A 57,671-nucleotide genomic window follows, 5' to 3' on the forward strand; every position below is an offset into this window, starting at 1 on the left:
TTCAATATAAATTCCACCGTTGTTTGTTTCATATCCATATAATTGTCTATTTAATTGATATTCATCTGGATTATTATAAATTACTATTGTTAGTACATCATCAGCGTTACCCGGTTCTAGCGCTTTATCATTACCAATTACACGGTGATATTGTGCCTTTACTTCTTTGGCTGCCCAATATAATTTCTTAATTTTTTCTTCTGTTACTTTATCTCCCGTCTTGAAGACAATTGATCCGTCATCAAATGTATATGTTTTAGGTAGGTATTGTCGTTTCCCTTCTTCACGTATTTTCTGTAGATCTACTGCATTTCCACTATAATCTTTTCCACCATAGTTTGTTTTCATTTGTTCTACTGCTACAAAATAAGGTCCACTTAGACGAGGATACAAGCTCATCGCTTGTGTAATAACTTCCAATCCTTTGTTTGAATTACTATGAAATTTCCCTAAACGACCTGCATAATAAATACCATTATTAATTAACCAACCATTTTCATTTGTTATATTCCCCACGAGAGCAATTCTATTAACCTCATTTATAAAGTTATCAATCTTTCCATACCACATTGTTTCATTAGGTTGCTTATTCGTATCCTGCAAATAAGACTGTATATCATAATCAATTCCTTTTATAATTTCATATATGGCTTGTCCTTTCGCATAATTGCTTACATACGTTGAAAGGTTATCATTATATTGTTTTAAAACATTTACTGCATACTGTATTGTTTCAGTATCACTAGAGGCATTACCAATTAATTTTCCATATGCAGCTACTACTCTATCTTGCTCAGCTGTACCTAATGTGAAGTTTGAATTTTTCGCAATCGCTTTCAATGCTGGTAAACACTTGTCATGGAAGCTTCTCTCTTTTAAATAACTTAATTCATTATTATAATATCCTACATAAAAAGCAGAACGTAATACTTCAACAAATGTTTCAATGCCCTTTGAGTTTTCTTTCGTAAACGTCCTTCCTCGTTGTCCTAATTCATTAATGATAACGTTCATGCGTTCTTTATTCTGATAAAATGCTTTCGTATCTTGATTGAATTGAAATAAATCCGTAATTTGATTCCAAGAAATTTTTGATAATGTATCAATGAGTTCGCTATTAGGCATTTTATTCAGTTCTGCCAGAGTATAGCTTTGCTTTAATTGAATTTCATCACGTTTCATAACCAGAGTAGGACGTTGTGAAAAATCTCCTATTTTTAAACGTTCTTCAAAAGTCAAAGTTTCGTCCGTTTTTGTAGCATGTACAATTTCATCTTTTGAAGTTTCTGTCCCCATTGGTTTCATCTGTAAGATATTATAGGGTGCTGTTTCTTCTGCTGATACCTGTGTTTGAATACTTCCAAATGATAATGCCATCGTACTAATCCCAATCATCATTTGGGTAAATTTTAAATTCTTGTTCATTACATTTCCTCCATTTATATATTCCATCCAAAAATATAACATTTTATCTTAATAAATCATTATAATATGTATTATTTCATATTTTATTACATGAATTTCCTTATAAACTGATATTAAATAAAATATTATAGAAGTTCTTTCTTTTTCATCCTTACTCATGAATTGGGTATATCTTTTGTTTGAAATTTACGGGTTCATCGCAAGAAACCAAACTCTCTGGCAAGATTTCATAAGATATTTGGTGATAAAAAGCTTTGGATTTCTTAAGCAAATAGTTGTAATTCAATGGATACAGAAATAGACATACAAAAACGTGATCTTTTCTTATAATTTTACAAAAAGAATAACGTATTTTTTTATAAAAAATACTCGTCAAAGTGTAAAATAAAAAGGGCTATCTCAGCCCTTTTTGTTTTATAAATCCTCTATATTATATTCAGTATATCCCTCATAATAGTAACTACTATTAATACTTTTCATGAATATTTCATGACTATTTATTTCATCTACTAATACATTTTGGAGTAAATGCTTAATCTCAATATCTTTAATTGGGCTGCGTTCCATTACAGTAAATAATCTTCTTTATCAATTTTATTGCAGTCGACCACCTGATGAAGTTCATTTTTAAAGATTAAATCTCCCCATATTCTTGTCGCTCTATCGTTTCCTTCTCTAAAGGGGTCGGCTATATTCATTTCAACTTAAAGAGAGTCTGTGTTTTGACACAAGCTCTTTTTTATTACATTTCAAATATATTCAACAAGGTGAGTCTTTTTCAATTACAGCAATATAGAAAAAAGTCTGGTTCTGATGTAAAAACTTCAAAATAACCGCAATTAATCTATAAAACTCGGACATACCAATGAAGAAGCATTCAAACGAATCCGGACTGTTTAAATTTGATTATAAAACTATTTTTCTCTAGCAAAATAAAGCAAGGCTATGGTCGGAAAAGCGATTCCTATCCATAATGTTAGATTCCATCCTCCTAAGGCATATGCCCATCCTCCAATAAAGGATCCAACAGCACCTCCTAAAAAGAATATAGCCATAAATAGCCCATTTAATCGACTACGAATTTCTGGACTCAACGAGAAAATTAAACGTTGGCTAAGCACAAGGTTTGCAGATACTCCCATATCCAACAGAATTGCAGCAATTACTAAAACAGCTATTCCTATGGGCGAACTACTTTGAATAATAAGTGGAAGTAATAAAGAAATAATAACAATAGTGAGAGCTATCCCAGTGGCGGGTCGTGTCCAGCCAAGATCAGCTAGACGACCACCTATTGGAGCGGCTATTGCACCTGTAATTCCGACAAGTGCATATAATGCTATGGCAGTCTGAGAAAAATGAAAAGCAGGACTAGATAATAATAATGGAACAGTGGTCCAGAATAAACTAAAAGCCCCAAATACACAAGCATGATAAATGGCGCGACGGCGTAAAATTGGAGTAGTACGTAGCAGTTGCCACATTGAATTAAGTAAGGCTATATAATTTGTTTTCGCCTTTGGTTTCCTAGTAGGGAGTACTTTCGATAATACAAACGCTAAAACAATAATTACAGTAGCAGATAAAGCAAATATTGCATTCCATCCCCACATATCGGCTACTAGACTAGATATCGGTCGCGCAAGCATAATACCTAATAACAGACCACTCATGACATTGCCAACTACGCGACCGCGTGCATTCTCCGATGAAAGATATGATACAAGAGGTACGAGTACTTGCGCTGCGACCGAACCCAGTCCAATAAAGAATGAAGCAATTAACAACAAGGTTGCGCTTTTTACAAAAACCATAGAAATGAGTGCAAATGCACTTAAAAATAACAATATAAGTATCAATTTTTTATTCTCAACAATATCCCCCAAAGGCACAAGAAATAATAAGCCAACAACATATCCAATTTGAGTTAGCGTTACAATTAATCCAGCGCTACTATTAGAAAGCCCAATTTCATTACTAATTACCCCAATTAAAGGCTGTGCATAATAAAGATTAGCCACAATAATACCACATGCAGTTGCTAAAAGAATGACTAAGCCTGATGAAATATCCTTATCAATTGCTTTATTTTTAAAATTAGACATAACTATTTCCTCCCATACTTTTATTTCAAAATTACTAAATCACCTTGGCAAGTACTACTGCGATGCCATTTTTTATTGTAATAAATTAAGTTTGAGCTACTTTCCATTCTGCTTTTAAAAGGTCCAATTTCTTCTCTTTTTTATCCCCCTTTTCTAAATGTTTTAGCAATTTAATTTGTGATTTTTGGAACCTAAATATATCCATAACATTACAGGATGTTAGTTAGTTAGTTAGTTAGTTAGTTAGTTAGTTAGTTAGTTAATTAATAAACTAAACGTTCAGTTTATTAATTAACTAAAATATATACTAAACGTATAGTTTATGTTTTGAAAGGAATGATTAATGTGCAAGGTAAAAGAGGTCGACCACGTAATATTGAAACCCAAAAGGCCATACTTTCTGCGTCCTATGAGTTATTATTGGAAAGTGGCTTTAAAGCAGTCACAGTCGATAAAATTGCAGACCGTGCTAAAGTCAGCAAAGCTACGATTTATAAATGGTGGCCAAATAAGGCTGCTGTGGTAATGGATGGTTTTCTTTCTGCTGCTGCTGCTGCTAGATTGCCTGTACCTGACACAGGTTCAGCATTGAATGATATTTTAACTCACGCTACAAGTTTAGCCAGTTTTTTGATCAGTCGAGAAGGAACTATTATCAATGAGTTAGTTGGTGAAGGGCAATTTGATTCGAAACTAGCAGAGGAATATCGTGCTCGATATTTCCAACCACGTCGACTGCAAGCAAAGCAACTTCTGGAGAAGGGAATTAACAGAGGAGAATTAAAAGAAAACCTCGATGTTGAATTAAGCATCGATCTCATTTACGGGCCAATTTTTTATCGGTTGCTAGTAACCGGTGAGAAGTTGGATGATTCCTATGTACATGACTTGGTTATAAACGCATTCGAAGGGATACGTTTGAAGTAATTAACATATAAACAAAGATTTAGATTTCCACTGTTTCCTATACTGATGTAACTTGTATTAACTTAATAAATAAAGTATCTAATTTTTTAAAACTGTTGTATATGGGATCGTCCCCGTATGCATCAGTTTTAAAACAGGATTAATCAACAAGCTAATCACGCTTCCTTTTTGATTTTTTGCAGGTTGTAATGTTTATTAGTTATTCATTTTTCATTTAAAAATAGATTAAAACCACATAAGAACCCTGAATTTGTATTGTATACAGTTTACCTATTCTAATTAGTTTTCATAAAATATATTCTGTTTACACAGGAATGGATAGGTTTTAATCTCTTCTGAATCTAAGGTTTCATCAAATAAATGAATGGCTGTAATTTGTCTACAATCGTAGGTATGATAATAATATGTACCAGACTCCATACACATTGTGCTTGTATAGATGGTATTGTCTAATATCCCTTCTTCTGTGATTACTCCACCCTTAGGAACTTCGCAATTTGATAAGATATGAAAACCGGCTGATATTCCCTCTTCTTTTGAATCGTGATATATTTTAGATGTTGATATCATTGGATTTAAGCAATAATTACTTAAAAAATTAATAAATAAAAACCCTCCACAGCTGCAATTCTATCCTCATTTTTATTAACCAAATCATACTGTAAATCATTTGTGAGCACTGCATATTTCATAATAATCCTACCTCCAATTAACTAAGAATTTAATTTTTCTAAAATACAATATCCATTATCCCACCAGTAGTAAGAATATGTAAAATATTATTTTTTATCTGAATTTTCTAGATGATTTTCTGAAAATTAATACCTAATAGGACTCTATTTCCTATTAGGTATTAATTTAACGCTTTTTATTTTGAATAATCACTCATATGTAATTAAAGTTTTTCACTCTCTGTAAAAAATGATTTATGTTCTACTGGAGAAGAAAGCACTATTAAGGTTGTGGGCTTTCCATACTCTAAGCACAAATTAATATAGTCTTCGAGTGTATGTACAGATTCCGTCACTACCTTTGTTAGATAACTATACATACCGGCAATACGGTGACATTCAACCACATCCGAATGTTCCATTGCAAACTTTTTATATTTATTGCAATCCCTTGGTTCCATCAAAACAAACGCAGTAATATGTTTTTTTAATTCTTTCGGATTAACAATCGTGCGATAACTTATAATTACCTCCTGTTCTTCTAGTCTTCTAACTCGCTCTGTAACAGAAGGAGAACTCAAACCTACCAGTTTTCCTATTTCAACCATACTTAAACGTGCATTTTCCTGAAGATGAGAAAGAATCTTTAAATCTGTATCATCCATTGCTTGGCCTCCCCTTGATTAATTAAGAAAATATTTAATAATTCTTAAATTCTTTAAGAAAATTATAATTAATACATAAATTATAGCATGTTATCTTTTTTTTTAACTTTATATAATTAATATCAATTAACGAAAGAGAGGCTGAGAATCTTGACACAACAATCATTGAAACGTTCAATTACTTGGGTACAGGGGACCGCATTAACCATCGGAGCTGTGTTAGGTTGTGGAATCCTTATTTTACCTTCAATTACTGCAAATAGCGCTGGACCAGCTTCAATTTTATCTTGGGTTATCATGTCTATATTAGCTTTTCCTATTGTAGCGACTCTAGCGCGTCTTGCTAAAATGATTCCTAGTGCTGGAGGAATTACAGCTTATGTTCAAATGGCATTTAATGCAAATACAAGTGCCATCCTAGGCTGGATTATGTTAGGTTCTATTCCTATTGGAGTACCTATTATTGCTTTAACAGGTGCCCATTATATTGGATATGTTTTTCCAATAAGCAATCTTAGTGTTATAGGAATTGCAGCATTAATTTTAATTACCTCTTTGCTCCTACATATAAAAGGGATAGAACTATCGTCAAAAGTTAGTGTGTTTGTAATTTGTATTATTTCACTTTTAATAGTTGTCGCTGTTATCGTTTCTATACCATATGTAAAATTAAGTTCTTTTACACCATTTGTACCAAACGGGTGGTCTTCCGTTGGCGCTTCTTCTGTAATTATCTTTTTCTCCTTTGTAGGGTGGGAAATGATAACCCCATTAGCTGAAGAATTTAAAAGACCTGCTAAAGATATTTCCATTAGTTTATTTTTAGGAGCAATTTGTATCTCCATTATGTACATTGCTATATCTTTTGTAACAATAGGTACTCACTCATATGGTGATAAGAATCAGATAGCTTCCCTTAGTATTCTAATATCAAAAGGATTAGGACCAATAGGTACCTATATAACAACTATCTTAGCAATTTTCATTTCGTTTAGTGCTGTACATGCTAACATTGCAGGTTTTTCAAGGATGATTTACGCTCAAGCTAGAGAAGGACATTTCCCTTCCTTCTTTGCTAAGTTACATTCTCAATTTCAAACTCCAACTAGGGTATTACTAGTTTTAGGAGGAATTTTTAGTTGTATTTTAATTTTTTATGGTATGACACGACCAAATTTAGAAATGCTTCTTAAAGGTCCTAGTGTAATATTTATTACCTCATATATTTTTACAATGCTAGCTGCTCTTAAATTATTAAAAGTGCGTGATATTGGTTGGTGGATGGCCTTCCTATCTCTAATTATATGTATTATTGTATACTCATTTAGTGGTTGGGCTATTTTCTATCCAGTTATCTTATCAATTATTGGTTGGATTTATATAGTTATAAATAAGAAGTATAGTACTATAACCAATCATCAAATAAATATATCAAATGAAAATTAGTTTCTACTCCTATAAACTCATACCATAGATTATATACTGTTATTAGCACTATCCAGGTTGGAATAAGTACAGTTTCAGCTGACTTATAATTAGATCAATGTAATTTAATAAAATATGAATGATTAATAGAAGTTATTTTTCATCTTTCAATTAACAACCCTTTTTTATAACGTACCTCTGCAAAGAAACGTTATAAAAAAGGGTGATTGATTATGTGCAGACCCTCTTTCCCCTTACTTCACATATACATAAGTTTCATTTGCAATTACAAAGTAGGTTTTATCCTTACTGTTGTATATTTTATATTGTAGCGAACCTGCACCAAAACAGTATAAATATAGGTTCTCGTGCAGTTTTTTTCAAACTATAATAAACTCCGGAAAACCAACTAAGGAGCATAATAGATGAGATTTGTTAAAGAAAAGTAGTTTGAGAAAGATAATATGTCTGATATTCTAAAGGAACGTGGTATTTCAATTTATCCAACGACCATTATGCACTAAATTCGTGAATATGAAAATTTTATCCGTTATATTTGAAAAACAGCATAGCAAAAATACATTTAGAAATGGATGAACTATATATAAATGTCAACTAATCTATGTAGAAAAACGTTCACTTAATTGTGCATAAAATTACTCAACTTCGAGAGCTAAGTGGTTCTTGAGGGATGATAAGAATATCTGTAGATGCTTCAAGGTAACTACATAATGGTGTGAGTTATATACTTACAATTTCGGGTTAAACCATACACATAAAACAACTAACTCCTTTGCTCAATATTTTCTTTAGCTAGGTGTTCTAGAGCACAAGGAAATATATGTCGTTGCAATTTCCCACTTAACTTAATGTCTAGTTTAGTGTACCACCTCCAATTACTGCGTTACTTTTCGGGTTCAATTCATTATATTTTCTACTTTATCTTTATACTCAACATATTCTTTCCCTTCTATCACCGCAAATTCATCCTTTAAAACCATTTAACCCACATGTTTGCATTAACCACTCCACATATAGTGATATATTTTATGCTACCTAGCCTTATCTCCCCTTCATTACTTCCTCTTCAAGTTGATTTCTATATGTAAGCATAGCAATTATCTTTGTACGATTTTTTTCATCAGATTCAAATTGCTCAATTGTTACGTCACAACGAATCGTATCCCCACTAAAAACAGGACGCAAAAATTCAAAATTCATCTTACGAGCTAATACGTTATAATCACCGCCGATTTTTGTAGGAAGTGTTGATGTTAACAGTCCTTGTACAAATCTCCCTTGCTCATCTGGTGTAACATGGTGCGCCCCCTCATCTCTAGACACCTCTGTGAATAAAGCAATATCTTCTTTCGTAAAAGTTCGTTCAAAGGTGATTTTTTCGCCTACTTGCAATTTCATTAGTCCCCCTCCTCAAAAACACTTTTAAAATAAGAAAAACCGAAACTATAATCGTTTCGGTTTTTCAAAACTGTAGAAGTCTATATTTACTTTAAAGAATGCACAAACAACCCGCTGCGCAGCTTCGGTTCAAACCACGTTGATTTTGGCGGCATAACTTCTCCAGCGTCTGCGATTGCTAATAAATCTTCCATAGATGTCGGATATAATGCGAATGCTGCTTTGTATTCGCCGCTGTTCACAAGGCGTTCTAGTTCTTCTAGCCCGCGTATTCCGCCTACAAAATCGATACGTGAATCAGAACGCGGATCATGTATTTCAAGCACTTGGCTTAATAAATGGTCTTGCAGGATAGATACATCTAAACCTCTAACAAGATCATTCGCATCAAATGTTTCTTCTTTCACAGTAAGCTTATACCACTTCTTATTTACATACATACCAAATGATTTGGGCTCATTTGGTTTATACGGAGAAACAGTTGCTTCTTCTACATAAAAGTACTGCGTAATTTGATTTAAAAACTGTTCCTCTGATAAGCCATTTAAATCTTTCACAACTCGGTTATAGTCCCAAATCGATAATTCATCATGAGGGAATAGAACCGATAAGAAGAAATTAAATTCCTCTTCTCCTGTGTAATTTGGATATTGTTCTCTTCGCATAAGTCCTACTTTTGCAGCTGATGCAGAACGGTGATGCCCATCTGCAATATAAAGATTAGGAATATCTTCAAATGCGTTTACTAAAGTCGTAATTACATCTTCATCTGCAATCTTCCACGCAACATGCTTAACACCGTCTTCTGCTGTAAATGTATAAATTGGCGCATGCTCTTCTTTCCAGCTTCTAATTAAATGCTTTACTTCATCTTTTGTACGGTACGTTAAAAAGATAGGACCTGTATTGGCGTCACACACATCTACGTGGCGAATACGATCTAGCTCTTTTTCATGACGTGTTCTTTCATGTTTTTTAATTGTATCATCTTCATACTCATCAATAGATGTACAAACAACAAGACCTGACTGCGTTCTTCCTTGCATCGTCAGTTCATAAATATATAGCGCTGGCTCTTCCTCTTGTATGAACACTTCTTCTCGTATAAATTGCTTTAAATTGTCGCCCGCTTTTTCATACACGCGATCATCATACGGTGACAGTTCAGGATCTAAATCAATTTCTGCTTTATCAACATGCAAGAAAGAATATGGATTCCCTTTTACAACTTCCCTTGCCTCTTCACTATTTAATACGTCATACGGTAAAGCTGCCACTTGTGCCGCTTTTTCCTCTACTGGACGAATGGCCCGAAACGGTCGTATTTTTGCCACATTCCTCTCTCCTTTACACAATCATTCGAACGGCTACAACACCTGTAATTTTGCTTATATTTTCTACAATATTCTCTTTTATTATATCATCAATTCCGTTATCGATATCAATCATTGTGTATGCCCAAGAATGTTTACTACGATTAATCATATCGGCAATATTAATATGATGTTCCGCTAAGCATCCTGTAATTTGCCCTACCATATTCGGGACGTTTTGATGCATAATTGTAATTCGTTTCTTTCCGATATACGGCAATTCTACGTTTGGATAGTTTACTGAATTACGAATATTTCCTGTCTCTAAATATTCACGTAATTGGCGTGCTGCCATTACTGCACAATTTTCTTCTGATTCAGACGTAGATGCACCAAGATGAGGCGTTGCTGTTACATTTTTCATCTTTATTACATTTTCATTTGGGAAGTCCGTTACGTAATGTGTAATAATATCTTCTTCTAATGCTTTTTGAAGAACCTTTTCATCTACAAGTTCTCCTCTAGAGAAATTAAATAGACGCATCCCTCTTTTCATCTTCTCTATAGCGTGTTCTCCAATAATCCCCTTCGTTTGATTCGTAAGAGGAATATGCAATGTAATATAATCACACGTTGCAAAAATTTCATCAAGGCTAAATGCTCTTTGCACATGTGTAGAAAGACGCCAAGCTGTTTCAACTGAAATATAAGGATCATATCCAACAACGTCCATCCCTAACGCTAACGCATCGTTCGCAACTAAAGCACCGATTGCGCCAAGTCCGATAACACCTAGACGTTTCCCTGCAATTTCTGATCCAACAAATTGTTTTTTTCCTGATTCAACAAGCTGTGGTACTTCTTCACCCTCTAAGTTTTTCGTCCAACTTACACCATTAATAATGTTACGTGAAGACATAATAAGACTGGCAATAATGAGTTCCTTTACGGCGTTTGCATTTGCCCCCGGCGTGTTAAATACTACAATTCCTTTTTCTGTACATCGCTCGACAGGAATATTATTTACACCAGCGCCAGCTCTTGCAATCGCCTTTAAGTCTTTTGAAAATTCTTCTTGATGTAAAGAGTAGCTACGAAGCAAAATTCCATCTGGATGATTGATTCTATCTCCTACTTCATAACGTTCTTCAGTAAAAACTTGCAAACCTTTTTCTGCAATTTGATTTAACGTTTGAATACGAAACATATCCCCATCTCCCTATCTATTCTCAAGCTCAAATTCCTTCATATAATCTACTAATTGTTGTACGCCGTGTGCTGGCATCGCATTGTAAATACTTGCACGCATACCGCCAACTGAGCGATGTCCTTTTAGCGTAACGAAACCGCGTTCCTTCGCTTTTTGTAAAAACTCATTGTTAAGTTCTTCTGACGGTGTTGTAAATGGAATGTTCATAAGTGATCGATACGCAGGATCAACTGGTGAAGTAAACAATTTTGATTCATCTAAGAAATTGTAAAGAAGTGAAGATTTTATTTTATTTTGTTCTTCCATCGCAGATACTCCGCCTTGCTCTTTCAACCACTCTAGTACAAGTTTCGTTACGTAAATGCTAAAGGACGGCGGTGTATTATATAAGGAGTTATTTTTACTGTAAGTTTCATAATTTAACATTGTCGGACAAGAGCGATCTGCTTCCCCAATTAAATCTCTTTTTATAATAGCAATCGTTAAGCCCGCAGGTCCTAAATTCTTTTGCGCCCCCGCATATATAAGACCAAACTTCGAAACATCATATCGCTCTGATAAAATATTTGAGGACATATCCGCAACGAGCGGCACTTTTTCTACATGTGGAATGTCCACATATTTTGTCCCCTCAATTGTATTATTCGTTGTAATATGTACATAATCTAGTTTTTCATCACTTAATAAACCGTCCAGTTTAGGAATCGTAGTAAACTTCTCTTGCTCGGAAGAAGCAATCACTTGTACTTCCCCAACTTTTTCGGCTTCTTGCAATGCCTTTTTAGACCATGAGCCAGTTAGTACGTATCCAGCTTTTTTATACGTATTCATTAAGTTCAACGGTATCATAGAGAATTGTAATGACGCACCGCCTTGTAAAAATAAAACTTCATACTCATCAGGGATGCTCATTAATTCACGAAGTAAGTTACTCGCTTCCTCTATAATACTTTGAAAATAAGAAGATCGATGACTCATTTCCATAATAGACATGCCTGTCCCGTTATAATTTAATAGCTCCTTTTGCACTTTCTCTAAAACTGGCAAAGGGAGTATTGATGGTCCTGCTGAAAAATTATAGACTCTCTCCATTACCCTCATAACCTCCCTATTTCTCATCGGATTATTTTTTAAACTTTCTGAATTATAACCTAAAATATAATATGTGGTCAATTTGTTTTCTATTATTAGGGCGCAAGACGCGATGGAATCGCTTGCAAGTGCAGACTTTTTTATGGACATATAAAAAAGTGTTAAGTACATAATCGTACTTAACACTCTAATAATGAAAGAATAATAGCTAATCGTTCGTAAAGAACCGATCAAAAATTTGATAAATAGCAGAGAGACCAATGAGCCAATAAATAGTGTCCACAAGCGCCGGCATAGAACCAAACCATTTCTCAACTACATTGTAATCTAACGCTACAAATAACCAATTCAAACCGCCAAGAATCACCAAAATTACTGTAAGGTAAGACAAAAATTTCATTATGATTGCCCCCTAGGTGATAAGATGGTGAAAGGCCTTTCACTAGAAATATATGTAGTAAACTTTAAAACTTACCTATTTTATAAAATTTATTTTCTGTACCACCCGTTAATAACTGCCTCTGCTTCTTTACTATGTATTTGATACGCATGTGTACTATCATTAGAGCCAATAAACCAAATTGAAAAACCTTTAAAATATGGTTTCGGTTCTAATACATCGCGGTAAGCACGCCATCCATTTAATTGCACATCCTTCGAAAACACATTTGAAACATCTGGATTCCATGGATTTTGTAATCCAAGTTCACGTGCTGGAACGTTAAATCCACCGAAGTAAACTGGCTTTCCTGTTGCATTATGTAATTGTTCCAATTGCTGAATAACATTTTGCCCACGATTATATACTGTTGTCGCAAATAAACTTTGCTTCACTTCTTCATATGTTGGATTTCTTTTTCCTGAAACTTCAAACCAACTGTCTATGCTAACAATATCCACCTTTTTTAAATACGGGCGATTGATTTTCTCTTTAAACTTCGCTTCATAAGAAGGGTCCCAGCTTGCTGTTAACCACCAGTTCATTTGATACAAAACATTTCCTTTATACTGATTACGAACAAAATCAATTGTATCGCTCCAGTATCCTTCTGCATACTCCATATTCACGAAATTAGAAGCAATCTTTAGTCCATACACATTGTATTTACTTGTAATGGAATTAAAAATATCTTGCAGAATAACCGTCTTCCAATTCCAGAAGAAATCATTAATGTTACTTGGGTTCCATTCTGTCTCTCCAACATTCCCCTGCTGAATATACGGGAACGGTTCCACTATAACTTGAATATTACGCTTTAATAATTCTTGAATTAAAATAATAGCTTGTTGCTTTTGCGCTTGATTAATTACCATGTTCGTAGAAGTCACATTTGGGATATCTACTTGAATCGGTACATTTACTGTATTTAAATTTAAGCGCTCTACATCAGCTAATACTTTCGCTACATTTCCAACTTCCCATACTGTTACGTTTCCTGATTTGATTTTTCCAGATTGAACAGTATTTACATCTGCCTGTACATTTCCTTGAAAACAAAAAGAAAACAACATAAGAAACACTCCTAAAAAACTTATTAAACTCTTATTTTTCTTCACAACTTTCCCCCTATAATTTTTGGCTTTCTTGATTATTTTATACAACGTTTCATATATATTCCACAAAAAATCCAATAAATTTTTATTGATAAAAATGCTATTCATCCTTTATTCACATCTTACTCATACTAAGCTCCTAAAAATAGTAAGATAAATAAAAAAGGAACGGATTTCCGCTCCTTTTTTATCTTTTTACAATTATCAATCCATTTCCCTTTTAGGCTCTACCAACATGATATGGGATTCCTTTTCAGTGAAAGGTTTATGCTCAACGCCTCTCGGGACAATAAACATCTCGCCTTTAGAAATTTTCACCTGTCCATCACGAAAATCGATGAACATCTCCCCTTCAAGCACAATAAATAGCTTATCTGTATTAGGATGCTCATGCCATATAAAATCTCCATTAGCTTTAAAAAGCTGAATTTGATCGTCATTCATTTCACCAATCACTTGTGGATACCAATAATCGTTAATTTTAGATAACTCGTCATTTAGTTTAATAGGTTGGTAATGGATAATAATCCCTCCTCACTTTCAAATTCCACTATATTACAGTAATATAAGTAAAAAAGTCGTTATTACGCTTAAAAAGAAAATGCTCCGGCCAGAACTTTTCATTCAGATAGTACAAAGGAGTGATTTCAATGAAAGTACTTTCAATCCAATGTTTCCTTTAACTCTCCATAAGTATAGAACAGTGATTTTCAAATAAGAATGGACCCCTGTTGACATTAGTATGGATTATTGATGAACTTCTCGCGATATTTAGTAGGCGAAATGCCAACTCGCTTCTTGAAAACTCTACTAAAATAAAAAGGGTCTGCGATTCCAACAGCCTGCGCAATTTGTTGTACAGGCACATCACTTGTACATAACATTTTTTGAGCCATCTTTATACGATAGTTCAATAAATATTCTGCTGCCCCCATACCTGCATGCTTTCTAAACACGTAAGAAAGACGATTTCGATTAACATTATTTTGTTCTGTAAGTGTATGAATTGTAATATCTTTATAATAGTATTTACGAACGTAACTAGATATTCGTTCGAATAAAGTATGCGACTCATAATTGCTTTCTCTATTGAAAACACTTAATAAAGCTTCATTCAACGCTTCGCGAAACAGCATTTCGGTCTGAAACATCGAAATGCCTCCACGCTGATTATATACATCCCAAAGACGCATAAGTAATTCGACAAGACGAGGAGATTGTCCTGTTAATAATTCAAAATGCTGATGAGTAAAGCCAGAGTCTTCTCGTTCTGAATTGCTTATCCGATATAAAACAAGAATATATTCCCAGTTTATTTCACCAAGCATTTTATGGGCTAATGTCATTTTTGCACCCCCATGTATAACTTTTCCTGGGGAAAGAGTATACGGCGTACCATTAAATTGAAATTGCGTCTTCCCTGTAATTGGAAATACAAATCCAGGGAAAGAATCTGTAGACTCAGCAAAAGGCACACCTGGATTTTTAGCATAACGATATACTCCTTCTACTCGGAAAGGAGTATTGGCAAGATACTCTGCTAACTCATTCACGTCTAACTTCACAATACACGCCTCATTTCAATAATAGTTTTCTTGTAATTCGCGAGATTAATTGGTGTACATTCTGGGAAACGCTAAACTAAAAATAGTACATACAACTTAACAATATCTGATTATTAACCTATAAATATATTGTTTTTCATTTATTGACCAAAGTATCCTCCCTATATTATTGATAATGATTTTCATTGTAGTTTGATAAAAAAACATTTGTCAAGTTGGCTGGCCTAGAAAAATGATGAAACAAGGGGGATAGAGGAACAGTTCTGTTGCAAATAATACCTAGTCTTTGTTAACTAATTCCCCTCAAAACTGGAATGATCATGTTAATAGTTGTAATGACTTTATTAGTTACAGCACTTACAGCATGTGGAAATAATCGTAATCCTGAAGAAGTTGCTACAGCGTATTTCGAAGATGGAAACAGCCTACTATCAAATTAAATGATAGTAGGCTGGCTGTTAAAATTATTTAAGAACTTGGTTATGTTCTAAATGATAAGCTTTCATTATCAAAAAGAGTATTACTAGTTCCCTCCACAAACAAAAACACCCTATCACTTCGGTTCTAAATTTAGCACCTTCCCCTCTATCCCCTCCGTATTCAATGTAGTCGTATGATACGTGCCATTTACCCAATCATCTATTTGATCGTGATACCAATCGCTTCTAAAATGGCCCGACTGTCCTGGCCCTACGATATGATAACCGTTTGACATATCTTTCGTATCAATAATGAATCTCCAAGACGCCCCGTGATTTACAATGCCGTTTTCGCCGTATATCCAATCTCGTATTGTTGCCGTTCTTTCGCTTTGCCACTTACTAATATACCTTTGCTACCATATGAATAATCCATATAGTCCTTTTTCTCCGTTTGTACCGCTTTCGGCTTTTGTGTTTCAGCTTTTTCAGCAGCCCCACAACCTGTAATAAGACTGATTGGCATAACCACTATTAATACTAATCTAGTAAATTTCTTTATCATTTGTAACCAACCTCATATATTTAATGTAAAACTCCATTTATTACTTCTATTAAAGAATAACATGATACTAAGTAAACAGAACGAAAGATAACATATTATTTACATACCCACTCTTTAATGAAGGACCAGGCCATTTAAACCTAGTCCTCCATAACTTTAACTTTGCTTCACATACTTAATTGTATGAAATGACGTCTCATTAAATAATTGCAAGTTTTCCCCATCATAATCTTGAACTTTATATGCTATTTTCTTTTTTTGAATTGTATCTTCTACACCGTCTACTAAACGTTTATTGAGATGTAAATAGATTGTAAAAGCTTCCTTATCATATTCCCAAGTGCCTTCAATATAATTCTTTTTATTTGGATACTCACCTTTACCATACGTTTCAAATGTCTTATCACCTTTTAGAATAAGTGACATAATGAAACCGTCTGTTCCTTTGAATCCCCAATTACCGATTAATTCCGTACCATCTTTCACATTCTTCATAACGTTATCCGTATTAATTCCAGCTTTCTTATCTAACTCTTTCAAATCTTTCACAGATACTGTACCGTCACCGATTTTAATATCCCCTTCAAGATCTTTGAATGCCTTAAGCCAGTAAATATCTCCTTCTTTCACTAACTTTTCGGATTTCTCCATTAACTCTTTATCAGTCTTATCGCCTTTTTCTCTTTTTTCTTTTCGGGTGAATACTTCATTTATTAAAGAAAAAGACTCTCTAAAATAACCAATTGCTTTTTCAAAATCTTTTTGTTGTTTTACATACTCTGTAGGGGGATCTATCGACTCAAATTTATCTAACACTTTATTTAATTCTTTCACACTATCTACTATATCTGATTTCTTTTTCTTACCGTCAAAAACATCTCTTGTAATATTGTTATGCTCCGCAAACAACTTATCAAACTCTACCCCTAATTTATACACTTTATTAGGATAGTCTTCCTTTGAAACTTTTTCTTTCTTACTATTAGACTTCGATTCTTTTACTTTAGACTCTTCCGTTTTCTCCTGTTTAGAAGTGTTCGTTTTCTCAGAAACTCCACAACCAAATAACAACATGACCGGAACTGCTACCCCTAGTAGTTTCTTTGCATTCATGACTGATTTCTCCTTCTACTTGAATAGATTACTCTTACTATACCCATCCTCTTTTTTTATCTTGTAATTAAAGTTACAACTGCAATAACTCCTAAAATTGGTCCCCAATATTCCATTTTTATAAAAAATAGCGAGTGTTTTTTGTTAAACATAACTTTTTCACCAGTTTCGGCATCTATATAAACTTTACCATCTGGCTTATTAATATATTTACCTAAATACCAAGACATAACCCCTGATATAATAAACATTACCGCCATTGGCCAACTATGGTCTTGAAAATATGTAGCGTCCCCCGTTATAGATCCAAAGATAGCCTTACCCAAAAGAGTATTAATAATTACAATAATTGCGACTAAAAAACCCCAACCAGACCAAATAATCATTTATTTCTCCTCCTAAAGCATACAACTTTGTGCTTTATGTTAATTTGAACTGCAAACGAAAACGTTTAAAAAACCGAATATTCAGACGTTAATAATTATATTTAGCTTACATTCGATTCTAACTTTAATGTTCTAAATGCAAATGAACCAGATATAATTTGTAAAATTGTCGGAATAAGTAAAAAGAATAATGACATAAATAACATAACTATAGGAATCACAATCATACAAACTCCATAAACTTTATTATTAACCTTGTTTACTAAACACGATAAAATGAACAACCCTATTTGAACCGTTAAAATAATAGAGTAATAAGCTAAAAGTTCGTAATCAACACCTTCCATAATATTAAACGCTACAACTATTAATATTATAGAAATAATAATTCCCAAAATGCCACCAATTAAACCTAATACAAATTCAGGCGTTCTTTTCAATTCAATCCCCCTTTTATGAACCACTAACTGCTTGTATATTTTTCCCATTCACCATCATACCAAATATTCATTGGAAAAACTATACAAATGTATTTTTTATTCTACTGTACTTTGCTTCTAACTATAGATAGTTTGTAGCAGTCACAAAATCAAAAGCTTCAAAATTACTAACCGAATTGTCATACTGAAAATTATAAATTAAAACGATAGAATTATAGGATTTCTTTAATTTAACTACTTCGTTAATTCGAGATAATATTTTATCATCATATGAACATCCCTTTAATAACATAGAAATGTCATCACTTGCTTCTTCTAACACTTCCTTTTCAATAAAATCTTCATCTACATCAATCATATCTATATTAAAATCAACAAAAAATCTTGCTGGTATAGAGTCTCCTTCTTCATCATACGTAACATCTATATATGTATCCAACTGATCTTGCGTTTGCATATTACCGAACCATATTGAAACCATTCCGTGTACTTCCATTGTAGTTCTCCTTTATTCTTTATCTTGCAGAACCAATTTTATAACTTACTGACTACTTTAAAAGTCGAGATTTTTATAAAAACTATTTCTTCTTTCCTTTCAGTCAAATAGGATTATTCGGAAATTCATTGTCATACTTATGAATTAGCTCTTTATCATTTTCATCAATTGGTACTTCACCTAAGTATTTATGTTTCCAAATAATCATCTGATCACTAAAACTATATTCTGTATCGAACCAATTTGTATAATCGAAATGCATGTTAAATTCCCCACTATGTTCCAGAGACATTGTAAAAGAGTACCAAAGCTCTTGCTGATTATCTTTGAAAACATTTCTTAATTCCTTACTCAATTTATATAAAAAATCTTCTTTCCTTTCAAACTCCTCTTCATCAACTTCGTATTTAAAAGGAATTTCTACACTATACTTATAATTTTCTTTATTTCTGAAATTGTTATAGAAAAAGTAAGTTCCCCCTCCAGCTTCTGATATTTGTGCATAAAAATAAAATTTCTCCCATTCTTCTGGAATCATGGCATAAACCGTTTCCGCTATCTCTCTATATAATCGATTCAATTTTATTTCCAATTAAATTCCCCCTATTTAATTTTCATCACTTACTTTTTCTATATTATACCATTCTTTTAATTAGCTCTTTATTTACACTAAAGTGTAATGTAGTTCATCTAAAAATCAAACCAAGTTTCGATGCCTTTAGAAAGTAGACATACCTCTTAAATACAATTAGTATTAAAATAAGAAATATGAAAGACTTAAAAAGGCTCTTACATGAAGGAAGGAAGTGCACAACTTTGGATTTTAAAACAGTTATGCAAGAACTTGAGGCTCTAGGTAAGGAACGAACGAAAAAAATATACATATCTAACGGCGCCCACGAGCCAGTTTTTGGCGTAGCTACAGGCGCTATGAAACCAATCGCTAAAAAAATAAAAGTAAACCAAGAGTTAGCTGAAGAACTGTATGCCACAGGCAACTACGATGCTATGTATTTTGCAGGGATTATTGCGGATCCAAAAGCTATGAGTGAGTCTGATTTTGATCGCTGGATAGACGGGGCATATTTTTATATGCTATCTGATTATGTAGTGGCAGTAACTTTATCGGAGTCAAATATTGCGCAAGACGTTGCTGATAAATGGATTGCAAGTGGGGACGAGCTTAAAATGTCTGCCGGCTGGAGTTGCTACTGTTGGCTTTTAGGAAATCGCAAAGACAATGAGTTTTCCGAAAGTAAAATTTCCGATATGCTTGAAATGGTGAAAGATACAATTCATCATTCTCCAGAACGAACAAAATCCGCTATGAATAATTTCCTAAACACCGTGGCAATTTCATATGTACCACTACACGAAAAAGCAGTCGAGGTTGCAAAAGAAGTTGGTATAGTTGAAGTCAAACGTGATAATAAAAAAAGCAGTTTGCTAAATGCTACAGAGAGTATTCAGAAAGAACTTGATAGAGGAAGACTAGGTTTCAAACGTAAGTATGTAAGATGTTAAAAGTATGAAGGTGTCAATCTAGGAGAGATTGACACCTTTTTTGTGGACATTATTAGACTAACGGAGCTGCAAGTTAAAGGGAACCAATCATTCATCTCCCACTATACATCTCAAACTTCTTCTTTCAATTTATATACCCTATCTCTTTTCTCATCATCTTTGATAAAAATAAGTTTTCCTTCTGTAACAAAACCTTCTAATAGTAAACATACTTGTCCATATGCTTTAGGCTTATTCGTAGTAAATCTTTCATCGGGTATTTTACCAGATCGTATTAATCGTTCACATAGCTCAAGCGCACTTATTTCTTCAGAATTAATTAATTCTAAAATATCTTTTTGTAATGGTGATAAAGGGACTGGTACCTTACATACCTCAGCTACCTCCACCTTTTCTTTTTCTTTTTCTTCTTCAAATAAATCTTCAAATGAAATTTGATTCATTACATCTGTTCCTTTCTAACGATTGATTTGTATAATATGAACTGAATCCTATAGCGTATTTATTATTATGTATTACTTACCTTTTTTCATAAATCTCAAACTCATGTACATCGTTTCATATAGTATGTTTTGATTATACCAAATATACGTTCTGTTTTCTATTGTAGAATTTTCATAACAGAAATGAAAGTAATAGTGAACATTTTTCTTCTCTTTAGTTGTATAAAAAATCACGTAAAAAGTTTACATAATAAAATTATAGTGCTCTGTTAAATTTCTACGCTAAAACGCAAAAAAACACTCGTTGCCTTTAATCGACAATCGAGTACTTTAAGTTCATCTATTTTTAAGTAGCATAAATTGGTAAGTTTTGTAGTAACAGTATGACACCTTTTACATGTCATGACAACTACTACGTTAAAACTTACGAGTTTGTACGAGTTCGTTAATTTAATATACATTCCATGCGTTTATATTCATCACACAGTAAAATGTCATCTCGCCTAAGCTCGTACTTCGTTTTCTATTCTATCATTGCACACAGTACTCCATGATGGTACAACCATCATGGAGTATCAATTTTCAAACACCCTATTATTTTTTCTATCCACTTCACATAAACTTTATTTTTTTAATCATGTAATTTATTTAAAAAATCAGTAAATGCATCTGCAATGTAAAATACATTCTCTCTTGCACGTTCTTCCACTTGTTCTTCTGTTAATCCTTCTTCTCGCAGCAACATTTCTTTTTCACCAGCATTTTCATGTTCCCAAAATACCACAACAGGGTTATTTTTGTCATTTTTATAGTCAAAACATATTAAATTTCCCGCTGGGTCAAAAGCAAAAGGAACTAATTCTGCTGGTAGTGTATCCTTGTAATCATCAAATACTTCCATAATATTTTCATCATCTTCCATATCGTAACTTAATAACGTTCCAAAAACCTTTCTTTTCCCTTCAATTTCAAACACCTCTGGACTAACATGCGCTCCATTATTATTCATCACACATTCTATATAATCTAAAGGAAAATTAATGTTCAATTCCTGTTCAACATTCTTTACATCTTCTCGTATAATAGGTTCATCTGGTGATCTCCATTGTACCTTACTCATCTGATTCCATCCCCCCCATAATGCATTTCCACCTAAATGGTTAACTTTATGCGTTTTAGACACTACTAACTGCATTTTACCAGGTACTTGATAATCCATGTCTATCTAATAAAAAAGCACTCGTTGCCTTTAGTCGGCAATCAAGCACTCTAAATTCAAATAATATTTTCTAAGAGTTTAATTTATTGATTATATAAGACACACACGGAACCAATAGCAATTTTTCAACAATATTATTTTGAATTAATAATTGTATTAAACGGTTCTTAATTCAAATACCCTCTATTTTAAGCCCTAAAATCAGTTAATCAGTACTAGATATTTTCAATATATCCCCTAATTCGCCTAACAGTTCTATGTTTTTTAAAGCCAACTCAACAGGTATGTCTTTCATTAACACAAATGGTAATTGTTTTGATCCTTTTAATAAGTCAAACAATCCCTTTTTGATGATAAATACCTCTTGTATTTTCTTTAAATCCATAGCCCCTCCTACTGGTGGACTTACCAATATAAGATTACACAGTTTTTCCTTAAACACTTCCTGTTCTTCGTCCACACAGTCAATATCTATCGCTCCGTCATTTATCCACTGTATTAAATTCTCACTTACTGTGGTTGCATAATTCGGATCCATAATCCCCGAATCAACTTGTACTAACTCTGTTGCGTTTTCATTTGCAGTCATTAACAGTATTTTGCCTCCACCATTACTTCCTACAGCAACATAACCCTTTGCATATTCATGGACTTCATATGTTTTATTCATTTCATCTATTATATCCACTCCAAATATAACGACTCCATTATCGGACACAAAACCATTTGTATGCTTTAGTAATTGTTTATAAGCATTAGGGAGTATTAATCCCATTTCCTCTTCAATTTTTTTAATTTCATTTTCATCAACTGGAGAATATAATTCATAAGTCGACAATTTTTGAACATTTATCATTTAAATCCTCCTAATCCATCAAAATATCTATATGCTTCTCGCATTACTTTTTTTGCTACTTTTAAATCTACACCCGCTTCAATCATTTCTTTATAGCTAATATTAAATTCGTATATTATATCCGTACTAAAACCTTCATTCCTTCTTCTAGCTCTTTGAAGAGCGGATATTATAGTATGTGGTTCACCAGAGGTAGATTTGAGTAATATTGATAGTGCTTGTCGACTGCTATAATTATTACCGCTTGTTTTAGCCCATATCTTAGCCCATTCATCTTGTATTGCATGATGCGCTTGTACCAATCCATCATTTTTGGTATTCCGAAAACCTAGAGCACGATTCTTATTTGGACTCATTTTTTTATACAAGTCAACATCTTCAACAATATAACCTCCATTTTTAAGTTGACTCCTAGTGGACCTTTGCGGAAATGCAATACCAGCCCTTTCATTAATTAGCATGGAGCTGTTCAGAAGTTAATTCGCCATATTTCCCTCTTAAATATTCTAATCTGGATTCTCCCGTACCCTTAACCCCACCACTCTCCAAATTCGAGATCCTACTCTGAATACTCGCCTTTGAGGCATCATGGGCTTCTTGGAATTTCCCGCTATAGTTCGTTCCAGTTCTAACGACACTTCCATCTGGCAGTATTTCTACACCTTTAAAGAATGGGGATACGGAGTCCGCACCTTTTGCTAATGTATTTTCAATTATATAATACTAGTAATTTGTGTTAGCTTTAATTTATAGCATGCCTACCTATTAAAAAAGCACTTGTTGCCTGTAATTGACAATCAAGTACTTTAAGTTAATATATTTTTAAGTATCGCTAATTTTGTAAGTTTTGTAGTACAGTTTGACACCTTTTATATATCGTGGCAACTACTACGTTAAAACTTACGAGTTTGTACGAGTTCGTTAGTTTTATGTCCATCTCATGTTTTTATATTCACCACCATGTAAAATGTCATATCGCCTAAGCTCGTACTTCGTTTTCTATTCTATCATTGCACACAATACTCCATGATGGTACAACCATCATGAAGTATTTACTTTTTAACAGCTTATTCTTTTTCTTTTTCTTTCCACTTCAAAAATAAATTCTTTTTCGTTTACTTGTCTTATGTGAATTCTTTAATTTCTAACCCTAATTGTCTATACCTTTCAATACTAATTAACCCTCAAATTATAGATTTCCTGCTAACATTAAAAGGATCTACGTTATTTTCCTCTAACAAATCTTCAAATTTTTCTGTTCCGCATTTTACAAAACATTCATATTCCGACTGGGAAATAAAGAATGCTAACAAAATTTTACCATCTTGATCTTCACTTCCAGTACGTACATCACCATATTCTTCTGGAAAAGCGAATGGTTCAGTAAAGTAAACTGCACTTTTATTATATTTTTGAACAAATGATTTATCAATACTTTCAATACCACTAATTGCTGTTCCTCGTCCTATTTCTATTCCATTACCTATACAATAAAATAAAGCACTTGCAAGGATATACCCTGTACTATTAAATGCCCCATCAACTACCATTGAAATTTCAACATTATCCCCTACTATTTCTTCATATTTACTGAGTCCAAGTGTATTAAAAACTAAACATTCTTCAAATACATTTTCATATTTTAAAATTTGCATACTCGGAAGCTCTTCATTATTTTTAAAAACCTCTCGGTCTATTGGATCACCTAAATATTTACTATAATGGTCATAATAAAGCTCTCCGTAATTTATCATTCTTTTATCTCCCCTTTATATGTTCCTTCTATTCCTTCAAATTTATGACTTATATTACATTCATGACATTGAACCCTTATTCGAGCATTATATTCATCCAATACTTCTTTTCGTGTTGATTTTACTTCACCTGTTTTCATACTTGCAACTCTTTCTGCCCAAGTATCTGGATAATGATCTAAGTCATATCCAATTCTTTTTACTGGTCCATTTTTAGTATTAATGGTAATACTACCTGGAATGTCTTTTCCGCACGTAGGACAAATCATTTTTCCTGATGCATTTTTTGGTGCTTCACTTTCTGCTTTAACACGAGTACCTTTTCTAAAACTACTTCTCTTATACAAACTATCAGTTTTTTTTACTTTTGTACTACCTTTACCCGTACCCTTAACCTCACCACTCTCCAAATTCGAGATCCTACTCTGAATACTCGCCTTTGAGGCATCATGGGCTTCTTGGAATTTCCCGCTATAGTTCGTTCCAAATCTAGCGACACTTCCATCTGGCAGTATTTCTACACCTTTAAAGATTGGGGATACGGAGTCCACACCTTTTGCTAATGTATTTTCAATTATATAATAATAGTAATTTTCATTAGCCTGAATTCATAAAAAATAATTTCTAAAAATTTATAGCATGTCTATCTATTAAAAAAGCACTTGTTGCCTTTCGTAGACAATCAAGTGCTTTAAATTCATCTGTTTTTAAGCAGCATAAATTTGTAAGTTTTGTAGTAACAGTATGACACCTTTTATATGGTAACAAGTAATACATTAATACTTACGAGGTCATTATTATTATGTCCTTTCCATGTCTTTTCAATAAAATATCATCTCACCTAATTCTCACGCTTTTCTTTCTAATACAGTTGTAAAAATAAAAAATTCAATAGCCACTACGTTCTCCTAACGTTGCCATTGAATTCCTTTACTAAGCATGTACCTTTGTCAACGTGCAAGTAACCAACAAAATAGGCACATTTCTCAATTTATTTTCTATCTCTATTATCACCCCTCCCAAATCCAAAACATTTTTATTATTTCGAATTCAGGAGGTGAAAAGTTTAAATGCATTTGTAGTAACACATGGTGTTATTAAAATTGCACGTGGCCAAAAATAGCACATTCTAGGTGGTTATGCAATCTTGATATTAACTTATAAAAAAATCTTGATCGGATTCAAGGGTGAAGGCATACAACCTTAGGCCTATCTATAATATTTGATACACCTTTCTTGAAAAGGAATTCTATCATCAAGCAACACCTCTTCTTGCAGGATTTTTGTTATATTCTCTATTTTCCCAATGAATAATGCATAAAAGTCGCCCGAATTTGGATATAAAAACAGACCAAATCCCTTTGGTGACAGTATTTTGTTGGCCATCTTGATCTTATCGGGTAAAAATTCATAATTAAATGCTTCTAATCTCTCAAGTTCTTCTTGTGTTGCTAATTCAATTTGGTGGGCAAATTCGTAATCAAGAATAAAATTGACAATTTCTTGGTATTGCTCACCTTTATAGTCAACGTATAAAAACTGTTTCGTTGTCAATCCATATTTTAATAGGTCTTCATGTAAGTCATAACTTCCTTGTTCCTTCAAAAATGTTTCCAAATCCTTGCTATCAGGAAATATAATCTGCGCTATCCCTTGATCAGGCATCTTAGCTTCCTCCCTTTTATTGAAATAATTCTCCATGCTTGTTAGGAATATATTCCGGATAGTTTTCACGATAAAATTGATCAATCATCTGAAGTACGGGATCCCATTCAGGATATGACTCATGTTCCCCAAATACCATTCTAGCTTCTGAAGTATTCATCAGAAAATTATCGATTTGAGTAGGTACTGGCAACCCTAGTTGTTTCCTTACATGGATTAAAAATAATATTTCAAAAGGATAAAATCCGTATCTGAAATCACCAAATTCACCTAGCTGTCCGATTTCAGAAGCTAACGCAGAATGATACTGAGACATTATCGAAATTAGATATTCTATTTCTTCTAAGTCACGAGTCGACCAACGTCCTAACACTTCATCATATATATTTAGGTCTTCAGGGATTAAATCGCATCGCAGTTCAGCTTCTTTAAACTTATTTTTCACGACTAGATGCAATTTTTCATTTGTCCCCATGATGGTTTTATTTCTATACTGCGAGTATAGCTCTAGCAAAAACCAAATATGTCTATTCTCTTCATTAGCATCTATTAAATGTCCACCGAAGTGATGAACCATAAAATCATATAATATATTTTCTTCTTTCTCCCATCCATACATTGCAAAATGAACTAATGTGAGGACGACTTCTCTAAACGTATACCCCAAAATCATCTTTGGATATCTGATTTTATAAAGATCTTGTCCCATGCACTGGTAAAATAAGACTTTCTGCATGTTCTTTAATCCTTCTACATTGTTTCCACCGCTTATCAATACATCGTTTTTCCATAGTGACAAGTGATATGAGAAAATTTTGCTTAAATTTATTAGTAGGATGTGATCTTTCTCTGTTTCATTTTGCTCAACGATTTTCTCAATCTTTCTTCTACTGACATTATATTTATCTTTCACATCTTCAAATTTGATTCCATCCACAAAATTTTTGCTATATTTTTTAAAAGCCATTTCTAACTTTTTTTGGTTTATCATTGTATCCTCCCTATGAATTAATCTATTTTCTTATTCCAGTCCTTTACCTTTAACTCATCAACACCGAATCCAGTATCAGTATTCTTTATATCTGTTTCAACTCTAATAAAATCGAATTGTAGATCCGGACTCTCCAAATTCGAGATCCTATTCTGAATACTCGCCTTTGAGGCATCATGGGCTTCTTGGAATTTCCCGCTATAGTTCGTTCCAGTTCTAACGACACTTCCATCTGGCAGTATTTCTACACCTTTAAAGATTGGGGATATGGAGTCCGCACCTTTTGCTAATGTATTTCCAATTATATAATACCAGTAATTTGGGTTAGCCTTAATTCACAAAAATAATTTTTAAAATTTTATAGCATGCTTATCTATTAAAAAAGCACTTGTTGCCTTTCGTAGACAATCAAGTGCTTTAAATTTATATATTTTTAAGTAGTATTAAATTTGAAAGTTTTTTAGTAACAGTTCGATAGCCTTACATGTTGTGACAAATACTAGGTAAAACTTACAAGTTTATATAAATGCATTCTACTTGTAGTTATTGCTTAATAAATATAGAATACATTGTTTTATTCTCCTATTAACTTCTTCCTCATTTTATGTGTTTCTAAATCTGCTAATCTAACAGGAATAGGTAAACGACTTTCATTATTAATACAGTTCATAACAATTTCAGTACTTGTATCTAAATCAATCCAGTTCCCACAAGAAACAAAAATAGGTTTAACATTTTTGGTCGTTCTTAAAGTTCGACCATAGACTTCATTATTTATTACAATATCAGTGTAAGATCCTTTTAGATTCTCTGGCATAATAAAATCTACATCTCGAATTTTAAGATAACTTTTTGCTACACCAATGGTTGGTTTATTTAGCAGAAAGGAAGCATGAGTAGCAATACCCATGTGACGATAATGTAAATATCCATTACCATCAAAAATATATATATCTGGTTGCTTTGTTAGCTTTTTAACTGCCTCTATTATTAAAGGTAACTCTCTAAATGCAAGGAAACCTGGAATATACGGGATTGGTATTTCTCCATAACTGTATACTTTTTCGACAACTTCCTTTGTACCATAATCAATGATTACAATACAACATGTACCATACTTAGTTTTATTCACATTCCAATAAGCCAAATCTACCCCTGCGATAAATTGTATCTCTTCTATTTGAAAATTATTTTCTAATTTAATTCTAGGTGATAATTCACTTTGGATTTTTGAAAACTCTTGTATTAATTTCTTTTCATCAAAATTATTCATTATCATCACAATCAGCTAATCGGGTAATTAGTCTTAATTCCTCTTTTGTTGGAGCAACTTTTTGCCTAATTATATTCCCTTGTTTATCCCATTCAGTATATTTTAAACAAACGCCAAACTTAAACGTTCCTTCATATTTGAGTTCTTCGCTTTCATACCAAATTTTTCTTATACCTCTTGTTTGTCCTTTTATCATGTAATCTATAGATTTAACTTTCCCATTATGGTGAAATTTAACATAATTACCTTCTTTAAAACCATTCTTATAATAACAGTAATACGCTAGATTCCCATTTTCATATAACTCATAAGCTAATCCAGTAAAAGGTTTTCCACCTTCATCTTCTGGGTTATCCAGCACTTCATCGCTGTAAGAGGTAAACCATAGTTCCTCATCAAAATCTATACCCTGTTCTAATACATATTCTTTACTTAATACATCCATCTTATTTTCCAATTTTTCTCACCTCTGAACTAAATTCAAATCCTTCAGTAATAAAATTACAATGTGGATAGGTTGGCATCATCATACCAGCCGGTTTCAATTTCTTACCAGATCTTACGACGTGGGTAATAAAATCTGTTGGCTGTGCGTTGGGATTCGCAAGTAATGCCTGATTCAAGGAGTATACCTCTGCGTGGGAACCTGCTCCATACGTAAATTTATAACCATCTCTAACGCTACTAGGCATGTTCTCTATCCGATCCCTAATAATTGTGTGCAATGTAACTGGAATATCACCGTCAGTATTGTTAATTCCAAAATAATATTTTCCAGTATTTTTATCAAATGTTCCTGCAACCGCTGGACCCATTTCGTTTTTGGTTAGCCCTAATGTATTTAATCTTTCAACCTCTTTTTCTACAGCACCACGCAAATTAATTCTATGATTTAATTTGCGTGGAGTAAATCGACCATATTTATTACGCAAGTATTCTATTCTACTTAATTTTTCACTACTATTAGAAACTTCACCCGTACCCTTATTTAAAACCAAAAGCGATAATTGGGTTACCAATTATCGCTTACTAAGTCAAACCATTTGATGTACTATAAAGTAACAATTATTTTATTATCTATGATAGTTCTAAAATTGGTGTAATTTCTCATCATATTATTACCATATGCACTAACTGCTTTATTACCACACACCATACTTTCATAGTTATCTTTAAATTCTTTTTTTATTGACTCTTCCAAACTGGAATAGTATCTTTTGATAGCTTCCTCTGCCAATTCACGCGACCCGTGCGTTAATATAAAATTAATATCTACCATATAACCCTTTTGAGGATAAAAACCCCTTTCAACAACCTCTTTTACAAAGTTGTTCAAATCATTCGTACACCTTTCTACAATTGGCATAAATACACTATTTAACCAATTAGTGAATTCGTTAACTGTCCGCTCCCACTCTTCCTCATTTGCTATGTTCCAATATAACTGACCGCTTGGTACATTGCACTGACGTGTATTAATATGAAATATTTTATCTTTAGATTTTAAAGGAAGAATTGCGCATTCACCATAAAATACTACATTTTTATCAGATATATTATTCCAACTTGTATAAAAGAGTACCTTATAAATGAAATTTTTATCTTTTTTACTCATCCAATGACCAGACTTAGAATATTTCCAGCCATTATCTAAATACTTTTCAGATATTAGATTACATACGCGCTCAAATGCTTTATTTGCTTTCATATTACATCTCCAATTCAAACTACCTAAGATTCATATATTTTAAACTCAATCCTCAAATCTTGAGTATTCTTCCTAAAAACCTCCAATAATTTATTACAATTTTCAGTTGGTTTATATTTAAATCTTAAATCGAATATAAAGCCATCTACTAACTTAGCATCCGGATAAACACTATAGATTTGCCCACTTTCAATAAAAGATACATAGGCATTAATTTTATCTTGTAACAATGTTAAGTGCTGAAGTTCATTTTCCCAATCTAAATGATCTGCAATCATTAATGCTAACTTATTTTCACCCATACTCTTGCCAATTCCATCTATTTTATTTTTGTCTAATATTGACACTTATCTCTCACCTCATTTATTCATCAAAATAAGTTGTCCCTTCAGGACGAACAATTTGTGGTCTTGTTCCACTAGGCACTTCGTATCCCCCTGAAAAATCTCCCTTTCCTTCACCTACGACCTTTCCACCAGAATTCTTCAATTCAGGGAATCCCTTTTCTTGATTAGTAGTATAGGGAGCAGTAGCGGAACTTTTATATTCTTGTATAATAACATTCCCATATTCATCAGATGCAATTGCGTCAACTCTTACCTTAGTCCCTTCATGTGTAACAATGGTTATTTCTCGTTCAGCGTTTTCATACTGTTGTGAAAATAGATTAAAACTTTCATCAGAAAATTCTTGCCCCTGCTCTTTAAGTGATGCCCATTTTTCACTTGCTTCTTTCCACTCCAGTGGCTCTTTAGGCGCTTCACTATTCTTATATTTCCTTTCACAATATACATCATACTTAGATTGCAACTCAGCATCTTTAAATCTACCAGTATTATCAAGTAAATCAGAATTCCTTTTCCAACTTCACCCGTACCCTCAGTAGGTACTGAAACACAAATTTAAAAAATCCACAGTATAAAAGTTTATCACTGTGGATTCTAACATTTATTTTTCTTGGCAATGCACCATATCATAAGGGTAATATGAACTATCTTTCAAGGTTGAGTCATCTAATTTTAAAATTTTAGCGATTGCTCCACTTTCAAAACTCCAGTAACCACTATAAATGTCATGTTTATTTTCATGTGCATCGTACCATGCTTCTTCTGAATGTCCCTTATACCAATATTCCTTTATATATTCCACTAAATTTTTTATAGAATTCTCTTGTGAAATTTTATTACTCTCAATTACTTCTTTTAATTTTACATATGGATATTTTACATAAAACTCTCTCTGCTCATAAAAATCTGATGGCTCACTATTTCTAAAAGCAATAAAATAATTAATTAAATAATCATTTAATCCTTCTTTCCTTACCATTGCTATTAGTCTATTAAATTCTTTATCTTCAACATTTAGCATTACTGCTATAGATATCATCCATAACATACGTATATATCCACTTTCTTTATTCCACACTTTTTCCATTATATTTATTACTTCAGGTAAAAAATCACGAATAGTTTGAATAGAACAACCTGCCGAGTACATTGCCCTTAATTTATTAAAATGATACCCTTGTAATGCTATATATCCATTCTTTACACCTTTATCATCTTTGCCTCTTTCCTCAATAACCTTTTCAACCAATATTAAAAACTTTTCTATTCTCTTTTCCTCATAATCGATAAATTCGTTAAAATATATATCATTTTTGATTTTATCCCTTAGCATAATTTCTCTTCCACCTTTTATATGTGGTAACAACTACTACGTTAAAACTTACGAGTTTGTACGAGTTCGTTAGTTTTATATCCATTCCATGTGTTTATATTCGTGAACCAGTAAAGTGTCATCTCGCCTATTTATCATACTTTTCTCACAAAACCTGTATTAGAACAATATGTCTTGATGGTACAACCATCATGAGTTTTGAATTTCAAGTAAGCATTTTTAATCGTTCAGACATAAATACTTTATAAGAAAACAAAAGCACTTGTTACCTAAAAGGAAATCAAGTGCTTTTTCTATGCATAATAGGAATTCTTGCAACTCTAAACTGCAAACATCCTTTTCTAATTTGATAACTCTAATCAAAAAAAATTCATAAAATAATAGAGTAATAGTTAATTTTGTATTTGTAATTCCCTTAAAACTTCTGTCCGCAAATCACTCGCAATATTCCCATTCTTATAATCATCCAATAAAAAATTTATTCTCTGAATATAACTATCTGAATTCTCTATACATTTCGCGAAACAATCCATAAAATGGTCTACTAATGTATCATCAACTAAAGCAATTGGTTCTGGATAATATTTGACACCTTCTCTTTCAAATGCTTTTCTACTAGTATAAGCAACTGCATCAATAACACAGTTCCAAGCTATGACATCTGTTTCATTATCTGACATCTCTTGAATTATTGTTATACCATTTTCCTCATTATCTAATAATTCATAAAGAATATCCCCTATATTTTCTTTACCTTTTAGCCATTCCCAACATTTAAATATAACTTCCTGGGCTAAAATTTGATCTTCCTTTTGAGAAAATACCGACAAAACTTTTTCTGAAAGTCCAAGAAAAAATATTACTTTACCATCTTCTGTTAAACTACTAAAGTTAGTATTAGCCATAATTAACCTCCAACTAATCAATATACTTTCCATTTTTAATCATTAGATTAAGCCTACCAGTTACTTTAATGCTTTCATCGGTTTCCGATGTTACTTCGATTTTTAGATTAGGATATTTTAAACTTAATTGCTTTAACACACCAGGCGGAACTTTATCGTTCGCTAATCCTTGATAACACTTTCTACATACACCTGAAGGATTCGATTGATGAAGTTTTAATATTCCTGTTACATCTTCTGGTTTTATACCTGCCTTTATTACTGCTGAATCAAATTCATTCAGAACCCCTTCCTCTGCATGCCTAGTGAACAATGGGTTAGTCCCTGGGGCTTTAATATTCCTGTCAGGCATTACTTCATCTAAATCAGGTAATCCAGCTTCTTTTCGTACTTTCGGCGATCCTCCTTCAAAATTCAAATCTTCTAATCCTTTTACATCAGTTTTTCCAACTGCCACTGTTTCAGTTTCTGGAACATTCCATTTTTTCCTTAGTGCATCTATATCAGTTTTACCAATATCAATCTTACTTTCTTTACCCGTCCCCTTAGCCACACTACCTTCCTTACTAACTCCTGAACCTCCACTACCCTTAGCAAGTTGATAAGCGTCATCCTTAGCTGCCGTACTTGCCTTTGAAAACTTTCCAGCTACTTCTCCAACAGTTGAAGATTCTATATAAGGAAGCTTCATTCCTATTCCAGTATCCACCGTCCTAACTGCTACTGGAATAGGAGTATTTTTCATAGCATCTAGTGCATTTTTTAAAGTCTTATTTTCCTTAAGCGATTGTACCACATTTTTACCCAAATTTGGATTAAAACCAGGCATTCCTTCTTTGAATTTTAATAATTTGGCTAAATCAGCTAATTCACTCGTGCCTTTGAATGCTTTTACTCCTTTTCCTACTGCTCCAACAACTGGGATTGCATCTAATCCGCCAAAAATGATGTTTCCTACCCGCTCTTCTTGGCTCAATTTCCGGTGTGTTCCCCAGTCTTCTCCGTCGATACCGCTTTTTATTTGTACAGCGCCGTATACTACTGCGGCAGCGGCCCCGAGTGGTGGACAAAGGATTGTTGTGATGATGATTCCTACGCCTATTCCTATATCTCGCACCATTTCTAGTTTTTTCTGTTCATCTTCTATTGATTTGTATTCAAATCCTCGTGTGGATGGGACTACTTTCTTGTATTCTTCATAATTTAATTTTGCATCTGGATTTTGTTTTTTTAGTTCTTTGTATTCTGCCCTAAGTACGTTATCAAATGCAGGAGAATCTCTAAAAATATCTTCTACTGTTATTTTATCTTTCTTCTTCTGTATTGTTTGTGGTACACTTCCGTAGCCTGCATGCGCACCTGGTAATACTGTCGTTGTTGTAGAGCCAATTCGGTTATTTGTTTCAAAACTGAGAATAGATGTATCTCTCATTTTTTGAGCGAATTTATCCATTTCTACTAAAAAAGGTTTATCTATATGTTCAGACACCAATCGCCCTGCTTCTCCGCAATATTTTTGTAATGTCGTATAACTATCAAGTAATTCCCCGATTTTTTGCGATTGATCTTTAGGATTAAAATGTATACTACCATCCGAGTCTAAATCTCGTATTCTTCCATCAATTCTTTTTAATGATTCATTTGCTTCCCGTAATTTCATGAGTGCATCTTTTGTAATTCGATTCATACCATCCCCCATGTTTTGCCATGGTTCAGGTCTATATTTCACATCCATCTCGTTTTCATCCCCCCAGCCGTATGGTGATTTCTACAACTTACTTAATATTTCACGTAATTGTTCGTCCTTTTCAAGCATTTCTACACATACATTCCCTACAACTGTCGCTGACCTAGAATAGTGTTCAGCCAATTCTAGTGTTTTGTGTAATATATCAGGATATTTTTCAATTACTCTCATCGCTTCACCTTTTTGATAAAAATCACAGCTTAATAAACTCTCAATATTCGTTCCAATGACGTCTACATGGATTTTATATATATTTTCTAACTTCATTACTATATCTAGTAGTTCTTGAAAATTAACTAATACTTCTTCTCCACCACCAGAACCACTATCTCCCATTGATACTTGCATTATTGAATACCTCCTAACGAGAATTGTCTCGGGTCAATTAACTTTTTATATGGCATTTTTAACACGTCATACAATTTCTTATTAACCGCATAGAGGCTCACCCAGTCATATCGATTACGATCTACATCTATTTGAACGAAATCTTCTCCTTCAGTGAAATATAAGAAACATTCCCATTTTCCTCCTCTATTACTTCGAGGCCTCGTATACGTTTCTATCGCTATAACGTTTTTATTTGATAAATCTTTTTCCTCAAATGTTTGTTGTTCTTCTTCTGTCATTCTCTTTGAGAAAAATGTATCTTCTATTTCCCTCGGTTCTCTCAATAAGAAAGGGATGCGTGTTAATAAGGAAAAATATACGTCTGGCTTTGGTATGTAGTCGATCTCGTATTTTTTATTTGGTTCTATTTCCGTTAATACAGCCACTCGGTCTTTATCCTCTTTCAAAAAGCCAATTAATACATTATTCATTCTCGTGTATTCATGACAACTTTCATATTCCTTTAATAGTTCAATTATTTGAAAAGCTGCAGGGGTAATTCCATTTTCACTTGTAAGTAGGCCTTTTTCTTTTAAACTCGTAGTTGCTTTCGTGACACATTCTGCATCAAGTAAAATAATTGCGTCACGGTTTGGCAATCCAAATATATCGGTAACCCCAGCTGCACCTGCGAGAACATATAATTCAGCAGGTGCAAAACTCATTTCTTTCCCCATTCTTTTATCCCTCGTTTCTCCATCACAGTTGTTTTATCGCCCTTACTTCCGATTTATCTCCGTACGTTTGAATGCTTTTATCTAACTCTTTCAAAGCTTTCGTATGTCCTTCAAATGCCTCTACCATTTCTGAATTATATTGAATGATCAAATCAAGATAACTTAAAAATGCATCTCTCGTTTTTCCATTCCATTTCGCACCTGTGACATATGCTTTTAAGTCTTTCGCTTGGTTTAAAGAATCCTTCATACCATTTTCAATGTTTTGTGCGTAAGAAATGGCACTTGCAGTGTTACTTCCTATAATTTCAACCTCTTTACCACTCATGTTAGTTCCCCCACATTCTTTGTATGCTTAATGGATAAGTTTTTCAAATTCCTTTTTCTTTTCTTCAAAAGCCTTGGTCGCTGCAGCGTATGCTGACGCTTTCTCCGATTCTGCTTTCGCTTTATATTCCAAATACTTTGCATAAGCTGTACTTTTTGCAGATCCAATATCGCTTAATGCACTTTTAAAATAGGATAATACTGTATTTAAGTCTTCATCCTTTTCATGACGTTTTTGTTCAAATTCAACTGCCGGAATTTTATTAGCTTCTAAGCCATTACTTTTACTCTCATAATCTCTCTTCGCTGATTCAGCCTCTTGAATGAATTGCTTTAACTCTCTTTCTTTATCTTTTAAATAATCATGTAAATCATCATACCGATCTCGTTTCCTCGCACTTTCTGTAAAACCAGACGCATTTAAAAAAGCATTGTACAATTCATCTAACATCTTTCTCCCCCTTTAGCACAATAACTATGTAGTTAAATCCGTATATTTAAACATGAATATTCATTACATTAAGAATTAACAAATAATTATTTTTACATATTGCTATTTTATCAAAGGGATTTTAACATTTCCATATTTTATGAATGGCTTTCGCATTTTTCTTCAATAAAGTGAAACTTTAATCAATATGACTATGTATTTATTATTACCTTTTATCCAATTCATTCGTATTAAATCCTTGCTTGAGAGTAAGACCAGTTCTTTCTTATTTCATCAACAACTATTTCTGGATAATCCCAATGAAGCGTACGAGTAGGCTCCCGGACTCGTTTTACTATTCCTTGGGCTGTTTTGTTTTTATATTCATTCCAATATTTTGGCTCAGTCGCGCTTAAAAGAACAATAGAAAAAGGATCTGATATGAATATCAGATCCTTAACTTTAATTTCTTAATACATACATCTTTTTACACGATAACTGGTTCATACGTGCTCAAATTATCATACTCAGTTTTTACAATACTAGGCGGAAGGTTAACACATCCTCAGATTCACCTTTTCCTGTAGCAGTGCATAATGTTTAATAAAATTAAAGCATATTTTTACTTACCAGACTTAATTTTTTCGTTATATTCTTCTAAAGTTAACCCTTTTTCTTTTAGATAAACAGCAACTTCTTTTCCTACATAACGATAGTGCCATGGCTCATACTTAATGCCAGTAATATTCTCTTTATCTTTTGGATAGCGGAGAGTAAACCCATATTCTGCAGCATTCTTATCTAACCATTTGAATGCATCGGTAGTTTCAAATTTTGCATTTAAATCTTCTACAGTATTTTGCCATTCAACTGAAATAATGTCTAACGCTAATCCAGTATGATGTTCACTTGCACCAGGATACTGAAGATATTCCAATGCCTTAGCACTAGCCTCTTTATCCGACAAGCCTTGAGATTTATAGCTTTTAACTGAAGCATCATAATACGTTTGTTGTAATTTTATAGCTCGATAACCTGATCTTAAATAAAGATTGATTCCCTCTTTTTTTGCAGCTGCTACCATATCCTGATAGGAAGTTGCAATTCTACTATCTATTTTCATATTTGGCTTCGCATTTTGGGTGATACTTGTTAATTCAATTCCTAGTTCCTTTGATAACATATGCTCTCTATTTACAAGGATAATTCTCCAATCATTAACATCAGAGATAGGTAAAACATCTTTTTTCTTCGCATGTATTTCATTTTTATTTTTATCGTTATTATTAGTAGTTTCCTGAGATGTTTGCTTTCCACTACAAGCAGCCAGACTCCATCCCATTGCCAATACCAATGCTAAAATTATAAATTTTTTAATTGTATCTCATTCCCTTTTTGTTTATTAGTCTTTATACCAATTTCCCAACACGTCTCTAGGAATCTCCTTGAAATCCTTCAAAGAAACGGGGCCGACAAACTTTTTAATTCCATGTTTTTTAGAATTTTCATCCGAATAATCTTTTAAGAATTGAATTTTAAATTGTTTCTTACCATCAGCATAGTCGGTTACTGTCGGTACGATTGCCGCTTGTCGTATACCAAAAGTTTTATCTTCATACTTAACAAATTGTACATAAGATAATCCTCCAACCAATGTTTCTAGTTTTTCTTGCGCAGAAATAAGATTTCCAAGAGAATAATAGATTAGCGTTTCATGTCCATCTTTATTTTGTTTCCACTCAATTGGTTGAATTACATGTGGATGATTTCCAATTACTACATCTACACCTAAATCTGTTAAATATTGAGCAACTTCTTTTTGTTGCTTTGAAGGTGTTGAGGTATATTCTACTCCCCAATGCACCATAACAATCACCATATCAGAGCTACTCTTCGCCTTTTCCACATCATTTTGTATCGCTTTTTTATCAATTAAATTTAAAGCCCAAGACTTATCAGCTGGAATTTTAATTCCATTCGTACCATATGTATAATTGAGTAACGCAAAACGAATACCATTTTTTGTAATCGTTTTTATTTCATTACGCTCGTTTTGACTCTCATTAATACCTACCGGGATAACATCCAGATATTTCTTCCAGTATTCTCTTGTATTCGCAACACCTTTAATACCCATATCCATAGCGTGATTTGTCGCTTGCGTCACTATATTGAATCCAGTGTCCACTAAAGATTGGCCTACTTCTTCAGGTGTATTGAAAGTCGGATATCCTTGTACTTTTAAATTATTTCCGGCAATCGGAGTCTCCTGGTTCACGATAGCAAGATCACTTGATTTAACAGCTTTTTTGATATTTTCATAAATATAATTATAATCATATGAACCGTCTTTTTGTTTGCCATCTTTAATTACTGCGTCATGATATAAATTATCACCCGTTGCTATTAAATTCACAACCGATTGTACTTTTTTATCTTCCGTAAAATTAGGAGACTGTTGGATAGGACTTTTATCTACCCAATTTGGTGCTTTTAATGATGTATCTATATTGGATTCAGCCGGTGGTAATGAAGCTTTAGATGTCTTAACATCAGTATTACCACAAGCGGTTAAAAGCACTAAAAAAATAAGACATACTAAAAAAAACTTTTTACTTCTCTGTAAAGTATCTAACATGTGATCCTCTTTTCTGTTTTATTCCTTATAACTAGTTCTAACAAATCATTCTTTACAACAACGTATTTTGGTTTTACCCTTAATTATGGAAGGACACTCTGTTACACCTGCTTCGGAATATACTAATAATTATTTTCCGCTTTCTAGCAATCTATCGATTCCATCAGAAGTGATAGATTACTAGAAAAAGATGATCCATCAGGATGTCGACTAGTTTGATATACCTGTTCCAATTGCAGTAACTCGTTTAATATTTAAACAAGATAGGAGAATCGTTCATATAGCCTCTTCTCTCGCTTTATGTTTAAGGTGCCTCCCAAAAAAGGGATCGTTGCTGTACCCCTTTACATAGTGCGAAATTTTTGCAACTAATTTCTTTCATTCAAGCGACAAACATTATACCGATAACAATAAGTAAGACCCAAGAACTTATTTTACCAATATACGAAAAAAGTAGCAATCTTTTGCCCCATATAAAGAAGCCAATTAGAAGAAATGAACGAGAGATTCATTCTATTCAATTCCTTCATTGATTAATAAAAAAACAAGCCACCCAACTATTGGATGGCTCTATACTATAAAGAGAATTTGTTATTGGATTACTTCAATTTCCCTTCAAAAACAATCTTCCTACCGCACGGCTCAACTACTGTTTTGCCGTCTTTCTTTACTTCATGAAAGATTGGCTCTTCCATACGACGAGACGGAGCGTAGCCTTCTTGTTCCATACGTGCTAAGCAGTCTGTAATTGTTTCATTTTCAAGTACTTCAAATTTCTTTTTATTAGGTTGTTTTGTCATGCCCTAACCTACTTTCTATTTTTCTTGATGCGAATTGATTTTTCATGTAGACCATATATAACATTGCGAGAATTCCCATTATAATCATAACCGCAATAAAAAAGCTTGTATACTGTATTTTTTCTATAAATACGCCGCCTAATACAGGTCCCATAATACTTCCTAAACTAAAAGCGATTCCGGATAATATATTACCTGCTGGTAGTAAGTGTCTCGGTAATAAATCAGTCATAAATCCAAGCCCTAAAGAGAAGCACGATCCAATAACCATACCCGCTAAAAGCATGCAGGCAAAGACGATCCAGTAATATTGATCAAATACGGCGGCAAGTAGAAAAATGCCCGTACTTATGCTAAACGTCCACGTTAAAATACGGTCCCTTCCGTATTTATCACTCAATATACCGAGCGGAATTTGTGTAATAATACCCCCAACTGCAAATGCTGGTAATAAGAAGGATACATCTGAAACAGACCACCCTTTACGAAGTGCGTATACTGGTAAGTTACTGTTTAGCATTGCTTCAAGTACGCCATATGCAAGTGGACCCAGCAGTGCAATCCATCCTAATCCAACAACTTGTTTATAACGAGAAAATGATGATTCACTCTTCACTTCTCTTTCATCTTGCGCTGGGAATGCATTTTTTGTTGGAAGTAGTAAAAGCCAACCTATTAGACAAAGTATAGTAGATATAATAAATGGTGTTGCAAGACCGTACTGCACAGTGCTTGCTAAATACGGACCAACGGCAAAACCAATTCCGAAGAATACACCGTATATCGATACTTGTCTCCCTATTTTACTTGGGTCTGATGTTGTCGTGATCCATGTTTGTGTTCCGACATGAAGCATATGATCTCCAACTCCAACTAGAAATCTAAGGATAAACCATACCCAAAATGAAAATGTTTGTGTAAAAAAGAATAATGAAATAATAACGAGAAACCCACCTATAACAATAATCGGCTTCATTCCAAACCTTTGCATCGGTTTTTCAAGAAACGGCGAAATAACTAATATCCCAATGTACAATGCCGTCGCATGAATACCATTAATACTTGAACTAACCCCTTCTTGTTCAAAAATCATTGCAATGGCCGGTAAGAGCATTCCTTGTGACAAACCCGAGATTGCTACAATCCCAACCATAATCCAAAAAGTAAAACGCATTGACATCCTCTGTCCCTCTCCTTCTCATGCTTCCACTTTTCATTATAAACTGTTTCTTCAAATGCGTGTACGAATATTCGCAATAAAAAACAAGCTAAAAGAATGAACCTTTTAGCTTGTTATCTTATCCTTCCCAAACTTGCGCTTTCACATTGTAATGAAAGTGTTTAAAATATGGATTTTCATAAAATGAAGGTCCATATAAGTAATGTTGCATATGAGCTGTTAGTGGCTGCTGCATTTGTAAAGGAACTACAGCTGGTGAAACTTGCATATACATCGGATCTATCATTATTTTTGTATAGATATGATGATTATATGGCGAATAAGCGATTAAGGATGGTTTATGCATTGATAATCTCCCCTTATACATACAAATGTTATAGTATATGCAACACTTCTCATTTCGGGGATTATTTCTGTTCTAACCAATCCTCTACATGTTTTATAAATACATCTAAACAATCAATAAACGGCGAGTGTCCGCAATCTTCTAATACCTTCAACTCTGCATTTGGCAAATGTTTCGCTAATTCCTCACCGACTACTTGCGGTACGACATAATCTCTATCACCTTGTATGACGAGTGTTGGCTCTTTAATACGATGAATTTGTTTACTTCCCTCTACAACCCCATTATGTTCATCTGAAATATTAAATGTAATGAGCGCATAATTCACATCTACGAAATTACGTTGCGTTAACATATCATCTAAATACTTTTCATAACGATCCGGTTCAGGTTGATTATGTGTATATATTAATAGATTCCATACTGTACGGTAATATAGTTTGTTCATATTTTTTATCGCATCTAATACTGGAGCGATTTGTACTGGATCTTGCGCAATTTCTTCTTTCGTCTTTACTAAACTTGATACAATCGGCTGCCCATTCGTATCTTTTTTAAAGATTGGGTATCCTTTCATTCCTACTGATTCTACTAAAATTAACTTTTCTACAAAAGTTGGGTGATTCGCTGTAAATTGCATCGCAACGCCACCACCCATTGACCAGCCCATTAATGAAAATTTCTCTAGCTTTAACTCGTCAATAAATAATTTTACATCGTCTGCAAAGTCTTGTAATGAATCTATCGACTGATTATACGTTGATTGTCCAAACCCTCTTAAATCAAGAGCGTAAATATGGTATTGATCTTGCAACTTTTCAATAACTAAATCCCAATGTTGTGACGATGTCATGTTCCCGTGAATGAGTACAAGAATATCTGTATTTCGCCTTCCAACTTCCTGATATGCAATCGTTTCTCCGTTCGATAGTGAAACAAACTCCATTGTTGCAGGCTTAATCATCACAAGTTCCCCCATTCTATTTAATAGAAAGAAAATTCTTTACTTAATTAAAGAATAGCACGTAGAATATACGTTCGCAACATAAAACCTATAAGAATTTTTTACATAAATCAACATGTCTATTACTAGACAATTATTATAAAAAAGTATATAGTTAGCTAGGTAACTAATTTGAAAGGATCAAAATACATGGACGAAAAACAACATTTTTTTCACATCGTCAGCCAGACTTCTCGGAAGTTTACGAAGAAATTTAATGAACGTGTATCTCCAACAGGGTTATTTAGTGCGCAATGGGCTGTTATTTTCCGCATTAATCAAACTGGTTCTTGTACGCAAACAGAATTATGCCAGTATTTAAATGTTGAATCACCAACGATGACTCGTACGTTAACACGTATGGAAACGATGGGATGGATTATTCGTACAGAAGGTAAAGATCGCCGCGAGAAGCTCATTTCTTTATCCGAAACAGCGATAAAGATGATTCCAGTATGGCAAGAAGAAGTTGATACTTTCGAAGAAAAAACGCTAGAAGGTATTAACGAAGATGATTTACATCAAGCATTTCAAGTGTTACAACAAATTATTAAAAATTTAGATTAAATTGGAGGGATGACGATGCAAAGTGAGAAACTTTGGACGAAGGATTTCCTCGGAACTTGTTTTAGTAGTCTATTTCTCTTCTTAACATTTTACATGCTTATGACTACTCTGCCTGTCTATGTCATAGACGGCCTAAAAGGAAAACCTGAGGAAATTGGTTTAGTTGCAACTGTGTTTCTTATTTCTTCTGTTTTATGTAGACCATTCACAGGAAAATGGCTCGATGATTTAGGAAGAAAGAAAATATTATTTATTTCACTTTCATTATTTTTAGCCGCTACTGTTATGTATTTCGGTGCGCAAAGTTTATTCTTATTACTTGCCCTTCGCTTCTTGCACGGTATTGGGTTCGGGATGGCAACGACAGCTACTGGTACGATTGTAACTGATGTTGCGCCAGCTCATCGACGAGGCGAAGCGCTTGCATATTTCGGCGTATTTATGAGTCTGCCGATGGTAATTGGTCCTTTTTTAGGTTTAACAATTATTTCTCATTTTTCGTTTACTGTATTATTTATCGTTTGTTCCGTATTTTCATTACTTGCATTTTTATTAGGACTACTTGTAGATATTCCGCACGAAGCACCTGTTAGCAAACAAAAACGTGAAAAAATGAAATGGAAAGACTTAATCGAACCATCTTCTATTCCGATTGCACTTACAGGATTTGTTTTAGCCTTTTCTTATAGTGGTATTTTATCCTTTATTCCTATTTATGCGAAAGAACTCGGTTTAAGTGAAATTGCAAGTTACTTCTTTATTTTATACGCACTTGTTGTTGTCATTTCTCGTCCATTTACAGGAAAGATTTTTGATCGCTTCGGTGAAAATGTACTCGTTTACCCTGCTATCATTATTTTCACAATCGGAATGTTCATATTAAGCCAAGCACAAACTTCATTTTGGTTCCTTGGCGCAGGTATGCTAATCGGTTTAGGTTACGGAACATTAATTCCGAGTTTCCAAACGATTGCGATTTCTGCCGCTCCAAACCATAGACGTGGTTCTGCGACAGCTACGTATTTCTCATTCTTTGATAGTGGTATTGGTTTTGGTTCTTTCATTTTAGGTATTGTCGCAGCGAAATCCAGTTATCATAATATGTATTTTATCGCAGCTATTATCGTTGCGTTCACTTTACTTTTATATTATGGATTACACGGACGAAAACAAAAATTCAAGAAACAACCTACAGACGGAAAAATTTCCGCTTAGCGTTAATAAGGAAAGTAAACTTCCCCGTTTACTTTCCTTATTTTGTATTTCTTTCAAGACGAGCGTATACTTATAGTAGAAATAAAAAGGAGGGCCATATATGAAACTAAAAAAATCTCCCCTACTCTTACTTATACTAACATTCATATTTGTAATTACAGGGCTTGGGTTTACTTACTTCAAACAAAATAAAACGACCCCATCAAAACATAATGTGACAAAAGAAAACTGGTTAAATGCCCCTTACTTACGTTGGTCGTACACACACATGAAAGAATTCACTTTAGTTAATGACGTAAAAAACAATCCTGACCAAATTGCTCACTTCCCTTCCGCATTGCAAAACTTAGACGATTTTGCTGTGGAGCGTAGATTCGGAAATACAACTCCTCTAAAAAAACTTTTAGATGATAACAAAACAGATGCTTTTGTCGTTGTACATAATGGACAACTTGTTTACGAACGATATTTCAATGGGTATAAACAGAATGAACCTCATGGTATGGCGTCATTAGCAAAAGTCTTTACCGGGGCAATTATACAATCTCTCGCTGAAGAGAATCGTATCGATTTAGAGAAAACAGCTGACACTTACATAAAAGAATTAAAAAACACACCGTTCGGTAATGCCACACTTCAGCAATTAATGGACATGCAAGTTTCAGCTGAATATCCTACTCATGGATATGAGCAACCTGGGCTAGAAAATCAAGATGCACAATTATATTTAGCTAGCAATATTTTACCCCGCGGCAAAAATTACGACGGTCCGATGAAAATTTATGATATGTTACGGGAAGCCGAAGAAACTGCACCGCCTGGTTCTTCCTTTTCTTACAATAACGGATCAACAGAAACGCTCGCTTGGATTATTAGAACTATTACTGGTAAATCACTAGCTGAAAATGTAAGCGAACGAATTTGGTCTCAAATTGGTATGGAAGAAAACGCGTATTACGTTACAGATGAAACAAAAGTAGAACAAGCTAGTGCTGGATTAAATGCAACTGCTAGAGATATGGCGAGATTCGGGCAATTACTATTAAACAATGGGGAATATAACGGAAAACACATTCTCCCTTCTTCTATTACAGAAAGTGTAAAAAATGTCCAAGAAGGTGAACTTGCAATTGGCCCTGGAGCTTCCATTTCTTATCATAATCAATGGTGGATTCCGCACAATGAACAAGGTGCTTTTGAAGTGTTAGGTAGTTACGGACAAACACTTTACATCGATCCGAAAGCAAATATGGTAATCGTTCATTTCTCTTCTAACGCAACGCCAAGTAATGAAATACATTCGACTTACTCAAATATGTATATTGATATTGCACATCATTTAGAAAAGCTTCCACAGTAGTGGAAGCAGGAGTTTAAACCTTGCACAGTTATGACTATTTAATTGAACACTCGATCTGTTGTGCTAAAACGTCAATATAGTAAAAAAGGATCTCTCTTGATAAAGAGAGATCTTTTTTTTTTACTTCTTCTTCTTTTCTGTCGGTTGGCTTTGTTTAGCGAAATTAGATGAATCATCGAAATTCGGTTGCTTTTTACCTGCATTATTACTTCTACCTTTTCCCATATGTAATGCACCTCCCCTCATCCTTACTATTCCCAATAAAAAACTCCTCTTGCATTCAGGAAAAAATTTTTATTGTCGCTTATTAATAATGTCCAACAGTTCTCGTAGTACTTCCAACACTCTCGGTTCTGCCATACCATATTGTATACTTTCAACCATATTGTTAATGGTGATCATCATGCTGAGCTTGATAAAGAACAGCTTGTGGATAAAAAAAACGTACATTCCATACATGTGAAAGAAGTTTTAGTGGTATTTTGACTCATCCAAGCATATAAAGTAACTAAATACTTACTTGGTACCTATCTGTTTGTTGCACAAAACCAACATCCCTAGTAATCTCTCGTAAGGTATTTAGAGATAACAATCTTTAAAATTCTTGAGCAAATAATTGTAATTCATCAGATACAAGAATAGACATAAAAAAAACGCTATCCTTTCCTATATATTTACAGAAAGAATAGGTTTTTCATTTTAATGGTATTACTTGATAGTAATGGCATTCCTATTAAAGCTAATATACAAATAACATCAATAAACTTGTAACTATGCCGACCCAAATGCAAAGAATGAAACAATAACCCATAATGTCTTTAATTTTCAATCCCAGCACACCTAAAAGAGGTAATGCCCAGAACGGCTGAATCAAATTTGTCCATGCGTCCCCCCAACCTACCGCCATAGCGATAGTAGCCGGATCTACACCTAACTTCAATCCTGCCGGGACCTGCAGTGGTCCTTGTAAAGCCCATTGCCCCCCGCCAGATGGCGCCAATAAGTTTACCAACCCCGCTGACCAATATGTAAATATATCAAATGTATCCTTTGACGCAATGGATGCCATCCATTCAATGATTGAGCTTCCCAAACCTGAACTACCTAAAACAGCAATAATCCCTGCATAAAATGGAAACTGTAAGATAATTGGAGAAATGGATTGCGCAGATTCTTTGAATCCTTGTGCAAAGTTACCAAGAGAACCATGTAGGAGCAAACCAAGTGACAAGAAAAACAAATTAATGATATTTAAATCTAAACTATGACCGTTCATGAATTCATAAACACAATACAACGTGCCGATTGCGCCTAATACTATTCCTAAAACTGGTGTCCATTCCAGTTTTTCCGCAGGAGTTAAACTCTTTTGAGGAGGTTTTACAAAAGAATTTGTATCAGTTTCGATTGCTTTATAGCTGATAATCCCACTTTTGGGAGCCATAAGTACAATAATAATTGGCATCGTGATGAATAGAGTGAAAAAAATAATTAAAGTAGAGTAACTAAAGATTGTTTGTGAGGTAGGAATAATTCCAATCATATCTACAAGAAAATGATCCTTTGTGGCAATTGTCAGGCCAATAGAACTGGAGAGACCTGCGCTATATAAGGCTGTCGGAGCATAAGCAGCTGCTACAAGTAATGGAAAATGTGCATTCGGATTCTTTTTTGCTACTTCCTTTGCAATGATAGCTCCCACAACTACGGCTAGTCCCCAATTGATATAGTATGCAATTGCACTGATTAAAAATGTCATCGTATAGGCCTTTTGAGGTGTATCGGCTAACTTTGCAACAGACTGCAAGCCTCTATTAATAAACGGGACAGAAGCTAGCGTCATCCCTGTAACCATTAGCAATACCATTTGCATTGTAAACGTTAAATAAGTCCAAAACCCATCCCCCCAAGATTTTACGATTTTGTACGGATTTGAGGGATTCATCAACAAAGCTATAATGAAAGTAAATAAAGTGAGCAGCACTGCAATAACAAAGGCATCCGGGAAATATTTCTGAGACCATCTCGAAAATATATTTGCACATCGTGTAAGCAACGATTCTTTCTTTCCTGGTTCTGAATTTGTCTCCATTAAGGAATGTTTCATAAATATTCTCCTTTCTAAATTTTAATAAGGTAAATATAAATAACATTCCACAAAAGAAAATAAAATCCTTTTGCACTTGCTGCATATCAATCAACTAGATCAATATTCAAATACCGTTACTTTCAACCTTTCTGGGCATTACCAGCATTAGCGATAGCTGGTTTAGGTGCTCGTGACATTATGGGATTTTGTGTTGTGAACTTACTATATGCGGGTTTTATCATTAGTCTATGTTTCTTATTTATTTAAACGAAAAGCTAGTTTTATACTAGCTTTTTTACATAATAAATCACTTATTTCCCACGCAATTTATAATCTTCTCCCACTCTGACTCCGTAAGATGTAATGACTCAAATAAAAAAAAATCTTCGCAAATTTTTCCGATCAGGTGTGGATGTTCCCTCAAAAAATTCCACTGTAACGCTTTAGGAAGAAAATATGTTTCATATTCTTTACTTCCCCGTACTACCTCATCTACTTCTCTTTCACAAATTCCTCTTATTAAATACTCATTTCTTAACTCTATTTGAATTTGCTGAAATGTTTCGCTGCATTTTTTCAATTGAAGTAAACACGTAACATACTTCCGAAAAAGTTCGCCATCATACTGAACACAGTTTATAATACGGTCGACTTCATTCATAATGTACGAGCCTTTTCTTCTATTTGTAATAACCATTTTTCACGCTTTGATACTTTACTCGTTTTCACAGATTGAAACACTGAACGTTTTATATCGCGAATGCCACAAAAACGTAAAACACCTCTCTTCATCATAATCCAATCTGCTGATCGATATAATAGTGCGACGTACCATAACGGTGAATCTAGCGTATTAATCACCCACGCCTTCTTACCTTTCAATAAGCCTTTCGGCAGAGCCCCTTCATATTTATAAGCAAATCCAGCTACGAAAATACGATCAATAAATCCTTTTAAAATTGCTGGCATCCCCCACCACCATATTGGATAGATGAATAGAAGTGTATCTGCTTCTTCTACTAACGTTCTGTACCGAGCTGTTTCCTCTTCATTTACTAAATCACGTCTTTTCTTCTCTTCATTGAATACGAGGACTGGATCAAATTGTTCTTTGTATAAATCAAGTACGGTAACTGAATGATTTGTTTCCTGTAGTCCTTTTTGCACATGATTGAAAATCGCCGCATTAAAACTTGAAGGACTAGGATGAGCGTATACAATGAGTACATTCACTACAAAACAACTCCCTTTATAAGTTAAAGTTTCCCCTTCTTTAACATCTTCTCTACAATTTGCACGTTTTTCGAACTTTGTAATAAACGATTTAATACTGTGAGTAACTCTTCCTTTTCTAAATCTTTCAGTTTCTCTTTCACCTTACTCTCACCGGCATCTTGCATATCATAAACGACCGCCGCCATATGCTTACAATAATTTTCATAGGGACACTCACAATTACTTTCTGAAAAATCTTCGAGATCGATGACCACTTCATAATTCCCTGCATTTCCAGTTACAAATGCAAATACTTTATTATCATGTATTTCAACATCTTCTACATGTCCATCTTCATAATATTCATATCCTCTATCAATAATATATTTCGGGATATGCCTATATAGTTCTTTTATTAAATAAGCATACATAACAACACCTCTTCCTTTAATTCCCTTTTGACTTCAAAAATCCTGCATGTTATTCTAATTACTGTTAAGTAGCAAGTCTACGTGACAAAACGACTGACACCTATTCGGCGAAGGTGTCTCTTTTCATTTGCAGCCGATATGAATTGCCTCTTTCAGGCACATTCAATTTTTGACACTACACACTCAACACCATTCCCTGTATCAGGCTGCTTTAGCAGTCTTTTACTCTACATACTCCGTTATTTTAAGAAAAAAAGAGAGCTTAGCTCCCTTTTCTCGCCTTATACAATACCCCTTTTTCAGCATAGAGATATTCATCAGCTAATGTAATTTTCCCATCCAGTTTTAGTTCGTCTAATAATCTTGATAAATAAAATTGATGCAACATCTTTTTCGTGAATTTTCCTTCATGATGCGAAACGATATGTTCTTGAATATCTAACAATGATATCGGCTTATCTTGCTCTATCATATATTCATAAACTGTACTACGCAGTTTTACGTATTTTTCGAGTGTCACAGTAATGCGCAACCCCTTTCTTCTTAATATAAATTTTCGTAATCGGTTTTTTTGCAATAAAAAAACCTCTCCGATAAGAAGAAGTTACGTATATATCTTCGTCTTATCTCCCAGAACAAATATGTTCTGCTGGAATTAGCACCTGCATCGCGGTTGCTGGGTTTCATCGGGCCAGTCCCTCCACCTCTCTGGATAAGAAAATATTCACTTAATTCTTACTATACGTAATTCCACTTTAATTGTCAAACAAATATAATAAATATAACAAATTATATTTTCTTCCTTACTGTTCATACTACCCATATACGAACATGCAAGGAGGATTATGAAATGCATCAAAATGCTCGCGGATATGTACAAGATTCTTTTCAATCATTACAAGAAGCTAAAAATTGTTTAGAAGAAGCGCTCGAAACAGTTGAAAAAGATTTTAATCGCGCTCGTATTGAACAATCACTTTATGCTGTTGAACAAGCTATTCAACGTTGCGAGTACACCGTTCACATTTTAGAAAAAGATTAAAAACTTCCCATCAATTGATGGGAAGTTTTTTCAAATGGCATACTTCATAATTATTGCCGTTATGATTAAAAAATATACAGAATTAGCAATTTCTAAAATTCCTACTTTTATAATAGAAATTTTTTTGCCATACAACACAATTGCTCGAATGACACTTGGTATAAAAATAAGAGAACACCACGGATTAATCACAAATATGATTATCGTTAATACGATATGATATCCCCAAGATATAAGACGATACTTCGGGTTATTTTTTTCACGAATCATCGTTTTCACATAGAACGTACTACCTAAAAAGTATAAAAATGAAATAAGCGCAATGAATAATGCTGTATGATCGATTTGCTTCATTGAAAAGGAATAACTAATTAACCCACCGATACAAAACACAATAATCGCACAAATATCATTTAATAGTGCTCTTTCATTTTTTTGACGAGCGTAATACATATTCACTATAAATAATGGAATCATTACTATTACGAATAAAAGAATTCGCCACTCATATAATAAAGAAATCATCCCAAATAGGAACGCAATGCTGAAATAAACAATGGCAACTTGTAAAAACTCTTTTTTTCGTCTTTGCTTTATGTACGTAAGAAATGGGTACGTAGCTAAATAGATAAAGAACCACGCTAAAAACAATGGAATATGATAAATAGTAGGTTTCCCAAGTATGACACTTAATAAAAAAGGAATAACAAGCATGGCCCATGCACCATGTTGCTTCGGAATAACTAACTTCATTAACTATACACCTCCCTTTTGAAAAAAGTTCTCACCTACAATTATACAAATAATTTTATATAATAGCGGATGCATATTGAATCGATTTTTTGACAAAAAAATGCTCCTTACATTATGTAAGAAGCATGAAAGAGGCAAACGAATATGTAAGTCGCGACCCTACCTTATATGAGTATGCTTTTCTATGTCACGTTATGCTCATCTAATATACCGTATTTCTTTTTAAATCTTGTAAGAATCGTAATCCATGAAGTACTAAATAGTAATAAGAAAATAACATTCGAAATCGCATGGCTCAAATCAAAGTAAAAACTTGCGATATAATACGAAATGACAGTTTCCCATGTTGCTTCTCGTATAAAACCGAGAAGGCCCCAGAAATTCATAATCCAGCCAAATAAAAAGCCAACAATTACTCCGTAAAGAAGTCTCCCCCATAGCTTTTTCATAAAAAATGTATTACGAAGTAAACCTGCTATAAAACCAATCATGCCCCACGAAAACATTTGCCACGGTGTCCATGGACCTTGTCCTAAAAAAATATTAGATACGATTGCTGCTGTAGCACCAATCATAAAACCAGTTTCACTTCCAAATACAATTGCAGAAACGATAATGACAAAAGAAGTTGGTTGTACACTTGGTAAAATAGAAAATGGCACCCGGCTTACTGCTGCAATTGCCGCTAATACAGCAACGAGAACAATTTCACGTGAAACAAACGCCTTTCTTTCAAAACGGATATAGAAAGGTAACATAATAACCGCTAATAGAAACAAACTACTTAACATGTAATAACCGTCCATGACAAGTGTCGTAAAGAGTAATGTGCCGATTATTACTGCAAAGATACATATTATGAATGCAACATATCGTTTGGACAAGCTTCGTACACATCCTCCCACGTTAATGCATATGGCAATTCTTTTCGAATGAATCGATTAATAGATGTTGTATAAAAGAAGTTGCCGCTAAAAAATTCTTTCGGTGCATCATTCATAATGACTGTTCCATCAAATAACATCATACATTGATCCACGTATTTCGCTGCAAACTCAATATCATGCGTTGCCATTACAATTGTTGTACCTTCTTTTTGCAGCTTCCTAAATAGTTCTCCTACTCTTTCTTTCTTCCATGGATCCAATCCCTTTGTCGGTTCATCAAGTAATAATATCGTTGGCTTTGATAATAACGTCGTACATAACGCAAGTAATTGTTGCTCTCCTCCGCTACAATCATGCGGATGGCGTTCTTTAAGCGAGTACAACCAAAACTGTTTTAGCGTATCTTCTGCTATTTCTTTTCCTTGTTCTCCATATAATTCACGCGCACGTTCATAAACCTCGTCCCATACTGTATCAAATGTAAAATGGTAATACGGATGCTGCGATACATACCCAATACTTTTAAACCGTTCTTTCGAATCGATTTTATGTACCACTTTTCCGTTCCACTTTACTTTTCCTCTTCTCGCTTTTTGTAATCCTGCTAAAATCGTTAACAGTGTAGTCTTACCTGTACCGTTCTTCCCAACGAGCGCTACCCATTTTCCTTTTTCAATCGAAACTGATAAATCACGTAAAATAAGCGGACTATTTTTTTCATATTGGAACGAAATATGCTCTGCGCTTAAAATTACCTCTTGCTTTTCACTTTGTGCTATTGGGTCATTTACATATGATATCGCTGCAAAATCATTCATTTTCATTTGCGCCTCTCGCACTGTAAACGGGATATCTCTCACATTCCACTCTAAAAATAGCCTTGGAATTTGCGGAATAAATGGACGGAATGTTTCTACTCCCCACATATCCGTAATAACAATTTTAGGACTACCATCATACATAATACGGCCATTATCCATACAAACAACGCGTGTTGCAAGCGGGATAACTTCATCTAAACGATGTTCACTTAAAATAATCGTAATTCCAAGTTCTTCATTAATCCGTTTTAATAATCCTAAAAACTCTTTTGCAGCGATTGGATCTAACTGCGCTGTCGGTTCATCTAATAATAGCAATTTCGGCTGCATAACTAATACCGCAGCTAAATTGACAAGCTGCTTCTGCCCACCAGATAACGTGTGAACAGATTGATGCAATAAATCTTGAAATCCTAAAAAGCTAATAAGCTCTGCTATTCTTTTTTGAATAATATGTGATGGTAATCCGATATTTTCTAAAGAAAATGCTAATTCTTGAATCACTGTATCCATAACAATCTGGTTTTCTGGGTTTTGAAATACCATCCCAATTTCTTGGGCAGATAACAAATCAGCTACTTCCTCTATTAAAACACCCTCATAAAATATCTCTCCAGAACGCGTACCAATTGGAAGTAACTCCTTTTTAAAATGTTTTAATAACGTCGTCTTCCCAGATCCCGATCCTCCAGCAAGTGCAATAAACTCACCTTTTTGAACAGAAAGAGAAATATGCTGTAACGCTTTTTTATTTTCATCAGCATATACAAATGATAAATTGTTTATTTCTGCATGCGCCACCATATCCATTCCCTTCCTTCCATCATAATTGGTAAACTAATAAACAGTGTAAATAATACAAACATCATTCCATCGTATTGCTGGAATAAAATAGATTCGACTTTCGGATAAATAATCAATTTCCCTCCGCCATAATTACTACATACAATAGCAGCTATAAATAAAATGATTAAATAACTGAGCGTATACCAATCACGCCTTTCCATTCTATAGCGAATATACGTCGTACGCTTCGTTACACCAAATCCACGAGCTTGCATAGAATCTGCCGTCTGCAGTGCATCTTCTAATGAACAAATTAATAATACTTGCAGCAATTGCATACCATTTTTGACGCGTTCTATTATCGAACCTGAATCTACCTGCACACCTTTCGTTTTTTGGACGAGTGTTATTTTCTGTAATCTTCTAATAAACAAAGGAACAAATCTCACTGTAATCATCGTTAACAATGCAACTTTCGGTGAAATTCTTGAAAACAAATATAAAAATTTATGACTGGAAATAATATCATTGTATGACGCAAACGTAAACATAACTGCAACTAGTAATAACCCCATTACTATTCCAAACATAATCGCCTCAAGCTTAATACGGCTATCACCTAACCAAAATAACGTAGTTCGACCTCTATGCGTTAATAAAGAATTAAATAAAATCACCATAAAAAAGAAAACAATTGTGCTCGGTAACATCTTTCTTATCTTTTCGCTATTTCCTTGCATCACATTTAACATAATAATTAATACTATTGCTCCAATTAAAAAAAGAGGATGAAGACACATCGTACATAGTATCATCACCCCGATATAATAGAAAAAATTCACAAAAGGATGTAAAGAAGAAAAACTTATTTTCATAGCCCTTTACCGAATGCCTTTCTTATTGTAATACGTATACCCACTCAATTGTATCTCCTGGTTTTACCGTAGCTACACCAGCACTATGGTTTGGAAAAGCACCGTTCACACGATATTTCCATCCACTAGTATCCGCAATATCTTTTTCATATAAATCATTAATACCTTTTACATAAATACTATCTCTAGATCCGCTTGCATCAACATCTAATCCTGTACGTTGTAATACTTTATACACAGTATCGCCATCTTGTACATCCATCTTTTTCGCACCCATTATATATCCGTTATTTCCTTTTACCGAGATTGTTACTTGTTTTGCTTGTGGTTTCGGTACTGGTACTGGATCTGTTTTTGGTGGTTCAGGTTTTGGTACTGCCGGAGCCGGTATCGTTTTCTCCGCTTTATTCGGATCAACTTTTTGCTCCTGCTTCGGTGTTTCTTTCGGCTGATTCACAACCTTTGCTTCTTCTTTTACTTCTGGTGCTTTCGGTTGTTGTTTCTCTTCTTGTGCTTGTTGCTGCTCTGGTTGCTTATTTACAGCCGGCTGTTCTTTCGGTTGTTCCTGTTGTTTCTCTTCTTTCTTTACCTCTGGTTGTGCCTGCGGCTTTTCCTCTTTCGCCTTCTCTTCTACTTTTTGTTCTTGTTTCTCTTTCTGCTCTTCTTGCTGCTTTTGCTCTGATTCAGCTTGCTTTTCTTCTGTTTTTTCTTCCGGCTTCGCTTCATCTTTTTGTACTTCTTGTTTCGCTACCTCTTCTTGCTTCGGTTCTACCTTCTTCTCAGGCTTTACAGCTGCCTCTTCACATCCGGCAAGTAGCCCGAGCGAAAGCAGTAAAGAAATGAACCATTTCACCTTACTCATCCTATCTCTCACCTTTCATACGAAAATTAGGAGCAAATAATTGCTCCTAATTTTTTGTTAAGCTGCTTTACGTCTCCATAATACATATGCAGAAGCAATACATAATACACCCATACCTACTTCTGTTGCTGGACTATGAGAAGATGCTCCTGTTTTTGGTAGACTGTTACCGTTTCCGATTTTTTTATTCTTAACCGGTTCGTTATCTACAACTACTTTTAGATTTTCATCTTTTGTTTCTTGTTGTACTTGTTTTTGTTCTTTCGGTTCTTCAGTAACTTCTTTTTCTACTACATTATTTTCTGGTTCAACGACCTTTTCTGGCTCTTCAATCGGTTTTGGCTTAATTACATCACCAGCGTCTACATTAGACCAATCATAAATAGATTTTCCCATTTCCTTAAATTGAAGTAATGCTAAAAGAGCCTGTTCTGTAGCCATTCCGTTACCATTTTGATCACTTGGTAACCATTTAAATTCACCATTTGAAAGTTGATATGATAATAGGTTTTGCATTGCCTTATGAAGACGATTTTGATCTACATCTTTAACAAGAGATAATCCAATAATTGCTTGCGCAGTACTATTTGAATTTTCTTGTCCATCAGCTGAAAAACCGCCATTTTGCAGCTGTTCGTTATATAAATACGCAATAGCTTTTTGTATAGCTGGTTTCACATCTGATCGCTCTTGATAAGGAGCTAATGCTGATAAAACCATACCTGTTACATCAACACTACTAGCACTATCTTTACTACCTGAACTATTATAAGTCCATCCACCGTCTGTATGCTGATTATTTAACAGTGCTTCCACTAGAGCAACTCTGTTCCATTTTGATTCAACTGGAATCTCATACTTCTTCGTATCAAATGCAAGTAAAGCAAATGCATAACCTGTAACAGAATTCACTTTATCTGACTCATACAATTTTTGAACTAAATTATGTCCACCTACATTTTTAGGGTCTGCACTCATTGCATTCATCATAATAATTGTTCTAGCTAAATCTGTCGCTGAAAAACGATTAATGCGCTTTTCTACTTTTTCAGTTACTGACTTAACATAATTTAATTTTGCCTCAATTGGCACATTCTTTCCAGAACGAGAAAGCGCTACAGCTACCCAGTCACTTTCAATTCCATCTTGTAACATTTTTTCAGATGTTTTTGAGATTGCTTCCTCTAATTGCTTCGCTGGAATTTGAACATTCTCTTGCTTTGGTTGTTCTGGTTTTTTACTATCTTGGTCACCTTGGTTTTTCCCATCTGGCGTTTTACCGTCTTGGTCACCTTGGTTTTTCCCATCTGGCGTTTTACCGTCTTGGTCACCCTGGTTTTTCCCATCTGGCGTTTTACCGTCTTGGTCACCCTGGTTTTTCCCATCTGGCGTTTTATCATCTTGACCTTCTGATTTTGGTTCTTCTGTTTTGCCACCGTTAGTTTCTTCTGTTTTACACGTTCCGAACTTATCTAACGTTTCTTTCAATGTTTCCTGGCTCATATTGCTCCAGTCTGAAACAAAACGGAATACAACCACATCACCAGACTCTAATTTATAACTATCTGCCCCAACTTGTGCAGATGTATCATTTACATCGTATGTCCAACCACTTGTAGCCCCGGCCATTAAACCATCGATTCCTTTTACATATGTTCCAAACGACATCGTTTCAGATTCTACTTTGTCCCCCATGACCTTTTGCAGCAAACTTAAAGCTGTTTCCCCATCTTTAATTTGCTCTTCTTTCGGACATAACATAATGCCCTTTTGTGATTCCCCAATAATTGCAAGTTTTGCTGTATTTCCTTCAGCAAACGTAATATGTACTGTATTCGCAAAAGAAACAAATACAAGTGTCACTGCCATTAACGACGTAAGCAGCCACTTTTTCAACATTGCCATCCCAAAATTTCCTCCCTTACTACCATTTACACAAAAAAAGGCCCTTCAAGGGCGTGCGATTGACACTCTCTTTTTGTAAGTGTCGAACAAAAATGTACAACACCTCCTACCCGCATCATTCGCGGCTATATTTGTATAGGAAAAATAATTTTGTTCATGAACGTATCATTGTGATAACATTCACTTTTCTAGGCACAACTTACTTCCATTTAAGTTATCGTAAAACGATAAACCTATACATTCTGTAAATTTTAAATTTCTGTATTATTTTACTATTGACAAAGAATTTTGTCCATGCTTTATCGGATTTATTTTCTAAGAATAATAACTTATTAACTCTTAACGATGTAAACTCTTTTCACTAATAATGACGCCATCTTCATCCGCATAGACATATTCATTTGGATTCCAATCCACTTGTCCAAAGTGCAATGAAATATTTCGTTCTCCTTTTCCTTCTTTCACACTTCTATTTGGCATCGTTCCTAACGCTAAAATACCAATATTAATATTCTTT

The 57,671-nt window shown here is 34.0% G+C and carries 60 protein-coding genes, 9 pseudogenes and 1 riboswitch (1 of these 70 running past the window's edge); of the genes and pseudogenes, 8 read left to right on the forward strand and 61 right to left on the reverse strand.

Annotation, left to right across the window (positions count from 1 at the left end):
* From colA to ACTFSL_RS18600, 3 genes and pseudogenes are all read right to left on the reverse strand, one after another.
* Positions 1-1,425 (reverse strand): annotated as a pseudogene (gene colA, locus ACTFSL_RS18590) (collagenase ColA); the annotation flags it as partial.
* Between the two features lie 414 nt (positions 1,426-1,839).
* Positions 1,840-2,129, reverse strand: a pseudogene (locus ACTFSL_RS18595) (protein adenylyltransferase Fic); the annotation flags it as partial.
* 210 nt (positions 2,130-2,339) lie between these two features.
* On the reverse strand, positions 2,340-3,530 hold the full coding sequence (locus ACTFSL_RS18600) for an MFS transporter (RefSeq protein WP_242259283.1): 1,191 nt from the start codon (positions 3,528-3,530) through the stop codon (positions 2,340-2,342).
* Between the two features lie 345 nt (positions 3,531-3,875).
* Between ACTFSL_RS18600 and ACTFSL_RS18605 the strand changes: the two genes are divergently transcribed.
* Positions 3,876-4,457, forward strand: coding sequence for a TetR/AcrR family transcriptional regulator (locus tag ACTFSL_RS18605; protein WP_410988301.1), 582 nt, complete (start codon positions 3,876-3,878; stop codon positions 4,455-4,457).
* A gap of 279 nt (positions 4,458-4,736) precedes the next feature.
* On the opposite strand, the pseudogene ACTFSL_RS18610 reads toward ACTFSL_RS18605, so the two are convergent.
* From ACTFSL_RS18610 to ACTFSL_RS18620, 3 genes and pseudogenes are all read right to left on the reverse strand, one after another.
* Positions 4,737-5,000: pseudogene (locus ACTFSL_RS18610) on the reverse strand (linear amide C-N hydrolase); the annotation flags it as partial.
* Between the two features lie 65 nt (positions 5,001-5,065).
* Positions 5,066-5,149 (reverse strand): annotated as a pseudogene (locus ACTFSL_RS18615) (cysteine hydrolase); the annotation flags it as partial.
* Between the two features lie 203 nt (positions 5,150-5,352).
* On the reverse strand, positions 5,353-5,793 hold the full coding sequence (locus tag ACTFSL_RS18620) for an Lrp/AsnC family transcriptional regulator (protein WP_000342842.1): 441 nt from the start codon (positions 5,791-5,793) through the stop codon (positions 5,353-5,355).
* A 150-nt stretch (positions 5,794-5,943) separates the two neighbouring features.
* On the opposite strand from ACTFSL_RS18620, the gene ACTFSL_RS18625 reads away from it, so the two are divergent.
* Entirely contained in the window at positions 5,944-7,239 is a 1,296-nt protein-coding gene (locus tag ACTFSL_RS18625) for an APC family permease (protein ID WP_061457465.1), read from the forward strand.
* Positions 7,240-8,280: 1,041 nt separating this feature from the next.
* Here ACTFSL_RS18625 and ACTFSL_RS18630 read toward each other — a convergent pair.
* The 15 genes and pseudogenes from ACTFSL_RS18630 to ACTFSL_RS18700 form a co-directional block, all read right to left on the reverse strand.
* Positions 8,281-8,637 carry an enoyl-CoA hydratase gene (locus ACTFSL_RS18630; protein WP_440042184.1) on the reverse strand — a complete coding sequence of 119 codons (357 nt, stop codon included), beginning with the start codon at positions 8,635-8,637 and terminating at the stop codon, positions 8,281-8,283.
* 86 nt (positions 8,638-8,723) lie between these two features.
* Complete coding sequence (locus tag ACTFSL_RS18635) at positions 8,724-9,971, reverse strand: DUF1015 domain-containing protein (protein ID WP_001989074.1); 1,248 nt, start codon at positions 9,969-9,971, stop codon at positions 8,724-8,726.
* Positions 9,972-9,984: 13 nt separating this feature from the next.
* The gene (locus tag ACTFSL_RS18640) at positions 9,985-11,157 is read right to left on the reverse strand and encodes a 3-phosphoglycerate dehydrogenase family protein (protein ID WP_000488489.1); all 1,173 of its coding nucleotides are present in this window, start codon (positions 11,155-11,157) and stop codon (positions 9,985-9,987) included.
* A 12-nt stretch (positions 11,158-11,169) separates the two neighbouring features.
* Positions 11,170-12,252, reverse strand: a complete 1,083-nt coding sequence (gene serC, locus ACTFSL_RS18645; RefSeq protein WP_001989075.1) for a 3-phosphoserine/phosphohydroxythreonine transaminase — start codon at positions 12,250-12,252, stop codon at positions 11,170-11,172.
* Positions 12,253-12,460: 208 nt separating this feature from the next.
* Complete coding sequence (locus ACTFSL_RS18650; RefSeq protein WP_000670804.1) at positions 12,461-12,652, reverse strand: DUF378 domain-containing protein; 192 nt, start codon at positions 12,650-12,652, stop codon at positions 12,461-12,463.
* 89 nt (positions 12,653-12,741) lie between these two features.
* On the reverse strand, positions 12,742-13,809 hold the full coding sequence (locus tag ACTFSL_RS18655; protein ID WP_135277223.1) for a glycoside hydrolase family 113: 1,068 nt from the start codon (positions 13,807-13,809) through the stop codon (positions 12,742-12,744).
* Positions 13,810-14,010: 201 nt separating this feature from the next.
* Positions 14,011-14,250 carry a cupin domain-containing protein gene (locus ACTFSL_RS18660; protein WP_000997182.1) on the reverse strand — a complete coding sequence of 80 codons (240 nt, stop codon included), beginning with the start codon at positions 14,248-14,250 and terminating at the stop codon, positions 14,011-14,013.
* A 293-nt stretch (positions 14,251-14,543) separates the two neighbouring features.
* Positions 14,544-15,371 (reverse strand): helix-turn-helix transcriptional regulator, encoded by an 828-nt coding sequence (locus ACTFSL_RS18665; protein WP_000762815.1) that lies wholly within the window; start codon positions 15,369-15,371, stop codon positions 14,544-14,546.
* Positions 15,372-15,924: 553 nt separating this feature from the next.
* A pseudogene (locus tag ACTFSL_RS18670) lies at positions 15,925-16,152 on the reverse strand (penicillin acylase family protein); the annotation flags it as partial.
* A pseudogene (locus tag ACTFSL_RS18675) lies at positions 16,149-16,355 on the reverse strand (hypothetical protein); the annotation flags it as partial. The pseudogenes ACTFSL_RS18675 and ACTFSL_RS18670, both read right to left, overlap by 4 nt.
* A 156-nt stretch (positions 16,356-16,511) precedes the next feature.
* The gene (locus ACTFSL_RS18680) at positions 16,512-17,468 is read right to left on the reverse strand and encodes a DUF3994 domain-containing protein (protein WP_440042187.1); all 957 of its coding nucleotides are present in this window, start codon (positions 17,466-17,468) and stop codon (positions 16,512-16,514) included.
* Positions 17,469-17,524: 56 nt separating this feature from the next.
* Positions 17,525-17,854, reverse strand: a complete 330-nt coding sequence (locus tag ACTFSL_RS18685) for a hypothetical protein (RefSeq protein ID WP_000587854.1) — start codon at positions 17,852-17,854, stop codon at positions 17,525-17,527.
* Between the two features lie 101 nt (positions 17,855-17,955).
* Positions 17,956-18,294 (reverse strand): DUF4064 domain-containing protein, encoded by a 339-nt coding sequence (locus tag ACTFSL_RS18690; RefSeq protein ID WP_000831724.1) that lies wholly within the window; start codon positions 18,292-18,294, stop codon positions 17,956-17,958.
* A 121-nt stretch (positions 18,295-18,415) separates the two neighbouring features.
* Positions 18,416-18,790 carry an immunity 22 family protein gene (locus ACTFSL_RS18695; RefSeq protein ID WP_440042189.1) on the reverse strand — a complete coding sequence of 125 codons (375 nt, stop codon included), beginning with the start codon at positions 18,788-18,790 and terminating at the stop codon, positions 18,416-18,418.
* 103 nt (positions 18,791-18,893) lie between these two features.
* Positions 18,894-19,382: an antitoxin YezG family protein gene (locus ACTFSL_RS18700; RefSeq protein ID WP_098584282.1), complete on the reverse strand. Its 489-nt coding sequence runs from the start codon at positions 19,380-19,382 to the stop codon at positions 18,894-18,896.
* Positions 19,383-19,606: 224 nt separating this feature from the next.
* On the opposite strand from ACTFSL_RS18700, the gene ACTFSL_RS18705 reads away from it, so the two are divergent.
* Complete coding sequence (locus tag ACTFSL_RS18705; protein WP_440042191.1) at positions 19,607-20,314, forward strand: DNA alkylation repair protein; 708 nt, start codon at positions 19,607-19,609, stop codon at positions 20,312-20,314.
* 110 nt (positions 20,315-20,424) lie between these two features.
* Here the strand turns inward: ACTFSL_RS18705 and ACTFSL_RS18710 are convergent, their stop codons facing one another.
* The 28 genes and pseudogenes from ACTFSL_RS18710 to phaZ all read right to left on the reverse strand — a co-directional run bounded on the left by ACTFSL_RS18710 (position 20,425) and on the right by phaZ (position 42,307).
* Entirely contained in the window at positions 20,425-20,757 is a 333-nt protein-coding gene (locus ACTFSL_RS18710) for a DUF3895 domain-containing protein (protein WP_440042193.1), read from the reverse strand.
* Positions 20,758-21,388: 631 nt separating this feature from the next.
* Positions 21,389-21,877 carry an SMI1/KNR4 family protein gene (locus ACTFSL_RS18715; RefSeq protein ID WP_440042195.1) on the reverse strand — a complete coding sequence of 163 codons (489 nt, stop codon included), beginning with the start codon at positions 21,875-21,877 and terminating at the stop codon, positions 21,389-21,391.
* A gap of 304 nt (positions 21,878-22,181) precedes the next feature.
* Positions 22,182-22,832, reverse strand: a complete 651-nt coding sequence (locus ACTFSL_RS18720) for an SMI1/KNR4 family protein (RefSeq protein ID WP_000611386.1) — start codon at positions 22,830-22,832, stop codon at positions 22,182-22,184.
* A pseudogene (locus ACTFSL_RS18725) lies at positions 22,829-23,549 on the reverse strand (hypothetical protein). Before ACTFSL_RS18725 ends, ACTFSL_RS18720 begins: the two are co-directional and overlap by 4 nt.
* A 467-nt stretch (positions 23,550-24,016) precedes the next feature.
* Positions 24,017-24,586, reverse strand: a complete 570-nt coding sequence (locus tag ACTFSL_RS18730; RefSeq protein WP_440042197.1) for a suppressor of fused domain protein — start codon at positions 24,584-24,586, stop codon at positions 24,017-24,019.
* The gene (locus ACTFSL_RS18735; RefSeq protein ID WP_440042198.1) at positions 24,583-25,137 is read right to left on the reverse strand and encodes a GH-E family nuclease; all 555 of its coding nucleotides are present in this window, start codon (positions 25,135-25,137) and stop codon (positions 24,583-24,585) included. Before ACTFSL_RS18735 ends, ACTFSL_RS18730 begins: the two co-directional genes overlap by 4 nt.
* A 658-nt stretch (positions 25,138-25,795) precedes the next feature.
* Positions 25,796-26,251, reverse strand: coding sequence for a hypothetical protein (locus ACTFSL_RS18740; RefSeq protein ID WP_001113308.1), 456 nt, complete (start codon positions 26,249-26,251; stop codon positions 25,796-25,798).
* Positions 26,252-26,267: 16 nt separating this feature from the next.
* Positions 26,268-27,242, reverse strand: a complete 975-nt coding sequence (locus tag ACTFSL_RS18745) for a hypothetical protein (protein ID WP_000609922.1) — start codon at positions 27,240-27,242, stop codon at positions 26,268-26,270.
* 128 nt (positions 27,243-27,370) lie between these two features.
* Positions 27,371-27,577, reverse strand: a pseudogene (locus ACTFSL_RS18750) (hypothetical protein); the annotation flags it as partial.
* Between the two features lie 239 nt (positions 27,578-27,816).
* On the reverse strand, positions 27,817-28,515 hold the full coding sequence (locus ACTFSL_RS18755; RefSeq protein ID WP_400154444.1) for an endonuclease V: 699 nt from the start codon (positions 28,513-28,515) through the stop codon (positions 27,817-27,819).
* Positions 28,508-28,960 (reverse strand): toxin-antitoxin system YwqK family antitoxin, encoded by a 453-nt coding sequence (locus tag ACTFSL_RS18760; RefSeq protein ID WP_050595094.1) that lies wholly within the window; start codon positions 28,958-28,960, stop codon positions 28,508-28,510. Before ACTFSL_RS18760 ends, ACTFSL_RS18755 begins: the two co-directional genes overlap by 8 nt.
* Before the next feature lies 1 nt (position 28,961).
* On the reverse strand, positions 28,962-29,447 hold the full coding sequence (locus ACTFSL_RS18765) for a YwqJ-related putative deaminase (protein ID WP_025708740.1): 486 nt from the start codon (positions 29,445-29,447) through the stop codon (positions 28,962-28,964).
* A 119-nt stretch (positions 29,448-29,566) separates the two neighbouring features.
* A complete protein-coding gene (locus tag ACTFSL_RS18770; RefSeq protein WP_326038433.1) occupies positions 29,567-30,223 on the reverse strand; it encodes a hypothetical protein in 657 nt (218 codons plus the stop codon).
* A 23-nt stretch (positions 30,224-30,246) separates the two neighbouring features.
* Positions 30,247-30,570, reverse strand: a complete 324-nt coding sequence (locus ACTFSL_RS18775; RefSeq protein ID WP_000025256.1) for a DUF6572 domain-containing protein — start codon at positions 30,568-30,570, stop codon at positions 30,247-30,249.
* 16 nt (positions 30,571-30,586) lie between these two features.
* Positions 30,587-31,033, reverse strand: coding sequence for a hypothetical protein (locus ACTFSL_RS18780; RefSeq protein ID WP_033659867.1), 447 nt, complete (start codon positions 31,031-31,033; stop codon positions 30,587-30,589).
* A 138-nt stretch (positions 31,034-31,171) separates the two neighbouring features.
* Positions 31,172-31,903: a PoNe immunity protein domain-containing protein gene (locus ACTFSL_RS18785; RefSeq protein ID WP_400154443.1), complete on the reverse strand. Its 732-nt coding sequence runs from the start codon at positions 31,901-31,903 to the stop codon at positions 31,172-31,174.
* 392 nt (positions 31,904-32,295) lie between these two features.
* Positions 32,296-32,808 carry an Imm6 family immunity protein gene (locus ACTFSL_RS18790; RefSeq protein ID WP_078384807.1) on the reverse strand — a complete coding sequence of 171 codons (513 nt, stop codon included), beginning with the start codon at positions 32,806-32,808 and terminating at the stop codon, positions 32,296-32,298.
* Positions 32,809-32,821: 13 nt separating this feature from the next.
* A complete protein-coding gene (locus tag ACTFSL_RS18795; RefSeq protein WP_431819151.1) occupies positions 32,822-34,543 on the reverse strand; it encodes a hypothetical protein in 1,722 nt (573 codons plus the stop codon).
* Positions 34,544-34,576: 33 nt separating this feature from the next.
* Positions 34,577-34,903: a hypothetical protein gene (locus ACTFSL_RS18800; RefSeq protein ID WP_001198201.1), complete on the reverse strand. Its 327-nt coding sequence runs from the start codon at positions 34,901-34,903 to the stop codon at positions 34,577-34,579.
* Entirely contained in the window at positions 34,903-35,622 is a 720-nt protein-coding gene (locus ACTFSL_RS18805) for a DUF5081 family protein (RefSeq protein ID WP_000514125.1), read from the reverse strand. The genes ACTFSL_RS18800 and ACTFSL_RS18805 overlap by 1 nt, the downstream gene beginning before the upstream one ends.
* Before the next feature lie 22 nt (positions 35,623-35,644).
* Entirely contained in the window at positions 35,645-35,950 is a 306-nt protein-coding gene (locus tag ACTFSL_RS18810; RefSeq protein WP_000014535.1) for a WXG100 family type VII secretion target, read from the reverse strand.
* A 27-nt stretch (positions 35,951-35,977) separates the two neighbouring features.
* Positions 35,978-36,400: a hypothetical protein gene (locus ACTFSL_RS18815; protein ID WP_061457482.1), complete on the reverse strand. Its 423-nt coding sequence runs from the start codon at positions 36,398-36,400 to the stop codon at positions 35,978-35,980.
* A 601-nt stretch (positions 36,401-37,001) separates the two neighbouring features.
* On the reverse strand, positions 37,002-37,733 hold the full coding sequence (locus ACTFSL_RS18820) for a M15 family metallopeptidase (RefSeq protein ID WP_000241995.1): 732 nt from the start codon (positions 37,731-37,733) through the stop codon (positions 37,002-37,004).
* 48 nt (positions 37,734-37,781) lie between these two features.
* Positions 37,782-39,017, reverse strand: a complete 1,236-nt coding sequence (locus ACTFSL_RS18825) for a CapA family protein (protein WP_400154768.1) — start codon at positions 39,015-39,017, stop codon at positions 37,782-37,784.
* Between the two features lie 599 nt (positions 39,018-39,616).
* The gene (locus tag ACTFSL_RS18830) at positions 39,617-39,817 is read right to left on the reverse strand and encodes an NETI motif-containing protein (RefSeq protein WP_000166303.1); all 201 of its coding nucleotides are present in this window, start codon (positions 39,815-39,817) and stop codon (positions 39,617-39,619) included.
* The gene (locus tag ACTFSL_RS18835; protein WP_000062798.1) at positions 39,801-40,997 is read right to left on the reverse strand and encodes an MFS transporter; all 1,197 of its coding nucleotides are present in this window, start codon (positions 40,995-40,997) and stop codon (positions 39,801-39,803) included. Before ACTFSL_RS18835 ends, ACTFSL_RS18830 begins: the two co-directional genes overlap by 17 nt.
* Positions 40,998-41,115: 118 nt before the next feature.
* A complete protein-coding gene (locus ACTFSL_RS18840) occupies positions 41,116-41,343 on the reverse strand; it encodes a hypothetical protein (protein WP_000549500.1) in 228 nt (75 codons plus the stop codon).
* Between the two features lie 61 nt (positions 41,344-41,404).
* Positions 41,405-42,307 (reverse strand): intracellular short-chain-length polyhydroxyalkanoate depolymerase, encoded by a 903-nt coding sequence (phaZ, locus tag ACTFSL_RS18845; protein WP_400154767.1) that lies wholly within the window; start codon positions 42,305-42,307, stop codon positions 41,405-41,407.
* A gap of 189 nt (positions 42,308-42,496) precedes the next feature.
* Here phaZ and ACTFSL_RS18850 point away from each other — a divergent pair, with 189 nt between their 5' ends.
* From ACTFSL_RS18850 to ACTFSL_RS18860, 3 genes are all read left to right on the forward strand, one after another.
* On the forward strand, positions 42,497-42,913 hold the full coding sequence (locus ACTFSL_RS18850) for a MarR family winged helix-turn-helix transcriptional regulator (protein WP_000343680.1): 417 nt from the start codon (positions 42,497-42,499) through the stop codon (positions 42,911-42,913).
* A 15-nt stretch (positions 42,914-42,928) separates the two neighbouring features.
* Positions 42,929-44,128, forward strand: coding sequence for an MFS transporter (locus ACTFSL_RS18855; protein WP_001190318.1), 1,200 nt, complete (start codon positions 42,929-42,931; stop codon positions 44,126-44,128).
* A gap of 100 nt (positions 44,129-44,228) precedes the next feature.
* Positions 44,229-45,488 (forward strand): serine hydrolase domain-containing protein, encoded by a 1,260-nt coding sequence (locus tag ACTFSL_RS18860; RefSeq protein ID WP_440042203.1) that lies wholly within the window; start codon positions 44,229-44,231, stop codon positions 45,486-45,488.
* A gap of 739 nt (positions 45,489-46,227) precedes the next feature.
* Here ACTFSL_RS18860 and ACTFSL_RS18865 read toward each other — a convergent pair.
* Positions 46,228-47,595: a short-chain fatty acid transporter gene (locus ACTFSL_RS18865; RefSeq protein WP_440042204.1), complete on the reverse strand. Its 1,368-nt coding sequence runs from the start codon at positions 47,593-47,595 to the stop codon at positions 46,228-46,230.
* Positions 47,596-47,718: 123 nt separating this feature from the next.
* Here ACTFSL_RS18865 and ACTFSL_RS18870 point away from each other — a divergent pair.
* A pseudogene (locus ACTFSL_RS18870) lies at positions 47,719-47,844 on the forward strand (TIGR00366 family protein); the annotation flags it as partial.
* A gap of 40 nt (positions 47,845-47,884) precedes the next feature.
* Here the strand turns inward: ACTFSL_RS18870 and ACTFSL_RS18875 are convergent.
* The 4 genes from ACTFSL_RS18875 to ACTFSL_RS18890 all read right to left on the reverse strand — a co-directional run bounded on the left by ACTFSL_RS18875 (position 47,885) and on the right by ACTFSL_RS18890 (position 49,743).
* Positions 47,885-48,238 (reverse strand): group-specific protein, encoded by a 354-nt coding sequence (locus ACTFSL_RS18875; RefSeq protein WP_440042206.1) that lies wholly within the window; start codon positions 48,236-48,238, stop codon positions 47,885-47,887.
* Complete coding sequence (locus ACTFSL_RS18880; RefSeq protein WP_440042207.1) at positions 48,235-48,810, reverse strand: NAD(P)H-dependent oxidoreductase; 576 nt, start codon at positions 48,808-48,810, stop codon at positions 48,235-48,237. The genes ACTFSL_RS18875 and ACTFSL_RS18880 overlap by 4 nt, the downstream gene beginning before the upstream one ends.
* A gap of 23 nt (positions 48,811-48,833) precedes the next feature.
* The gene (locus ACTFSL_RS18885; protein WP_062923344.1) at positions 48,834-49,223 is read right to left on the reverse strand and encodes an SWIM zinc finger family protein; all 390 of its coding nucleotides are present in this window, start codon (positions 49,221-49,223) and stop codon (positions 48,834-48,836) included.
* Between the two features lie 262 nt (positions 49,224-49,485).
* A complete protein-coding gene (locus ACTFSL_RS18890; protein ID WP_000171476.1) occupies positions 49,486-49,743 on the reverse strand; it encodes a hypothetical protein in 258 nt (85 codons plus the stop codon).
* A 100-nt stretch (positions 49,744-49,843) separates the two neighbouring features.
* Positions 49,844-49,942, reverse strand: a riboswitch (SAM riboswitch).
* Between the two features lie 131 nt (positions 49,943-50,073).
* Here ACTFSL_RS18890 and ACTFSL_RS18895 point away from each other — a divergent pair.
* The gene (locus tag ACTFSL_RS18895; protein ID WP_000554032.1) at positions 50,074-50,265 is read left to right on the forward strand and encodes a hypothetical protein; all 192 of its coding nucleotides are present in this window, start codon (positions 50,074-50,076) and stop codon (positions 50,263-50,265) included.
* 30 nt (positions 50,266-50,295) lie between these two features.
* On the opposite strand, the gene ACTFSL_RS18900 is transcribed toward ACTFSL_RS18895, so the two are convergent.
* From ACTFSL_RS18900 to rraA, 7 genes are all read right to left on the reverse strand, one after another.
* On the reverse strand, positions 50,296-51,018 hold the full coding sequence (locus ACTFSL_RS18900; protein ID WP_000779988.1) for a YwiC-like family protein: 723 nt from the start codon (positions 51,016-51,018) through the stop codon (positions 50,296-50,298).
* 182 nt (positions 51,019-51,200) lie between these two features.
* A complete protein-coding gene (locus ACTFSL_RS18905) occupies positions 51,201-51,902 on the reverse strand; it encodes an ECF transporter S component (RefSeq protein WP_000044904.1) in 702 nt (233 codons plus the stop codon).
* Complete coding sequence (locus tag ACTFSL_RS18910; RefSeq protein WP_440042209.1) at positions 51,875-53,536, reverse strand: ABC transporter ATP-binding protein; 1,662 nt, start codon at positions 53,534-53,536, stop codon at positions 51,875-51,877. The genes ACTFSL_RS18905 and ACTFSL_RS18910 overlap by 28 nt, the downstream gene beginning before the upstream one ends.
* A complete protein-coding gene (locus tag ACTFSL_RS18915) occupies positions 53,509-54,387 on the reverse strand; it encodes an energy-coupling factor transporter transmembrane component T (RefSeq protein WP_135277548.1) in 879 nt (292 codons plus the stop codon). The genes ACTFSL_RS18910 and ACTFSL_RS18915 overlap by 28 nt, the downstream gene beginning before the upstream one ends.
* A 22-nt stretch (positions 54,388-54,409) precedes the next feature.
* Positions 54,410-55,249 carry a DUF4430 domain-containing protein gene (locus tag ACTFSL_RS18920; RefSeq protein ID WP_135277550.1) on the reverse strand — a complete coding sequence of 280 codons (840 nt, stop codon included), beginning with the start codon at positions 55,247-55,249 and terminating at the stop codon, positions 54,410-54,412.
* A gap of 57 nt (positions 55,250-55,306) precedes the next feature.
* A complete protein-coding gene (locus ACTFSL_RS18925; RefSeq protein WP_440042210.1) occupies positions 55,307-57,154 on the reverse strand; it encodes a DUF4430 domain-containing protein in 1,848 nt (615 codons plus the stop codon).
* 339 nt (positions 57,155-57,493) lie between these two features.
* Positions 57,494-57,671, reverse strand: the 3' portion of a protein-coding gene (gene rraA, locus ACTFSL_RS18930; protein WP_000266037.1) for a ribonuclease E activity regulator RraA. 302 nt of this gene lie beyond the right edge of the window; the window shows 178 of its 480 coding nt (coding positions 303-480); the start codon falls outside the window, past its right edge — the gene reads right to left on this strand; the stop codon is at positions 57,494-57,496.

The sequence above is a fragment of the Bacillus cereus group sp. MYBK108-1 genome (assembly GCF_051917185.1).
Classification (GTDB): Bacteria; Bacillota; Bacilli; order Bacillales; family Bacillaceae_G; genus Bacillus_A; species Bacillus_A cereus.

Coding starts and splice junctions, on each gene's coding strand:
- ACTFSL_RS18600 (WP_242259283.1), bottom strand. CDS start 3,530: ATGTCTAATTTTAAAAATAAAGCAATTGATAAGGATATTTCATCAGGC.
- ACTFSL_RS18620 (WP_000342842.1), bottom strand. CDS start 5,793: ATGGATGATACAGATTTAAAGATTCTTTCTCATCTTCAGGAAAATGCA.
- ACTFSL_RS18630 (WP_440042184.1), bottom strand. CDS start 8,637: ATGAAATTGCAAGTAGGCGAAAAAATCACCTTTGAACGAACTTTTACG.
- ACTFSL_RS18640 (WP_000488489.1), bottom strand. CDS start 11,157: ATGTTTCGTATTCAAACGTTAAATCAAATTGCAGAAAAAGGTTTGCAA.
- serC (WP_001989075.1), bottom strand. CDS start 12,252: ATGGAGAGAGTCTATAATTTTTCAGCAGGACCATCAATACTCCCTTTG.
- ACTFSL_RS18650 (WP_000670804.1), bottom strand. CDS start 12,652: ATGAAATTTTTGTCTTACCTTACAGTAATTTTGGTGATTCTTGGCGGT.
- ACTFSL_RS18660 (WP_000997182.1), bottom strand. CDS start 14,250: ATGAATGACGATCAAATTCAGCTTTTTAAAGCTAATGGAGATTTTATA.
- ACTFSL_RS18680 (WP_440042187.1), bottom strand. CDS start 17,468: ATGAATGCAAAGAAACTACTAGGGGTAGCAGTTCCGGTCATGTTGTTA.
- ACTFSL_RS18685 (WP_000587854.1), bottom strand. CDS start 17,854: ATGATTATTTGGTCTGGTTGGGGTTTTTTAGTCGCAATTATTGTAATT.
- ACTFSL_RS18695 (WP_440042189.1), bottom strand. CDS start 18,790: ATGGAAGTACACGGAATGGTTTCAATATGGTTCGGTAATATGCAAACG.
- ACTFSL_RS18710 (WP_440042193.1), bottom strand. CDS start 20,757: ATGAATCAAATTTCATTTGAAGATTTATTTGAAGAAGAAAAAGAAAAA.
- ACTFSL_RS18715 (WP_440042195.1), bottom strand. CDS start 21,877: ATGAGTAAGGTACAATGGAGATCACCAGATGAACCTATTATACGAGAA.
- ACTFSL_RS18720 (WP_000611386.1), bottom strand. CDS start 22,832: ATGATAAATGTTCAAAAATTGTCGACTTATGAATTATATTCTCCAGTT.
- ACTFSL_RS18730 (WP_440042197.1), bottom strand. CDS start 24,586: ATGATAAATTACGGAGAGCTTTATTATGACCATTATAGTAAATATTTA.
- ACTFSL_RS18740 (WP_001113308.1), bottom strand. CDS start 26,251: ATGCCTGATCAAGGGATAGCGCAGATTATATTTCCTGATAGCAAGGAT.
- ACTFSL_RS18745 (WP_000609922.1), bottom strand. CDS start 27,242: ATGATAAACCAAAAAAAGTTAGAAATGGCTTTTAAAAAATATAGCAAA.
- ACTFSL_RS18755 (WP_400154444.1), bottom strand. CDS start 28,515: ATGAATAATTTTGATGAAAAGAAATTAATACAAGAGTTTTCAAAAATC.
- ACTFSL_RS18760 (WP_050595094.1), bottom strand. CDS start 28,960: ATGGATGTATTAAGTAAAGAATATGTATTAGAACAGGGTATAGATTTT.
- ACTFSL_RS18770 (WP_326038433.1), bottom strand. CDS start 30,223: ATGAAAGCAAATAAAGCATTTGAGCGCGTATGTAATCTAATATCTGAA.
- ACTFSL_RS18785 (WP_400154443.1), bottom strand. CDS start 31,903: ATGCTAAGGGATAAAATCAAAAATGATATATATTTTAACGAATTTATC.
- ACTFSL_RS18790 (WP_078384807.1), bottom strand. CDS start 32,808: ATGGCTAATACTAACTTTAGTAGTTTAACAGAAGATGGTAAAGTAATA.
- ACTFSL_RS18795 (WP_431819151.1), bottom strand. CDS start 34,543: ATGGATGTGAAATATAGACCTGAACCATGGCAAAACATGGGGGATGGT.
- ACTFSL_RS18800 (WP_001198201.1), bottom strand. CDS start 34,903: ATGCAAGTATCAATGGGAGATAGTGGTTCTGGTGGTGGAGAAGAAGTA.
- ACTFSL_RS18805 (WP_000514125.1), bottom strand. CDS start 35,622: ATGGGGAAAGAAATGAGTTTTGCACCTGCTGAATTATATGTTCTCGCA.
- ACTFSL_RS18810 (WP_000014535.1), bottom strand. CDS start 35,950: ATGAGTGGTAAAGAGGTTGAAATTATAGGAAGTAACACTGCAAGTGCC.
- ACTFSL_RS18815 (WP_061457482.1), bottom strand. CDS start 36,400: ATGTTAGATGAATTGTACAATGCTTTTTTAAATGCGTCTGGTTTTACA.
- ACTFSL_RS18825 (WP_400154768.1), bottom strand. CDS start 39,017: ATGTTAGATACTTTACAGAGAAGTAAAAAGTTTTTTTTAGTATGTCTT.
- ACTFSL_RS18830 (WP_000166303.1), bottom strand. CDS start 39,817: ATGACAAAACAACCTAATAAAAAGAAATTTGAAGTACTTGAAAATGAA.
- ACTFSL_RS18835 (WP_000062798.1), bottom strand. CDS start 40,997: ATGTCAATGCGTTTTACTTTTTGGATTATGGTTGGGATTGTAGCAATC.
- ACTFSL_RS18840 (WP_000549500.1), bottom strand. CDS start 41,343: ATGCATAAACCATCCTTAATCGCTTATTCGCCATATAATCATCATATC.
- phaZ (WP_400154767.1), bottom strand. CDS start 42,307: ATGATTAAGCCTGCAACAATGGAGTTTGTTTCACTATCGAACGGAGAA.
- ACTFSL_RS18850 (WP_000343680.1), top strand. CDS start 42,497: ATGGACGAAAAACAACATTTTTTTCACATCGTCAGCCAGACTTCTCGG.
- ACTFSL_RS18855 (WP_001190318.1), top strand. CDS start 42,929: ATGCAAAGTGAGAAACTTTGGACGAAGGATTTCCTCGGAACTTGTTTT.
- ACTFSL_RS18860 (WP_440042203.1), top strand. CDS start 44,229: ATGAAACTAAAAAAATCTCCCCTACTCTTACTTATACTAACATTCATA.
- ACTFSL_RS18865 (WP_440042204.1), bottom strand. CDS start 47,595: ATGAAACATTCCTTAATGGAGACAAATTCAGAACCAGGAAAGAAAGAA.
- ACTFSL_RS18875 (WP_440042206.1), bottom strand. CDS start 48,238: ATGAATGAAGTCGACCGTATTATAAACTGTGTTCAGTATGATGGCGAA.
- ACTFSL_RS18885 (WP_062923344.1), bottom strand. CDS start 49,223: ATGTATGCTTATTTAATAAAAGAACTATATAGGCATATCCCGAAATAT.
- ACTFSL_RS18895 (WP_000554032.1), top strand. CDS start 50,074: ATGCATCAAAATGCTCGCGGATATGTACAAGATTCTTTTCAATCATTA.
- ACTFSL_RS18900 (WP_000779988.1), bottom strand. CDS start 51,018: ATGAAGTTAGTTATTCCGAAGCAACATGGTGCATGGGCCATGCTTGTT.
- ACTFSL_RS18910 (WP_440042209.1), bottom strand. CDS start 53,536: ATGGATATGGTGGCGCATGCAGAAATAAACAATTTATCATTTGTATAT.
- ACTFSL_RS18915 (WP_135277548.1), bottom strand. CDS start 54,387: ATGAAAATAAGTTTTTCTTCTTTACATCCTTTTGTGAATTTTTTCTAT.
- ACTFSL_RS18920 (WP_135277550.1), bottom strand. CDS start 55,249: ATGAGTAAGGTGAAATGGTTCATTTCTTTACTGCTTTCGCTCGGGCTA.
- ACTFSL_RS18925 (WP_440042210.1), bottom strand. CDS start 57,154: ATGGCAATGTTGAAAAAGTGGCTGCTTACGTCGTTAATGGCAGTGACA.